Source organism: Mycobacterium venezuelense (assembly GCF_054919535.1).
In genome coordinates this window covers 57,672-115,342 of the sequence record NZ_JBONDW010000015.1, presented here as the reverse complement: position 1 = coordinate 115,342, position 57,671 = coordinate 57,672, and the positions used below count along the sequence as shown (strand labels likewise).

General features: G+C 65.4%; 52 protein-coding genes and 3 pseudogenes (2 of these 55 cut by a window edge). 21 read left to right on the top strand and 34 right to left on the bottom strand.

The features are described from left to right. From ACRCUN_RS23340 to ACRCUN_RS23295, 10 genes and pseudogenes are all read left to right on the top strand, one after another. On the top strand, positions 1-38 hold the 3' portion of the coding sequence (locus ACRCUN_RS23340) for a TetR/AcrR family transcriptional regulator (RefSeq protein ID WP_462143993.1). Its footprint begins 568 nt before the window's first position; the window shows 38 of its 606 coding nt (coding positions 569-606); its start codon lies off the left edge, out of view; the stop codon is at positions 36-38. A 27-nt stretch (positions 39-65) separates the two neighbouring features. Further along, the gene (locus tag ACRCUN_RS23335; protein ID WP_462143992.1) at positions 66-1,277 is read left to right on the top strand and encodes an acyl-CoA dehydrogenase family protein; all 1,212 of its coding nucleotides are present in this window, start codon (positions 66-68) and stop codon (positions 1,275-1,277) included. A gap of 40 nt (positions 1,278-1,317) precedes the next feature. After that, positions 1,318-1,518: a cytochrome c oxidase subunit II gene (locus ACRCUN_RS23330; protein ID WP_462143991.1), complete on the top strand. Its 201-nt coding sequence runs from the start codon at positions 1,318-1,320 to the stop codon at positions 1,516-1,518. A 190-nt stretch (positions 1,519-1,708) separates the two neighbouring features. Beyond that, positions 1,709-2,452 carry an SDR family oxidoreductase gene (locus ACRCUN_RS23325; protein WP_462143990.1) on the top strand — a complete coding sequence of 248 codons (744 nt, stop codon included), beginning with the start codon at positions 1,709-1,711 and terminating at the stop codon, positions 2,450-2,452. Positions 2,453-2,545: 93 nt separating this feature from the next. Next, positions 2,546-6,001 (top strand): annotated as a pseudogene (locus ACRCUN_RS23320) (protein kinase domain-containing protein). An 81-nt stretch (positions 6,002-6,082) separates the two neighbouring features. After that, a complete protein-coding gene (locus ACRCUN_RS23315) occupies positions 6,083-6,490 on the top strand; it encodes a pyridoxamine 5'-phosphate oxidase family protein (RefSeq protein ID WP_462144051.1) in 408 nt (135 codons plus the stop codon). Positions 6,491-7,445: 955 nt separating this feature from the next. Further along, the gene (locus ACRCUN_RS23310) at positions 7,446-8,783 is read left to right on the top strand and encodes a hypothetical protein (protein ID WP_462143989.1); all 1,338 of its coding nucleotides are present in this window, start codon (positions 7,446-7,448) and stop codon (positions 8,781-8,783) included. Next, positions 8,780-10,228 (top strand): glycosyltransferase family 2 protein, encoded by a 1,449-nt coding sequence (locus tag ACRCUN_RS23305; RefSeq protein WP_462143988.1) that lies wholly within the window; start codon positions 8,780-8,782, stop codon positions 10,226-10,228. Before ACRCUN_RS23310 ends, ACRCUN_RS23305 begins: the two co-directional genes overlap by 4 nt. Positions 10,229-10,248: 20 nt before the next feature. Further along, a complete protein-coding gene (locus tag ACRCUN_RS23300) occupies positions 10,249-12,168 on the top strand; it encodes a cellulose biosynthesis cyclic di-GMP-binding regulatory protein BcsB (protein ID WP_462143987.1) in 1,920 nt (639 codons plus the stop codon). After that, positions 12,165-13,805, top strand: coding sequence for a glycosyltransferase family protein (locus ACRCUN_RS23295; RefSeq protein WP_462143986.1), 1,641 nt, complete (start codon positions 12,165-12,167; stop codon positions 13,803-13,805). The genes ACRCUN_RS23300 and ACRCUN_RS23295 overlap by 4 nt, the downstream gene beginning before the upstream one ends. On the opposite strand, the gene ACRCUN_RS23290 is transcribed toward ACRCUN_RS23295, so the two are convergent. Genes ACRCUN_RS23290 through ACRCUN_RS23280 form a run of 3 tightly spaced genes read right to left on the bottom strand, consistent with a single transcriptional unit; the run spans position 13,791 to position 16,222 of the window. Then, complete coding sequence (locus tag ACRCUN_RS23290) at positions 13,791-14,813, bottom strand: zinc-dependent alcohol dehydrogenase family protein (RefSeq protein ID WP_462143985.1); 1,023 nt, start codon at positions 14,811-14,813, stop codon at positions 13,791-13,793. The genes ACRCUN_RS23295 and ACRCUN_RS23290 overlap by 15 nt on opposite strands. Positions 14,814-14,834: 21 nt before the next feature. Next, positions 14,835-15,323, bottom strand: coding sequence for a (R)-mandelonitrile lyase (locus ACRCUN_RS23285; RefSeq protein WP_462143984.1), 489 nt, complete (start codon positions 15,321-15,323; stop codon positions 14,835-14,837). After that, the gene (locus tag ACRCUN_RS23280; RefSeq protein ID WP_462143983.1) at positions 15,320-16,222 is read right to left on the bottom strand and encodes a helix-turn-helix transcriptional regulator; all 903 of its coding nucleotides are present in this window, start codon (positions 16,220-16,222) and stop codon (positions 15,320-15,322) included. The genes ACRCUN_RS23285 and ACRCUN_RS23280 overlap by 4 nt, the downstream gene beginning before the upstream one ends. A 105-nt stretch (positions 16,223-16,327) precedes the next feature. Here ACRCUN_RS23280 and ACRCUN_RS23275 point away from each other — a divergent pair, with 105 nt between their 5' ends. Genes ACRCUN_RS23275 through thiD form a run of 5 tightly spaced genes read left to right on the top strand, consistent with a single transcriptional unit; the run spans position 16,328 to position 21,776 of the window. Then, complete coding sequence (locus ACRCUN_RS23275; protein WP_462143982.1) at positions 16,328-17,101, top strand: glucose 1-dehydrogenase; 774 nt, start codon at positions 16,328-16,330, stop codon at positions 17,099-17,101. A gap of 21 nt (positions 17,102-17,122) precedes the next feature. Next, on the top strand, positions 17,123-17,740 hold the full coding sequence (locus ACRCUN_RS23270; RefSeq protein WP_462143981.1) for a (2Fe-2S)-binding protein: 618 nt from the start codon (positions 17,123-17,125) through the stop codon (positions 17,738-17,740). A 4-nt stretch (positions 17,741-17,744) separates the two neighbouring features. Beyond that, complete coding sequence (locus ACRCUN_RS23265; protein WP_462143980.1) at positions 17,745-18,722, top strand: FAD binding domain-containing protein; 978 nt, start codon at positions 17,745-17,747, stop codon at positions 18,720-18,722. Further along, the gene (locus tag ACRCUN_RS23260; protein WP_462143979.1) at positions 18,719-20,926 is read left to right on the top strand and encodes a xanthine dehydrogenase family protein molybdopterin-binding subunit; all 2,208 of its coding nucleotides are present in this window, start codon (positions 18,719-18,721) and stop codon (positions 20,924-20,926) included. Before ACRCUN_RS23265 ends, ACRCUN_RS23260 begins: the two co-directional genes overlap by 4 nt. Before the next feature lie 49 nt (positions 20,927-20,975). After that, a complete protein-coding gene (gene thiD / locus ACRCUN_RS23255; RefSeq protein WP_462143978.1) occupies positions 20,976-21,776 on the top strand; it encodes a bifunctional hydroxymethylpyrimidine kinase/phosphomethylpyrimidine kinase in 801 nt (266 codons plus the stop codon). A gap of 14 nt (positions 21,777-21,790) precedes the next feature. On the opposite strand, the gene ACRCUN_RS23250 is transcribed toward thiD, so the two are convergent. From ACRCUN_RS23250 to ACRCUN_RS23240, 3 genes are read right to left on the bottom strand one after another with little or no spacing between them, the layout of a single operon-like run. Next, positions 21,791-22,969, bottom strand: a complete 1,179-nt coding sequence (locus tag ACRCUN_RS23250; protein ID WP_462143977.1) for an acetyl-CoA C-acetyltransferase — start codon at positions 22,967-22,969, stop codon at positions 21,791-21,793. Then, positions 22,966-23,625 carry a 3-oxoacid CoA-transferase subunit B gene (locus ACRCUN_RS23245; RefSeq protein WP_462143976.1) on the bottom strand — a complete coding sequence of 220 codons (660 nt, stop codon included), beginning with the start codon at positions 23,623-23,625 and terminating at the stop codon, positions 22,966-22,968. Before ACRCUN_RS23245 ends, ACRCUN_RS23250 begins: the two co-directional genes overlap by 4 nt. Continuing rightward, a complete protein-coding gene (locus tag ACRCUN_RS23240; RefSeq protein ID WP_462143975.1) occupies positions 23,622-24,383 on the bottom strand; it encodes a CoA transferase subunit A in 762 nt (253 codons plus the stop codon). Before ACRCUN_RS23240 ends, ACRCUN_RS23245 begins: the two co-directional genes overlap by 4 nt. 145 nt (positions 24,384-24,528) lie before the next feature. On the opposite strand from ACRCUN_RS23240, the gene ACRCUN_RS23235 reads away from it, so the two are divergent. Both ACRCUN_RS23235 and lysE read left to right on the top strand, forming a co-directional pair. Further along, positions 24,529-25,287 (top strand): IclR family transcriptional regulator, encoded by a 759-nt coding sequence (locus ACRCUN_RS23235; RefSeq protein WP_462143974.1) that lies wholly within the window; start codon positions 24,529-24,531, stop codon positions 25,285-25,287. An 84-nt stretch (positions 25,288-25,371) separates the two neighbouring features. Further along, a complete protein-coding gene (lysE, locus tag ACRCUN_RS23230; RefSeq protein ID WP_462143973.1) occupies positions 25,372-25,971 on the top strand; it encodes an L-lysine exporter in 600 nt (199 codons plus the stop codon). 52 nt (positions 25,972-26,023) lie between these two features. Here lysE and ACRCUN_RS23225 read toward each other — a convergent pair whose 3' ends face one another. The 10 genes from ACRCUN_RS23225 to ACRCUN_RS23180 form a co-directional block, all read right to left on the bottom strand. Continuing rightward, a complete protein-coding gene (locus ACRCUN_RS23225) occupies positions 26,024-26,191 on the bottom strand; it encodes a hypothetical protein (protein ID WP_462143972.1) in 168 nt (55 codons plus the stop codon). Between the two features lie 224 nt (positions 26,192-26,415). Beyond that, positions 26,416-26,772 carry a cupin domain-containing protein gene (locus ACRCUN_RS23220; RefSeq protein ID WP_462143971.1) on the bottom strand — a complete coding sequence of 119 codons (357 nt, stop codon included), beginning with the start codon at positions 26,770-26,772 and terminating at the stop codon, positions 26,416-26,418. A 27-nt stretch (positions 26,773-26,799) separates the two neighbouring features. Continuing rightward, positions 26,800-28,215, bottom strand: coding sequence for an NAD(P)/FAD-dependent oxidoreductase (locus ACRCUN_RS23215; protein WP_462143970.1), 1,416 nt, complete (start codon positions 28,213-28,215; stop codon positions 26,800-26,802). Positions 28,216-28,245: 30 nt separating this feature from the next. Continuing rightward, positions 28,246-29,379, bottom strand: coding sequence for an ABC transporter ATP-binding protein (locus tag ACRCUN_RS23210; RefSeq protein ID WP_462143969.1), 1,134 nt, complete (start codon positions 29,377-29,379; stop codon positions 28,246-28,248). Beyond that, positions 29,369-30,130, bottom strand: coding sequence for an ABC transporter permease (locus ACRCUN_RS23205; protein ID WP_462143968.1), 762 nt, complete (start codon positions 30,128-30,130; stop codon positions 29,369-29,371). The genes ACRCUN_RS23210 and ACRCUN_RS23205 overlap by 11 nt, the downstream gene beginning before the upstream one ends. Positions 30,131-30,165: 35 nt before the next feature. Next, positions 30,166-31,065: an ABC transporter permease gene (locus tag ACRCUN_RS23200; protein ID WP_462143967.1), complete on the bottom strand. Its 900-nt coding sequence runs from the start codon at positions 31,063-31,065 to the stop codon at positions 30,166-30,168. Positions 31,066-31,079: 14 nt separating this feature from the next. Further along, complete coding sequence (locus ACRCUN_RS23195; RefSeq protein WP_462143966.1) at positions 31,080-32,213, bottom strand: ABC transporter substrate-binding protein; 1,134 nt, start codon at positions 32,211-32,213, stop codon at positions 31,080-31,082. A gap of 10 nt (positions 32,214-32,223) precedes the next feature. Beyond that, positions 32,224-32,811 (bottom strand): type II toxin-antitoxin system RelB family anti-toxin, encoded by a 588-nt coding sequence (locus tag ACRCUN_RS23190; protein ID WP_462143965.1) that lies wholly within the window; start codon positions 32,809-32,811, stop codon positions 32,224-32,226. Positions 32,812-33,069: 258 nt separating this feature from the next. Next, positions 33,070-34,230, bottom strand: coding sequence for an FAD-dependent oxidoreductase (locus ACRCUN_RS23185; RefSeq protein ID WP_462143964.1), 1,161 nt, complete (start codon positions 34,228-34,230; stop codon positions 33,070-33,072). Positions 34,231-34,380: 150 nt separating this feature from the next. Then, positions 34,381-34,548, bottom strand: a complete 168-nt coding sequence (locus ACRCUN_RS23180) for a hypothetical protein (RefSeq protein WP_462143963.1) — start codon at positions 34,546-34,548, stop codon at positions 34,381-34,383. 202 nt (positions 34,549-34,750) lie between these two features. Between ACRCUN_RS23180 and ACRCUN_RS23175 the strand changes: the two genes are divergently transcribed. Then, complete coding sequence (locus tag ACRCUN_RS23175) at positions 34,751-36,262, top strand: serine hydrolase domain-containing protein (protein WP_462143962.1); 1,512 nt, start codon at positions 34,751-34,753, stop codon at positions 36,260-36,262. 6 nt (positions 36,263-36,268) lie between these two features. On the opposite strand, the gene ACRCUN_RS23170 is transcribed toward ACRCUN_RS23175, so the two are convergent. From ACRCUN_RS23170 to ACRCUN_RS23150, 5 genes are read right to left on the bottom strand one after another with little or no spacing between them, the layout of a single operon-like run. Continuing rightward, positions 36,269-37,633: a guanine deaminase gene (locus ACRCUN_RS23170; protein WP_462143961.1), complete on the bottom strand. Its 1,365-nt coding sequence runs from the start codon at positions 37,631-37,633 to the stop codon at positions 36,269-36,271. Positions 37,634-37,652: 19 nt separating this feature from the next. Further along, a complete protein-coding gene (gene pucL, locus ACRCUN_RS23165; RefSeq protein ID WP_462143960.1) occupies positions 37,653-38,552 on the bottom strand; it encodes a factor-independent urate hydroxylase in 900 nt (299 codons plus the stop codon). Positions 38,553-38,555: 3 nt separating this feature from the next. After that, on the bottom strand, positions 38,556-38,639 hold the full coding sequence (locus ACRCUN_RS23160) for a hydroxyisourate hydrolase (protein ID WP_462144050.1): 84 nt from the start codon (positions 38,637-38,639) through the stop codon (positions 38,556-38,558). A 53-nt stretch (positions 38,640-38,692) separates the two neighbouring features. Beyond that, positions 38,693-39,202 (bottom strand): 2-oxo-4-hydroxy-4-carboxy-5-ureidoimidazoline decarboxylase, encoded by a 510-nt coding sequence (gene uraD / locus ACRCUN_RS23155; RefSeq protein WP_462143959.1) that lies wholly within the window; start codon positions 39,200-39,202, stop codon positions 38,693-38,695. A 5-nt stretch (positions 39,203-39,207) separates the two neighbouring features. Then, positions 39,208-41,112, bottom strand: a complete 1,905-nt coding sequence (locus tag ACRCUN_RS23150; protein WP_462143958.1) for a PbuX/PucJ/PucK family nucleobase permease — start codon at positions 41,110-41,112, stop codon at positions 39,208-39,210. Between the two features lie 121 nt (positions 41,113-41,233). On the opposite strand from ACRCUN_RS23150, the pseudogene ACRCUN_RS23145 reads away from it, so the two are divergent. Both ACRCUN_RS23145 and ACRCUN_RS23140 read left to right on the top strand, forming a co-directional pair. Then, positions 41,234-41,628, top strand: a pseudogene (locus ACRCUN_RS23145) (FAD binding domain-containing protein); the annotation flags it as partial. Next, a pseudogene (locus ACRCUN_RS23140) lies at positions 41,614-43,265 on the top strand (xanthine dehydrogenase family protein molybdopterin-binding subunit); the annotation flags it as partial. The pseudogenes ACRCUN_RS23145 and ACRCUN_RS23140, both read left to right, overlap by 15 nt. A 74-nt stretch (positions 43,266-43,339) precedes the next feature. Here the strand turns inward: ACRCUN_RS23140 and ACRCUN_RS23135 are convergent. Together ACRCUN_RS23135 and npdG are read right to left on the bottom strand one after the other, a co-directional pair. Further along, complete coding sequence (locus ACRCUN_RS23135; protein ID WP_462143957.1) at positions 43,340-44,662, bottom strand: MFS transporter; 1,323 nt, start codon at positions 44,660-44,662, stop codon at positions 43,340-43,342. 199 nt (positions 44,663-44,861) lie between these two features. Further along, positions 44,862-45,563, bottom strand: a complete 702-nt coding sequence (npdG, locus tag ACRCUN_RS23130) for an NADPH-dependent F420 reductase (RefSeq protein ID WP_462143956.1) — start codon at positions 45,561-45,563, stop codon at positions 44,862-44,864. 179 nt (positions 45,564-45,742) lie between these two features. Here npdG and ACRCUN_RS23125 point away from each other — a divergent pair, with 179 nt between their 5' ends. Beyond that, positions 45,743-47,401, top strand: coding sequence for a PucR family transcriptional regulator (locus tag ACRCUN_RS23125; RefSeq protein WP_462143955.1), 1,659 nt, complete (start codon positions 45,743-45,745; stop codon positions 47,399-47,401). Positions 47,402-47,439: 38 nt separating this feature from the next. On the opposite strand, the gene ACRCUN_RS23120 is transcribed toward ACRCUN_RS23125, so the two are convergent. From ACRCUN_RS23120 to ACRCUN_RS23070, 11 genes are all read right to left on the bottom strand, one after another. After that, positions 47,440-48,081, bottom strand: a complete 642-nt coding sequence (locus ACRCUN_RS23120) for an SRPBCC family protein (RefSeq protein WP_462143954.1) — start codon at positions 48,079-48,081, stop codon at positions 47,440-47,442. Next, positions 48,078-50,465: a xanthine dehydrogenase family protein molybdopterin-binding subunit gene (locus ACRCUN_RS23115; RefSeq protein WP_462143953.1), complete on the bottom strand. Its 2,388-nt coding sequence runs from the start codon at positions 50,463-50,465 to the stop codon at positions 48,078-48,080. Before ACRCUN_RS23115 ends, ACRCUN_RS23120 begins: the two co-directional genes overlap by 4 nt. After that, positions 50,462-50,956, bottom strand: a complete 495-nt coding sequence (locus ACRCUN_RS23110; RefSeq protein ID WP_067848028.1) for a (2Fe-2S)-binding protein — start codon at positions 50,954-50,956, stop codon at positions 50,462-50,464. Before ACRCUN_RS23110 ends, ACRCUN_RS23115 begins: the two co-directional genes overlap by 4 nt. Further along, entirely contained in the window at positions 50,953-51,849 is an 897-nt protein-coding gene (locus ACRCUN_RS23105) for an FAD binding domain-containing protein (protein WP_462143952.1), read from the bottom strand. Before ACRCUN_RS23105 ends, ACRCUN_RS23110 begins: the two co-directional genes overlap by 4 nt. Continuing rightward, entirely contained in the window at positions 51,846-52,661 is an 816-nt protein-coding gene (locus ACRCUN_RS23100) for a CoA-transferase subunit beta (protein WP_409505252.1), read from the bottom strand. Before ACRCUN_RS23100 ends, ACRCUN_RS23105 begins: the two co-directional genes overlap by 4 nt. Beyond that, entirely contained in the window at positions 52,658-53,623 is a 966-nt protein-coding gene (locus tag ACRCUN_RS23095; RefSeq protein ID WP_462143951.1) for a CoA transferase subunit A, read from the bottom strand. Before ACRCUN_RS23095 ends, ACRCUN_RS23100 begins: the two co-directional genes overlap by 4 nt. Beyond that, complete coding sequence (locus ACRCUN_RS23090) at positions 53,620-54,573, bottom strand: LLM class flavin-dependent oxidoreductase (RefSeq protein WP_084356568.1); 954 nt, start codon at positions 54,571-54,573, stop codon at positions 53,620-53,622. The genes ACRCUN_RS23095 and ACRCUN_RS23090 overlap by 4 nt, the downstream gene beginning before the upstream one ends. 104 nt (positions 54,574-54,677) lie before the next feature. Then, on the bottom strand, positions 54,678-55,553 hold the full coding sequence (locus ACRCUN_RS23085) for a 5-oxoprolinase subunit C family protein (protein ID WP_462143950.1): 876 nt from the start codon (positions 55,551-55,553) through the stop codon (positions 54,678-54,680). Next, the gene (locus tag ACRCUN_RS23080) at positions 55,553-56,188 is read right to left on the bottom strand and encodes a 5-oxoprolinase subunit B family protein (protein WP_462143949.1); all 636 of its coding nucleotides are present in this window, start codon (positions 56,186-56,188) and stop codon (positions 55,553-55,555) included. Before ACRCUN_RS23080 ends, ACRCUN_RS23085 begins: the two co-directional genes overlap by 1 nt. After that, positions 56,185-56,946: a LamB/YcsF family protein gene (locus ACRCUN_RS23075; protein WP_067848038.1), complete on the bottom strand. Its 762-nt coding sequence runs from the start codon at positions 56,944-56,946 to the stop codon at positions 56,185-56,187. Before ACRCUN_RS23075 ends, ACRCUN_RS23080 begins: the two co-directional genes overlap by 4 nt. Before the next feature lie 76 nt (positions 56,947-57,022). Then, positions 57,023-57,671, bottom strand: partial view of a LysR family transcriptional regulator gene (locus tag ACRCUN_RS23070; protein WP_462143948.1) — the 3' portion only. The gene runs 266 nt beyond the window's last position; only the last 649 of its 915 coding nucleotides appear in the window; the start codon falls outside the window, past its right edge — the gene reads right to left on this strand; its stop codon occupies positions 57,023-57,025.

Sequence of the window (57,671 nt, the reverse complement as noted above, 5' to 3'; positions counted from 1 at the left end):
TCAGCCTCCTCGAGCAGCACCGACTGCACAATCGTTGAACCCCAACCATATTCAGGAGTAGAGCCGTGACGTTCTCACTACAACTCAGCGACGACGTGATCGAGGTCCGCGACTGGGTGCACCGGTTCGCCGCCGATGTCGTCCGGCCCGCCGCGGCGGAATGGGACGAGCGCGAGGAAACGCCGTGGCCGGTGATCCAGGAGGCCGCCAAAGTCGGGCTGTACTCCCCCGAACTATTCGCCCAGCAGGCAGCCGAGCCGACAGGCCTCGGCATGATCACGGTGTTCGAGGAATTGTTCTGGGGCGACGCGGGCATCGCCCTGTCGATCCTGGGTACGGGACTTGCCGCAGCGGCGTTGGCGGGCAACGGAACTCCCGAACAGCTCGGCCGATGGCTGCCCGAGATGTTCGGTACCGCCGACGAGCCGAAGCTCGGCGCGTTCTGCTCGTCGGAACCCGACGCGGGCTCTGACGTCGGCGCGATCCGCAGCCGGGCCCGCTTCGACGAGGCCACGCGCGAATGGGTACTCAACGGCACCAAGACCTGGGCCACCAACGGCGGCATCGCCAACGTCCACATCGTCGTTGCGTCGGTCTATCCGGAACTCGGCTCCCGCGGCCAGGCGACATTCATCATCCCGCCCGGCACGCACGGCTTGGTGCAGGGACAGAAATTCAAGAAACACGGCATCCGGGCGTCGCACACGGCCGAGGTGGTGCTCGACAACGTCCGGTTATCGGAGGATCTCATCCTCGGCGGCCGCGAGAAGTTCGAGGAGCGGATCGCCCGCGTCAAATCCGGTGCGTCGGCCCGCGGACAGGCGGCGATGAAGACCTTCGAACGCACCCGGCCCACCGTCGGCGCCATGGCGGTCGGCGTCGCGCGCGCCGCCTACGAGTACGCCCTCGATTACGCGTGCCAGCGTGAACAATTCGGCCGCAAGATCGGCGAGTTCCAGGCTGTCGCGTTCAAGCTCGCGGACATGAAGAGCCGGATCGACGCCGCCCGGCTGCTGGTATGGCGGGCCGGCTGGATGGCCCGCAACAACCAGAACTTCGACTCCGCCGAAGGATCGATGGCCAAGCTCGTGGCGAGCGAGACCGCGGTGTACGTCACCGACGAGGCCATCCAGATCCTCGGCGGCAACGGCTACACCCGTGACTATCCCGTCGAGCGGATGCACCGCGACGCCAAGATTTTCACGATCTTCGAAGGGACGAGCGAGATTCAGCGCCTGGTGATCTCACGCGCGCTGACCGGGTTATCGATCCGCTAGCGCGGGCTCTTCCGGAGCGACCCGGAGTACTGTCGGCGTTGTGCGCAGGGCTCTCGTCGTCGTGTTCGGCATTGTCGGTGTGTTCATCGCGTTGTGCGGTCTGCTGTTTGCGCTGCAGGGCTTCGGTGTCGTGGGCGGCAGCCCGATGAGCAACACCACCACGTGGTCGATCCTCGGGCCGATCATCCTGCTGGTTGGTGCCGCCCTCGCGTACGCCGCATGGCGTTTTCGCCGGTCGTGACATAGCGGCGACGAGTTTTCCGACTTCCCTCGGAGTGTCGAGGTAGCGGTGGACGCTGCCCTTCCTATGCCTTACCGTGACCTTAAGTTGCTCTTATTTTTCTTAAGAAGCGTGTACGGTGGGTCCTCATAGCGGTCGTGGCCTCTCGTCGGAGCGCAGACCGCATCGGCAGTGACGGAAGGAACCCGACATGCACGAGAACGCACGGATCGCCCTGGTGACCGGAGCATCGCGAGGCATCGGCGCCGAAGTCGCCCAGCAGCTCGCCGGCCCCGACACCCACGTCATCGTCAACTATCGCGAGAAGGCCAAACGCGCGGACACGATTGCCGACACCATCCGCAGCGCCGGAGGCCACGCCTCCACGCTCGGTGCCGACATCTCCGACGAGGCCGCGGCCGCCGCGATGATCGATGACGTCGCCCACCGGTTCGGCAAGCTGGATGTGCTGGTGCTCAATGCCTCCGGCGGGCTGGAGCTGGGCGCAGACCCGGGCTATGCCATGCGCCTCAACCGCGATGCGCAGCGTCGGCTCGCGGAACTGGCCCTGCCACTGATGCCCGCGGGCGCGCACATCGTGTTCGTCACCAGCCACCAAGCCCACTTCTTCCCGCACAAGGCGGTGCCGAAGGGGTACGCCCCCATCGCCGCGAGCAAACGGGCCGGCGAAACCGCCCTCTATACGATGCGCCACGAATTCGAGCGGCGCGGAATCCATTTCACCGTGGTCTCCGGCGACATGATCGACGGCACAATCATCATCAAGCTCCTGGAGCGCCGCGATCCAGCGGCTGTCGAAGCACGTCGCAGCAAGTCGCCGCTGCCCACCGTGAGCGAGTTCGCGGCCGCGATTGCCAATGCGGCGACAAACCCCCACCCGTCGGGGATCGTCTATGTCGGCGGCCCTGACTATCTCGACCGGATGTCGGCGTAGCCCAGATTCGGCCGCCTGCTGGCAAATCCGGCGTTATGCTCGGTTAGGCGGCTGTGCTGCTGCCATGACGCCACTGGAGTTTCGAGGCGAACGATGGGGCGCAACGACCCGTTGCCCACTCAACGGGACCTGCCCGCCGGGATTCCGGCGGAGTTGGAGGCAGCCGGCTTCCAGGATCCCGAGGAAATCGGGCAGGGTGGGTTCGGCGTCGTCTACCGCTGCACCCAACGCACGTTGGACCGAACCGTAGCCGTCAAAGTTCTCACGGCCGACCTGGAGCCGGACAACCTCGAGCGGTTCATGCGCGAGCAGGTCGCCATGGGCAAACTGTCCGGGCATCCGAACATTGTCAACATCTTTCAGGTCGGCACCACCGCGAGCGGCCGGCCCTACATCGTCATGCAGTACCACCCGCACGGTTCGCTCGGCACCAAGATCGCCGACAGCGGACCCATCGGCTGGCGCGATGCGCTCCGTGTCGGAGTGAAGATGGCGGGCGCGCTGGAGACCGCCCACCGGCGCGGCATGCTGCACCGCGACGTCAAGCCCGCCAACATCCTGCTCACCGAATACGGTGAGCCACAGCTGACCGACTTCGGCATTGCCCGCATCATCGGTGGTTTCGAAACCGGCGACGGCGCGGTCATGGGCTCACCCGCCTACACCGCTCCGGAGGTGTTGCTCGGCCAGCCACCGGCCGCCACGTCTGACGTGTACAGCCTCGCGTCGACGCTATTCAGTGCCGGTACCGGACACGCGGTGTTCGAGCGTCGCAAAGGCGAGCAGATGGTCGCGCAGTTCCTGCGGATAACCCAGCATCCGATGCCGAATCTGCGGGAATCGGGCTTGCCCGCCGACATCTGCGGCGTGATCGAGCAGGCGATGTCGCGTGACGTCAAAGACCGCCCGGCGAGTGCGGAGGCGTTCGGCGAGCAGTTGCGCGAACTGCAACGACGTCACGGCTTACCGGTCGACGACATGCCGGTACCCATACCGGCCCCGGCGATCCGCTACGACCCGACAACGCCGGGTACGCCGTCCACCGGCTATCGGGTGCGCACACTGACGCCGCCGGCCCCCGCGAGTCGCTTCCAACTGCCGATGCCGGCGAAAGCGCTCGTGGAACGCGCCCGGCTGATCGATGTCCTGCGGGCTCAACAGAAGAAAAAGCTCACGGTGATCCACGGCCCGACGGGCTTCGGGAAAAGCACGCTGGCCGCGCAGTAGGCCAAGCTGCTGACAGCCGACGGAGTGGCCGTGGCCTGGTTGACCGTCGACCATGACGACAACAACGTGGTCTGGTTCCTGGCCCACCTCATCGAGGCCATCCGCGCCGTGACACCGGCGCTCGCATCCGATCTCGGCGAGATGCTCGAAGAGCACGGGGACGAAGCCGAACGTTATGTGCTGACCTCACTCATCAACGAGATCCATTCCACCGACACCCGCATGACGCTCGTGATCGACGACTGGCAGCGGGTGACCGACCCGAAGACCATCGCGGCGCTGCGCTACCTGCTGGACAATGTCGCCTCGGGCCTGACTGTCGTGGTGACCAGCCGCAATCAGACCGGCCTACCGATGAGCCGGATGCGGATGCAAGACGAGCTGATCGAAATCGATGCCACTGCATTGCGTTTCGATGTCGACGAATCCGAGTCGTTTCTCGTCGAGCTCGGAGGCCTGGACCTTGATCACAACGACGTCGAGGAACTCACCGCGAAGACCGACGGCTGGGTGGCCGCACTGCAGTTGGCATCGCTCTCGCTGCGCGACCGCGAAGATCCGGTCCGGCTGATCGGCACGATGACCGGACGCCACCACGCGATCAGCGAGTTCCTGGCCGAGAACGTACTCGACACGCTCGAGCCGTCGATTCTCGATTTCCTGCTGACCACTTCGATTCCCGAACGCATCTCCGGTGAGCTGGCTTCCGCGTTGAGCGGGGCCCCCGACGGGTTGGCCATGCTCGAACACGTCGAGGAGCGTGACCTGTTCCTGCACCGCGTCGACGAGCAGTGGTTCCGCTACCACCAGCTGTTCCGCGATTTCCTGCGGCACCGGTTGAGCCGAGACTCACCCGAACGGGTGGTGGCGCTCCACTGCACGGCATCGGAGTGGTTCGCCGAACACAAACTGGTGCGTGAGGCCGTCGACCATGCGCTGGCCGCAGGTGACGAACAGCATGCGGTGACCCTCGTCGAAAACGACGGCATCTCCCTCGTGGCCAACTCCCAGATGGCCACCCTCATCGGGCTGGCCGACAAGTTACCTTCAGCCGCAGTGCAATCGCACCCGCGGCTCCAGTTGGCGCTGGCCTGGGCGAACATCGTCTTGCACCGGATACCGGCCGCCGAGCAGGCGCTGGAGCTCGTGGATTCCACGTTGGCCACATCAGGGCTGTCCGCCGACGAAATCGACGATGTGCGAGCCGATGTCGGCGTGGTACGCGGCGTGGTGGACCTGCGCTCGGACCGTTTGGCAGGCATCGATGAGCACATCGCGCCGTGCTTGCAACGCCGAGACCGCCTGCGGCCGTTCACGGTTGCTTCAGCGGCCAATGTCGCGACGTTCGCAGCCGCCTATCGCTATGACCTGGACGAGGTCGAGCGGATACAGATGTGGGCCGCGCCGTACTACGAACGCAGCGGCGACGCGTTCAGCATCGTGAACGGATTGTGCTTCACCGGGTTGGCGCATCATCTGATGCTCGACAACGTCGCCGCCGAGAAGTACTTCCGCCGAGCCCTGCGAACAGCCAAGCGATCCAGCGGAATTCACTCCTACACCGCCCGCCTGGCGAGCTCGCTTCTCGGTGAATTGCTCTACGAACGTGGCGATCTCGCCGAGGCCGAGCGCCTCTTGGATGAGGGGTACAAGCTCGGCCCCGAAGGTGGCTCCGTCGACTTCAAGATCGCCCGCTACGTCATCAACGCCAGAATCAAAGCGCTCCAAGGTGACCGGCTGGCGGCTACGCAGCGGCTGGACGAGGCGACGCGCGTCGCGCGCACCCTGTCACTCAACCGGTTGCGGGCCCTCGCCGAGCACGAACGGATCCGGCTGGGCCTCCCACCACACCCAGAATTCGGCCCGATGCCGCTGACGTCCTACGACGCCCGCAGACAACCCGTCGATGCCATGGATGAGATCGCCGTGCAGTTCGAGGAGGCTTCGGCGATCCGCATGCTGATCGCCGAGGCCGATCCGGACAGACGCGCCCTTGCCTGCCGCTGGGCCCGTGAATGGGTCGACCGGCTTGTGACGCGCAATCACCCGCAGGCATTGTTGCGGGCCCGCCGCCTGCTGGGGGCATGTCTCGCCGCCGACGGCCAAACCGCCGCAGCGAAAGCCACTATCGCCGGCGTCGCCGCCCAATGCGCACAATTACGCATGCTGCGCTACCTCGTCGACGGTGGTCCGCATGTGGTCGCCACCCTGTCCGAACTTCGTGCCGACCAACAGGCCGGGCGGTGGGCTGACGACTGGCCCGAAGTTCCGGGCGAGTTTCTCGACCAGGCCCTCGCCGCGGCGGTGCCGCAACGCATCTGACGTGGTACGAGCTGTGAAGGAAATAACACGGCCGCCCGACCGGTTCGGAATGGGAAACGAACGGAGGACGCTGTGGCGACGATGTCGGAATCGGAACGGCAGGACTACCTGGCCGAGCTTCATGTCGGAGTGATCGCGGTCGAACGCCCCGATCGGGCGCCGCTGGCCGTGCCGATCTGGTACGGGTACCAACCGGGCGGTGATGTTCTGTTGTGGACCGAAGCCGGGTCGCTCAAGGAGAAGCTGATCCGGGCCGCCGGCCGGTTCTCGATCACCGCCCAAGACGAGCAGCCGCCCTACCGCTACGTCACGGCAGAAGGTGACGTGACAGCGACCGAGCCCGCCGAGGATGCCGAGGTACGCGCTATCGCCGTCCGCTATTTCGGTGAGGACGAGGGCAACAAGTTCACCGATGAGAACTTCACCGAAACGTCGGTCATCATCCGAATGAAACCCAAGCGGTGGCTGAGCACCGACTACTCGAAGTGAGCCAACCGATCACAGCGTGCAGAGCATGAACGTGAGGCCACGCTCATGACGTGGTGGTGCGCGAGCCCGCGAATGGTATTCCCCGGAGCTGGCCCGCACGAGGCTTCTTGCCTCAAGGATGGGTCCGATCGCATTTCGACAATCAAAATGACACGAGTCCCTGAAGTGCTCGTAATGCGAGCAGCACGACGATGGACTCTGGTACCTGCACAGCACTGACAGTCCTACCGATCACGTGACCTGCCGGCTGAGGTTTCGGGAGGGACTTTCGCGGCGCGTCCGTTCATCCGTGGCCGGCAGCTTTCTGCCGGCTCGTGTGTGTTCACTCCGAACACCTTGTCCGGATTGGTGTTTCAGTTCGGCCCAGTTAGCGAAGTAACCGAACACACCGCCGCGTGAGGCCACCGTAAAGGCGAACCCACGCAAGACGCCGACGGAATCGCCAACCCCAGTGAGCGGGCGGCCGGTCCGCATACTCCATTTCTGCGTACCCCCCACTTCGGCCGAACTGTACGCGCCCGTCCCGCGCGACATTTGACGCGGCGAACGCACCGGACTCAGCAAACCCATCGCAGTAACCAGAATGCGGGACGCGCGCAGTCGCGGGCGGTAAGCGCGTTCTCCGTTACTCACACAAAGTACCTATTGTGTTAATACAGCAACGCGTTAAGAATTGTCTATCGCGGTGCAACTTGATCGGACGTCAATTTGTGGATATACGCATTACCTCGTACGATCTGGCCATAACTTCAGTTACCCAAGTTGTCGACTACCTCAAAGTGGCGTTGCCAGTTCTGTCACAGCGATGTAATTAGACACCTTTACCTGTCAGGCAGGATCCGTGTCAGAGACTTACGTCCGTGGCGATGCCGCCCCGCGTTCCGTCCCCCTTTCCGGCATCACAGCCCCGGCTTTCGTCCGGTCCGGTTTCTGGCCGCGGATTGCACTGGTCGGCGTGCTCACAGGAGTGGCGTACCTGAGTGCTTTCGCCGCAGTCATCGAGCACGTCATCGCCCAATCACGCGCCGCTTATCTCATAGCGCTGCCGGTCTTGGCTGCGGTGGTCATCGCGGGATATCGGCGGGCTCCCGGCGGCGTCGGCGATGACGAGTCCGACTGGATCATCGCCGGCCTTGTGGGCGCGGCCGGCCTGTGTGGTGTTCACCTGGTGGCGCAGCGCATGCCGACGTTGGCCGGCTTGTGGCACGTGCAATTACAAGGGGCAGTGATCTGGGCCGCCTGCTGCACTGCGATTTTGCTCGGCGTGCGTTACGCGCTGCGCATGTGGCCGTTGTGGATCCTTCTGGTGTGCACCGTGTCGCCGCTGCCATATCTACTGGCCGTTGCCACATTGGGCGGATCGGACGCTGCGGCCACTGCTGTCGCGACCGGGATCGGGGCCGTCGCGGTCTTCCTGGCGGGGCACGCGATACCAATGTGGTGGCGGCTGGGCAGTGCCGTTGGTTGCCTGGCGACGGGTTTGACGGTCATAGCCTGGTTGGACCAGCTCATCGGACTGCTTCCCATGGTCGTCGTGGCGGGCGGGGCCATACCGGTCATCTGGGCACTGACCATGCTGCATCTGCGTTCAGCTACCCCTGACGCCGAGGTATCGGCCGGCCCGGACGCGGTACCCCGGCGGTCACCCGCTCAGTTCACCATTCTGATGGTTCTCGCCGCGGCGCTCGCTCTGCTGCATCCGAATGATGGCCGGCTTCCCGATCCGCCTGAGGTCAACGCGAGCTGGGTCCAACGCGCTGGATTGCTGGACGCGACACCGATGACGTTTGCCACGCGGTTCATGGGACCTGATGCGACGCTGACGAGGTACACCGTTCCAGCCGCGTCCGGCGTGCCCAGCGCCGCTGTTGATGTCATGTCGACCTCCAATCTTGCTGCACTGCAAGATTTTTCGAACGCTGTCTGGTACGCCTCAACGGAACCCACGAGCTACGCAGTCAGTGACCACTCCGAGTTTCCGGCCGGCGCGAGGATCGTTCACAGCAACTCGGACACGGCCACCAGCGACGACAGCGCGCAGTGGTATGCGGTGACCTGGCTGTGGCGTTCGCAGACTCGCTACCAGCAGGTCACGATCGTGGTCAACCAGAATTCGAGCTCGTCCGACAGCCCTGCAGCACCGCGGCCGCTGACACTGGGCGACACCATCGTCTCACCGACTCTGTGGCTGACTCGTCAGCAACCGTCTGCCTCCGGCGGTGTCGACGAGATCGTGCTGCAGCGTGCTGAACAGGTGGCTCGCGTGATAACCGCTGCGGCGCACCCGAAGTGACCGCCGGCATCGGCACGCCGCCGGCGCTGCCCGCCCATCTGTCGGCCCGCAGCGCGCTGGGCCGAGGATCGCTGATCCGCATCACCGCACTCGCCGCCATGGTGGCCGCACTCATCACGGTGCTGCCCCATCACGTTCCCGCGACGCTCACGACGCTGGTGGCCCTGTTTTACCTCATCTCCACGATTGATCGTAATTACCTGCTGTTCAGGGGACTTCGTTCGTCAGCGCTGGTGCATGTCAGCGACGACGAGGCTCTTGCGATCTCCGATGCCGACTTGCCGGTCTACACCGTCCTGTTACCCGTCTATCACGAGCCGGCGATCGTGCAGAACCTTGTCAACGGAGTGGGACAACTGATCTATCCGAGCGACAAACTCGAAGTCCTTCTGCTGGTCGAGGAGGACGACACCGCAACCCAAGCCGCGGTCAAGGGCTTGTCGCTGCAGAGTATTCGCGTCGTGGTGGTCCCCCACAGCCTGCCGAAGACCAAACCGAAGGCCTGCAACTACGGAATGGCACTGCCTGACCTCAAGGGCGAGTTGATGACGATCTACGACGCCGAGGACATTCCGGATCCGTTGCAGCTGCGCAAGGCGGTGGCGGCGTTCCGGCGATTACCGGATGACGTCGGTTGCCTGCAGGCCCGACTGGGCTACTACAACGAAAAGCAGAATCTGCTGACCCGGTGGTTCGCGCTCGAATACGACCAGTGGTTCGGAGTCGTCTTGCCCGCGGTCGAGGCATCCGGTGGGGTGGTGCCGCTTGGCGGCACGTCCAACCACATTCGTACCCGGGTGTGGCGCGAGGTCGGCGGTTGGGACGAATTCAACGTGACCGAGGACGCCGACCTCGGCGTCCGGTTGGCCCGGCACCGATACCGCACCCTCATCCTCGACTCCACCACGCTCGAAGAGGCGAATTCCGATGTGGTCAATTGGATTCGGCAACGGTCCCGCTGGTACAAGGGCTACCTGCAAACCATGATCGTGCACTTGCGGCATCCGGCGGCGCTGCGGCACGAGATCGGTACCGCCGCAGTTCTCAGGCTCGTCAACATGACCGGCGCCATCCCGTTGACCAACGCGCTCAACTTGTTGTTCTGGTTCACGATGCTGACCTGGGTGATCGGACGGCCCGCGGTCATCAACGCGTTGTTCCCACCACTGACCTACTACACGTGTTTGGCACTGTTCCTCGTCGGAGCACCACTGTCGGTCTTCATCGGCCTCGTCGTCACCTCGGCACTGGGCAAGCCTCATCTTTGGTGGGCGGCACTACTGGCACCGATGTACTGGCTGCTGCAGTCCGTCGCCGCCGTCAAAGCTATCTACCAGTTGATATTTCGGCCCTTCTTCTGGGAGAAGACCGTGCATGGCCTCGCACACATTCCCGCCAGGGCCGCCACATCGACCGGCCTCGAACCCGGCAATCCCGCCACATAGACCACCAAGAGAAGGACGCCATGAACCGCCTGCGCAAGCTGGCACTGCTCGCCGTGCCGACAATCCTCATCGGGACGCTCGCTGCGCCCGCGGCTTCCGCCGACCCGATACAAAACCAGATCAGCCCTTCGAGTACACCGGCCGTCGGCTGGGGGCAGCTCGGGTTGTCCGATGAACTGGTCCTCTTGGGCGACAACCAACGAAACTACGTGGAAGTCCCTGTCCCCCAGGGTGTTACCCCCACGAGCCTGAGTGGCCAGATCGGGTCGGTCGTCGACGCTCCCGAAGGGCGTGTCGACGTGCTCGACTCACGGGGCACGTTCCTCGGCGCGATCAAGGCACCCACCGCTCTGGCGAGCGAACCCTTCACCGTCAACATCTCCGCGGCCGAGGTCACCGACAACACCGCGCGCCTGAGCTTTGTCCTGCGAAACGCGGACACACCCGCCAACAGCTGCTCACAGGTGCCGTCGATCACGCTGAGCCAGTTGTCGACGAGCTACTCCGGCGCGTCCCCCAACCCGCGGACCGTGGCCGACTTTCTGCCGGGCTACCTCGATCGTGTCACGATAAACGTCGGAGCCAAACCCTCGTCGTCCCAACAGCAAGCCGCGCTGAACCTGGTTGCTCGACTCACGAATCTGTACCGCCCGATACCGGTACGAGTAGACGTGAACACATCGGGCGCGCCGGCGGGGCCGGTTGTCGGGTCGAGCCGGGTCATCGAGATTCGTGACGGCGGCAAGCCTCGGCTGTCGGTGGCAAACGGCGGTACCCCCGCGGCGGCACTGGTGATCTCCGGCAGCGGCGCGGACCTGGTGCGACAGGTCGACCTGTTCACCGATCGCCGCGCGAAGCTCGCCCAAGCCGATTCGGCCGCAGTGAATTCGGCTACTCATGATCGCCCGCAGTCCTCGAACACCCTGACGTTTGCTCAGCTGGGGGTGAATGCCGAGGCCTCGGTCTTGGGCACCACAACTCTGTACACCGGGTTCGACATCGGTCAGTTCGGCACGGGCCAAATCCAACAGGCGCGGCTGCACCTACTCGCCAACTACACCCCGGTCACCGAAGGCGAAGGATCGCTGCTGATCCGGGCCGGCTCCACGATTCTTGCCTCACGCTCACTCGACGGCTCGGGCACGGTGGACCTCACCGCCGACATCCCCGCAGAAGCCGTGGCCTCGAACATCGGGCTGGGACTGGAACTGCGATACGTGCCTCGACACGAATGCGCCCCGCTGTCGGACCGCATGACCTTCGCGCTCGATCCTCGCTCGACGCTCACCGTCACGCCAGGAACGCATAACCGGGGCGGGTTCCCCGTGCTCCCAATGGCGTTCACGCCCGACGTCGACGTAGCGGTGAGCAGTCCCGATCAGATCCGCTACGCCGCACAGGCGATCAACCTCATGGGGCAACAATCTGCCGTGCCGCTACTTCCGCGCCTCGTGACCTTCGATGAGGCGGCAAACGCGCGCACACCGCTGATCGCCGTGGCCACCGGTGAGGAACTGCGGACCGCGGGGATGACGCCACCGCTCCTGCCGGGAGTAGGCACCACCATCGGCGTCAACGGAAAGCCGGTCACCGATATCGACCTGGGCGGGCCTCTCGGCATAGTCCAGGCATTCACGGCTCAGGATCGAAGCGTCCTGGGCATCAGCGCCACGGGTGATTGGTCGTTGGTCGACCGTAGCTTCGACTACATTCGTGGACTCGATCGGCGGTGGGCGTCATTGACCGGTGATGTCATTGCGACAGGCGCCGACGACGACACGGTGAACCTCGTTGTGCGCTCAGGCGGTCCGATGCCGTACGAACCACATGTCGATGACGCCTGGAAATGGTGGGCGACGCTGAGTGTCGGCGCTGCGGTTCTCATCGTCGCTACGGCTACCGCCATCCTGGTGGTGCGGCGCCGACGCGCCCGGACGTGACCGAGCAGACGTCGTCGCCACCGCGTTGGCGGGCGGCGGCGATCTTCACAGCACTGTCGGGCATCTACTTCTCCGTCGGCGCAATCCTGCTCGTGCGGTACAACCTGTTCGACCCGGACGCGCCGAGTCGAGTCGCCAACGCCGGCTACACCGTGATGAGCCGGGATCCGCACCTGTCGGCTATCGGATTCGTCTGGAATCCGCTGCCCAGCCTGGTGGAGATCCCACTGGTGTCGCTGCACCCGTGGTGGCCCGAACTGAAGACACACGGTCTGGCCGGCGTGATTCAGAGCGCGCTCTTCATGGCCGGTGCCGCGCTGATGGTGCGGCGGATCGCCCTCGACCGTGGTCTGACAAGCGGTTGGCGTTGGGCGGCTGTTGGAGGCTTCGCCCTCAACCCCGTCATCGTCATCTACGGCGGCTCGGGGATGAGCGAGGCAGCAGAGATCTTCTGCCTTGTGTGGTGCACCAGATATTTACTGAAGTGGCTCGAGACGCGCCGTGTCGGCGACTTGGCGTGGGCCGGCATCGCACTTGGAGTCGGCTATCTCGCCCGGTACGAGATGATTCCGGCCGCGGTCGGTGTAGCGGTGCTTGTCGCCGTCGTGGCATTCACCCGAGCCGACCGAGACAACCGCACACAGACGACGATCCTCAGCGTGCTCATCGTCATGTTCCCGATCGCCGTGGCGTTCGTGACGTGGGCCGTCACCGGGTGGATCGTCAGCGGTGAACTGTTCGCCCAACTGTCATCCCGCTATGGCAACGAAGGCCAGGTCGCCGCGGCGCTGGCGCGCGGCGGCACTGCGCATTCGGGCACCGCGGACGGGTGGCTCGTCGCCGCGCGGGTCCTGGCGATGCAACCGCTCGTCGGCATCGCGGTTGGCCTGGCCGCGCTCGTGGCCGTGTTGGCCAGGAAGGTCGACGCCCTCGTCCCGGTGGTGGTGTTCGGTTCCGTGCTGACTTTCGCCGTCTGGGGCCATTATTCGGGCACCACGTTCGGGTTGTTCCGCTACTACCTGCCTGCCATCCCGATGGTGATCCTGATCGCGCTCACGGGATGGGGCGCGGCACGCGCCGTCGGCTTGCGGTTGGGGCCGGCACTGCTGTCACTGTCGATCGTCGTCGCGATTCCCGTGACCACCGCTTCCATGCTGAACGAGAACATCGGCAATCAGCCATTGCAGTTCGGACTCAAATCACTCCTGAACCCAGAGAAGTATCCGGCCGAACAGCAGTGGTACCGCAGAGAACTCGTCGACGACCGCCTGCTCGCGGAGTTTCTCGATCGCAAACACCTCCCTGACGGCGCGGTGCTGATGGACACGTTCTTCGGTTGGGGTATCTGGCTCGCGTCCGACAACCCCAAACAATTCGTCGTCACCAGCGACTACGACTTCACCGCGGCATTGAATCGGCCGTGGGATTTCGGAATCCGATACATCGTGGTCAGCAACCCGGTCCTGTCCGACGCCGACGCGGTCCACGTCCGTCACCCGACGATGTGGGACACCGGGGCCGGATTCGCCCGGCTCGTCTATTCGGTCAAGGGCCCCGGCGGCGACGAGCGCCGCCGGGTATACGAGGTGCTCGGTCCGCCGCGACCAGTGCCGGCCGACGCGCTAAGTGGTGAGTAACACCTTTACGGCCCGCCGTTCGTCCATCGCCCGGTAGCCGTCTGCCGCCTCCGGTAGGGGCAGGGTCATGTCGAACACCTTGCCGGGTTCGATCTTTCGGTTCCAGATCAGGTCGATCAGTTCGGGAAGGAATCGGCGAACCGGCGCGGGACCACCGTGCAGGTGCACCGCGGAGAAGAACAGTTCATCGCCGGGCAGCTCGACGCCGTGGGCGACGCCGACATAGCCGACGTGACCGCCCGGGCGGGTGGAACGGATGGCCTGCATCATCGATTCCTGTGTGCCGACCGCCTCGATGACACTGTGCGCGCCCAAGCCGCGGGTCAGATCCTTGATGGCCGCTACGCCGGCGTCACCGCGTTCTGCGACGATGTCGGTCGCCCCGAACTCGCGGGCCAACTGCTGTCGGTCGGCGTGCCGGCTCATGGCGATGATACGTTCGGCGCCAAGCTGTTTGGCCGCCATCACACCGAGCAGACCGACGGCCCCGTCGCCGACCACAGCGACCGTCTTACCCGGGCCGGCCTCTGCGGCGACGGCGGCGAACCAACCGGTGCCCAACACGTCGGAGGCGGCCAGCAGGCTCGGAACCAGATCGGCGGGCGGGAGCTCCGGCGTGGCCACAAGCGTGCCATCGGCGAGTGGGATGCGGGCGTATTCGGCTTGCGTGCCGATACCTCCCATCAGCACCGCGTGCTCACAGCGGCTCTGGTACCCGGCCTGGCAGATTTCACAGGTGTTGTCGGAGGCGAAGAAAGAGCCGACCACGAACTGGCCCGGCTTGATCGTGGTGACCTCGCTGCCGACCTCTTCGACGATGCCGACATACTCATGACCCATCGGGGTCGCCGAACTGACGTCTTCGATTCCACGCCACGGCCACAGGTCGCTACCACAGATGCAGGCGGCCGAGACGCGGATGACGGCGTCGGTCGGTTCGATGATCTTCGGGTCGGGCCGGTTCTCGACCTGGACGTCGCCGGGGGCGTGCATCACTGCACCAAGCATGGGGGTCTCCTGATCGTTGGGTTAGTGGAGGTACTGGTCGTCGGTGACGTGCTCCATCCAGTCGACGACCTGGCCGTCGACCACCGACTGAATCGCGATGTGGGTCATGGCCGCGTCCTCGGTGGCGCCGTGCCAGTGCTTCACACCGGGCGGTGTCCAGATCACGTCGCCCGGCCGGATGTCTTGTTTGTGTCCGCCCCACTCCTGGACCCAGCCGGACCCCGCGGTGACGATCAACGTCTGGCCGCCGGGGTGGCTGTGCCAGGCCGTACGCGCACACGGCGTGAATGAGACTTCGGCTGAACTGAATTGGCGGGCAGTGTTCGGATCGAACAACGGTTTGACACTCACTTGGCCGGTGAACGTGTCGGCCGGGCCCGGTGTGGCGGGCCGGGAATCGCCGCGCGAGATCTGCACGGCGTTGTCCTCGGCGTGGGACGGGGCGGACTTCCACAGTCCGAGCGGCACGGCGGCAGCCAGCACGGCCGCCAGGGTGAGGACTCTTCTCATGTGTGCTCCTTGAGTTCTGGGGTGGCAGCGGCGTTGTCAGGGCCGGCGACGGTGGCGGCCCAAGATGCGAGAAGATCGAGCGCATGCGCTGTCGGCGAGGCGGGTTCGGCGACATAGATCGTGAGGCTGAGCCCCGGGTCGGAGATCATGTCGACACTTTCGTAGGCCAGTTCGAGATTGCCGACGACGGTGTGGTGGAAGTGCTTTATTCCAGCGCCATGTAGGCGGACGTTGTGCGAACTCCAGAGCTTGCGGAATTGCTCACTCCGAGTGGACAGTTCACCGACGAGGTCGTGAAGCGCCTTGTCGTGCGGGTCTCGGCCGGCCTCGGTGCGCAGGATCGCGACGCACGTGTCGGCGGCCTTCTCCCAGTCGGGATAGAACCGGTGCGAATCCTCGTCGAGAAACGTGTATCGGGCGAAGTTCGGCACGCCGCCGGGCTCACGCTCGTACATCGATGCGTGCATGGCATAGCCGAGGTGGTTGGTCGCCAACAGGTCCATGCGGCCGTTGCGAATGATGGCAGGCGGTTGGATTCCGTCGAGCACCCACTGCAGTGCGGGACGTGGTGTCCACCGGGTAGTCGGGCGGCGACGCGGCCGCATGCCGGCACTGGTCCCGTCGGCAGCGTGCGCGAGGTGAAACAGATGCGCGCGTTCGGCGTCGTCGAGTTGCAGGGCCCGGGCCAGTGCGTCGAGCACCGACGCCGATACGCCCCCGATGGAGCCGCGTTCCAGCTTCGAGTAGTACTCGACGCTGACACCTGCCAGCGCGGCGACCTCGCTGCGTCGTAACCCGGGTACACGGCGGTGGCCTGCCTCGGGGATACCCGCCTGTTGCGGGGTGATCTTGGCTCGCCGCGAGGTCAGGAACTCGCGGACCTCGGCTCGGTTGTTCACATATTCGACGGTACGACCGGTTATGGGGTCGTGGGATGCACTCTCAGTACACGTCTCGTCAGTGACTCCCTCACGTAGTCGAACAAGCGTTTCCTGGTTGCTGTGATGCCAACAAACCCGACGTACGATTTCAGCGGCCAGGTTGCTCTGGTCACCGGCGCGAGCTCCGGCATGGGCCTGGCCACGGCGCGAGCGTTCGCCCGGTCCGGCGCTTCCGTGGTGCTGGCCGATATCAACGCGGCATCTCTGAGCCAGGTGACCGACGAGTTCGTCGCGGCCGGCCACCAGGCACTTGGCGTGGAGTGCGATGTCGCCGACGAAGCCAACGTGGCCACCGCCGTGCAGGCCGCGGTCGACACCTACGGCCGGCTCGACATGGCATTCAACAACGCCGGTATCCAGGTGCCCCCATGCGACGCGGCTGACGAGCCGGCTGAGGCGTTCGACCAAGTCAACGCGGTGAATCTCCGGGGCGTGTGGGCCTGCATGAAGCACGAGCTGGCACAGATGCGCCGTCAGGGCAGTGGCGCGATCGTCAACTGCTCGTCGCTCGGCGGACTGGTCGGACTTCCCGGCCGTGCGGCCTACCACGCCGCCAAACACGGCGTGCTCGGTCTGACGAGGAGCGCCGCGCTCGAATACGCGCCGCGCGGGATCCGGATCAATGCGGTATGTCCCGGCACCATCGCAACCCCGATGGTCACCGACATGCTCGACAAGGGCGACCTTGACCTTGCCGAAGCCATTGCCGGCCAGCCGATCAACCGCCTCGGTGAAGCGGACGAGGTCGCCGCAGCGGTGCTCTGGTTGTGCAGTCCGGGTGCCGGCTTCGTCGTCGGCGTCGCGCTACCCGTCGACGGCGGATACACCGCCCGCTGATTCCACGCGAGAGGATCGACGATGAGCGAGCACGAGCAAGTCGAGACCGGTACGGCCTCGCTGCGGATCACCCGCAGAACCTTTGTCGGCGCGTCGGTCGCTGTGGGTGGCGCGGCCGTCGCGCTCCCGCTGCTGCAGGGCTGCGGCGACGACGAGCAGGCGGCGTCAGACATCACCGGCACGGTGCGGATGCGCATCAACGGTGAAGACCGGGAAGTGGCCGTCGACAATCGCACGTCGTTGCTGGACATGTTGCGCGAGCGAGTCGGGTTGACCGGCACCAAGAAGGGTTGCGATCAGGGCGCCTGTGGGGCGTGCACCGTGTTGGTCGACGGCAGGCGGGTGGTGTCGTGCCTGACGCTGGCGGTCATGACCGACGGTGCCGAGGTCACCACGATCGAAGGGCTCGAATCCAACGGTCAGCTGCATCCGCTGCAGCAGGCGTTCATCGATGAAGACGGCTTTCAGTGCGGGTTCTGCACGCCCGGCCAGATCATGTCCGGAATCGGCTGCATCCGGGAAGGCCACACGTCCTCACCCGAGGAGATCCGCGAGTGGATGAGCGGCAACATCTGCCGCTGCGGCGCCTACAGCAACATCGTCACCGCGGTCGCCAGAACCGCGCCGAACGGAGCCTGAACCCATGTTCCCGTTCGAATTCAGCAGAGCCGGCGACGAATCCGCGGCACTCGATGCCGGCGCATCGGGCGCCCGTTACATCGCCGGTGGCACCACACTCGTCGATCTGATGCGCCAGACCGTGGAACGCCCAGAACACGTCATCGACATCAACGGCCTGCCCTACCGCGACATCGACCTGAACCCGACGAGGCTGCGGATCGGATCGCTGGTGCGGATGTCGGAACTTTCCGCGCATCCGGTTGTGCGTCAACAGTTTCCGGTCATCAGTCAAGCGCTTGAGCTCAGCGCATCCGCGCAATTGCGCAACATGGCCTCGATCGGCGGCAACCTCATGCAGCGGCCACGCTGCCTGTACTTCCGCGACACCTCAGCCGCGTGCAATCGTCGCAACCCTGGTTCGGGCTGTGCGGCGATCGGTGGGTACAACCGCACGTTGGCGATCCTCGGAACCAGCGATCACTGCGTGGCCACTCATCCGTCGGACCTGGCGGTGGCATTGACCGCGCTCGACGCGACCGTCATCACGCGCGACCGCAACGGTGAACACCCGATCCACATCGCGGACTTCTTCCGGCAACCCGGTGACACCCCCGATAAGGAACATAATTTGCGGCCCGGGCAACTCATCGTCGCAATCGAAGTGCCGGTGCGTCCGGAAGCTGCACGGTCGGGATATCTCAAAGTGCGCGACCGCCAATCGTATGAATTCGCGTTGTGCTCAGCGGCCGTCGCACTCGACATCGGCGCGGGCACGGTGCGCGGCGCCCGGGTGGCGGTCGGCGGAGTGGGCACGGTGCCGTGGCGGCTGCCCGCGGTCGAACAGGCTGTCATCGGGCGGCCCGTGAGCCCCGAGCTGTGGCGGTCGGCCGCGGCACTCGCCGCGGACGGCGCGAAACCCTTGTCCGGCAACGCCTTCAAAGTCGAGTTGGTAAAGCGCACCGTCGAACGGCAATTGACGATCATCGGAGGCCGACCATGACGTTGCAACCACAGATCGCGGTCGGAACGCCACAGTCGCGTGTGGACGGCCGGCTGAAAGTGACAGGTGCCGCGGACTATGCCGCCGACCACGCCATCGACGGCGTCGTATACGCCGTCGCGGTGGACAGCACCGTCGGCCGCGGCCGCATCACCGGTATCGACATCGACGCGGCGCTCGCACAGCCTGAGGTACTCCGCGTGTTGAGCCACCTCGATGCACCACGACTGGCTTACCAGGACAACAGCGGGTCCAACAATCCACCGGGCACCCGGCTACGCGTCTTCCAGGACGATCGGGTCCAGTTCTTCGGCCAGCCCGTGGCGGTCGTGGTGGCCGAGTCCATGGAAGCGGCTCAACACGCTGCGAGTCTGGTGGAGGTGTCCTACGACGCGCAGGCACCGGTCACGGACCTGACGTCGGCCCCGGCCGATCCGCCCGAGTCGTACACGCGCGGCGATGCCGACGCAGCGCTCGCCGGTGCGCAGGTCCGGCTGGACATGACGTACCGGATGGCCCGCAACCACCACAACCCGATGGAACCGCACGCCACCATCGCCCGATGGGACGGGGACCGGCTTACTGTCTGGGACAAAACCCAGTGGGTGGTGGGCGGCACACAACAGGAACTCGCCGCCGTATTCGGTATCCCCCAGGAGGCCGTGCACGTCATCTCGCCGTTCGTCGGTGGCGCTTTCGGCAGTGCGCTGCGGGCCTGGCCGCACGTCACCATCGCGGCTCTGGCCGCACGGGAAATGGGTCGTCCGGTCAAACTCGTACTGTCCCGGCGACAGTTGTACTTCGGCACGGGTTTTCAGCCCGCATACACCTACCGCGTTCGGCTGGGCAGCGACCGCAGCGGGCGTCTGACCGCGGCGACCCATGATATTCGCAGCGAAACGTCGAGATACGAGACTTTCACCGAGGAAGTGCTGGCGCCCGGGCAGATGCTCTACAGCCTGCCCAACGTCTGGCAGGCGTACTCAACGGTCCCGCTCGATGTGAATACCCCGATCTGGATGCGCGGCCCCGGCATGGCGACCGCTGTCCTGGTCGTGGAATCGGCCATGGACGAGCTCGCCAACGAACTCGGCATCGATCCGATCGAGCTGCGGGTCCGCAACGAGCCGAGCACCGATGAATCCAGCGGGCTGCCGTTTTCCACTCGCCGGTTGCGTGAGTGCTACACCGTCGGTGCGCGCGAGTTCGGCTGGGAGCGTCGCAATCCCACACCGCGGTCCAGCCGCGAAGGTGACTGGCTGATCGGTACCGGCATGGCCGCCGCGGTCTACGGTTCCCCACGCCGGACCGCACAGGCGCACGTACGCGTCAATGCCGACGGCACGGCGCTGATCCAAACCGCGAGCAGCGATATGGGGCCTGGCACATACACATCGATGTCGCAGGTCGGCGCCGATGCCCTCGGGTTGGCGATCGGCCGAGTGGACTTCCGGCTCGGCGATTCCGACATGCCGCCGACCCCGCCGCACGGCGGGTCGATGACCATGGCGAGTGTCGGATCGGCCGTGCAGACCGGGTGCGACACGGTGCGCCAGCAAGCGGTGGCGTTGGCGGTCAACGATCCCCGCTCGCCCCTGCACGGCGTCGACGCCGGTGACGTGATCGTGCGGAACGGCCGGCTGCAGCTACGCAACGACTATCTCCGCGGGGAGACGTACGAGCAGCTCCTGCGCCGCAACAACCGTCCGCACCTCGAGACCATCGGCGCGTTCAATCCACCTGAAGAGAGCCGGTTTTCGATGTACGGCTACGGCGCGGTCTTCACCGAGGTGGCCGTCGACGCGACACTGGGCATCGTGCGGGTGCGGCGGATGCTGGGCGTCTACGACACCGGCCGGATCATCAACCCGAAGCTCGCAAACAGCCAGGCAATCGGCGGCATGGTCGGCGGTATCGGAAAAGCGTTGCTGGAGCACACCGTAACCGACGCTCGTGACGGCAGGATCGTCAACGCCAACTTGTCGGACTACCTGGTGCCGGTCAATGCCGACATCACTGACCTGCGCGCGATCTACCTCGGCGGCGGTGACGACCAGCGAGTCAGCAGCCTCGGCGTCAAAGGGCTGGCCGAACTCGTCATCACCGGTGTGGCACCCGCGATCGGCAACGCGGTGTTCAACGCCACCGGCCGCCGGGTCCGCGACTTCCCGATCACCGCCGACGCGCTTCTGCCAGCGCAGTAGAGGGCACGCTCGAACCTTGCGGCTAGACGGGTGTCGTAGGCTCGAAGACGTGGTTGACCAGGCATATGTCATCGCCGGATCCGAAGCGACCGGCGGCGCCGGACTCCAAGCTGACCTCCGGACTTTTCAGCAGCTCGGTACCTACGGTGTCGGCACGGTGACGTGCATCGTGTCGTTCGACCCGAAGGCGAACTGGGCGCACCGGTTCGTGCCGGTCGACCCGAAGGTCATCGCCGACCAGATCGAAGCCGCGACGTCGGCCTACGACCTCGATGTCGTCAAGATCGGCATGTTGGGCACGCCCGCCACGATCGACGTCGTGGCACAGGCCCTCGCCCGTCAGTCCTGGCAGCACGTCGTCGTCGACCCCGTCCTGATCTGCAAAGGGCAGGAACCGGGCGCCGCCCTCGACACCGACACCGCGCTGCGGCGGCAGATCCTGCCGCTCGCGACCGTCACGACACCCAACTTGTTCGAAGCTCGCACGCTGGCCGGTATGGATGAGATCTCGACGGTCGACGATCTCATCGAAGCGGCTCGACGCATCGCCGAACTCGGTCCCCGCTATGTCGTCGTGAAGGGCGGGGCCGAATTCCCCGGCGACGACGCCGTCGACGTCTTCTTCGACGGAAGTGACGCCGAAATCCTGCGCGCACCGAAGGTCGGGCACGCGCGCGTCGCCGGAGCCGGGTGCACACTGGCCGCCGCCATCACGGCCGAACTCGCCAAGGGGTCCGACGTCGGCGACGCGGTCTCCCATGCCAAAGAATTCACCACCGCCGGAATCGTCGATCGGGTGAGCGGCAATACGCCGTTCGACGCGGTGTGGCAGGGCGCGGGCGGGAAGTAGCCGAGCAGCGCTTCTCAGCGCGGCACAGCCAGGATCAACGCCGAACCCTGACCGCCACCACCGCAGAGTGCTGCCGCACCTGTTCCTCCGCCGCGACGGCGCAGTTCGAGTGCCAGGTGCAGGGCGATCCGCGCCCCGGACATTCCGAGTGGATGCCCGATGGCGATGGCGCCTCCGTTGACGTTGACCCGCTCGGAATCAAGGCCAAGTGCGCGGGTGGATTCGAGGCCGACCGCGGCGAAGGCCTCGTTGATCTCGACAAGGTCGAGCGCGGCCGATTCGATTCCAGCGATGCCACAAGCCTTTTCGATGGCGTTGGCGGGTTGAAGCTGCAGGGTCGAGTCCGGCCCGGCGACCATGCCATGGGCGCCGATCTCCGCGATCCAGTTCATGCCCAATTCCTCGGCCCTGGCCCTGCTCATCACCACGACGGCGGCGGCACCGTCATTGATGGTCGACGCGTTGCCCGCCGTAATGGTCCCGGTGGCCAGGAATGCGGGCCGTAGCCGGCCTAGCGCGTCCGCGGTCGTGTCGGCACGGATGCCCTCGTCCTCGGCGAACAGCACTGGCTCACCGCGACGTTGTGGGATTTCGACAGGCACCACCTCGTCGTCGAACAGACCGTTCTTCCATGCGGCGGCCGCGCGTTGGTGTGACGCGGCCGCGAACTCGTCCTGTTCGGCTCGGGTGAGCGCGTTGGCGGCGTCCGTGAGGCAGCCCATCGCTTGATCGGTGAACACGTCGTGAAGCCCGTCGTAGGCGAGGTGGTCCCGCATGGTGGCGTCACCGTACTTGAAGCCTGCTCTCGACTTCTCCAGCATGTGCGGTGCCTGCGTCATCGATTCCTGTCCGCCCGCCACGATCACGTCAGCCACACCCGCGTGAATCAGTTGTGCTGCCAGAGCGATTGCGTCGAGGCCAGACAGGCAGACCTTGTTGACCGTCAAGGCGGGCACCGACATCGGGATCCCGGCCCCGACGGCCGCCTGCCGAGCCGGAAGCTGCCCCGCACCTGCGGTCAATACCTGCCCCATGATGACGTATTGCACCTGATCGCCTGCGATCCCGGCTTTCTCCAGTGCCCCTTTGATGGCGACGGCGCCCAACTCGGAGCCGCTGAAGCCTGCCAATGACCCCATCAGCCGGCCCACGGGCGTGCGCGCCCCCGCCACCAGAACTGGTGTCGCGGTCATGACAGTGCCTCGGTGAGGGGCGCGCCGGTGGCGGCGATGACGGCGTCGACGGTGACGCCGGGCGCGAGCTCACGGAGCAAGAGCGTTCCGTCCCCGACGACATCGATGACCGCCATATTGGTGATTATTCGGTCGACGACGCTCTGACCGGTCAGCGGAAGTGTGCACGTCTCAAGGATTTTCGGCGCACCACCGCGGTCGGTGTGCTCCATCACGACAATGACCCGCGCGGCACCATGCACGAGGTCCATCGCACCACCCATGCCCTTGACCATCTTTCCTGGCACCATCCAGTTGGCCAAGTCGCCGGTGCGGGACACCTGCATGCCACCCAGGACGGCGGTGTCGATGTGGCCGCCGCGAATCATGCCGAAGGAAAGCGAGGAGTCGAAGAACGCGGCGCCGGGTTTGACGGTGACGGTCTCCTTGCCCGCGTTGATGAGGTCGGCGTCGACCTCGGGTTCGGTCGGATAACCACCGGTACCCAGAATTCCGTTCTCCGAGTGCAGGATGACGCGAACGTCGGCGCTGAGGTAGCTCGGGATCAGCGTGGGCAGTCCGATGCCAAGGTTGACGTACTGGCCGTCGACCAATTCGGCAGCCGCGCGCGCGGCCATCTGGTCACGGGTCCAGCCCGTAACGACTGCGGTGGTCATCGATGAGTTCCTTCCGCGACGGTGCGCTTCTCGATGCGCTTGTCCTGAGGTCCGGTGTGCACGATGCGTTGGACGAACACGCCAGGCAGGTGAACCCGTCCGGGGTCGATCGCGCCCGGTTCGACGAGTTCCTCCACTTGCGCGATGGTGATGCGGCTGGCCATGGCCGCCAACGGGTTGAAATTCATGGCAGCCTTTTCGAACACGAGGTTGCCGTCGGTGTCGCCGAGGCGAGCGTGCACCAGCCCGACGTCGGCGGTGATGCCCTCCTCCAGAACGTAGCGCTTGTCGCCGAAGACGCGAGTTTCCTTGGGAGGCGAGGCGATCGCGACGGAACCATCGGGGGCATACCGCCATGGCATGCCGCCGTCGGCAACTGGGGTGCCGACCCCGGCAGGGGTGAAGAACGCCGGTATGCCCGCACCGCCGGCGCGCAACCGTTCAGCGAGGGTGCCTTGCGGGACGAGTTCGACTTCCAGTTCACCGGCGAGGTACTGCCGCGCGAACTCCTTGTTCTCGCCGACATAGGACGCCGTCACGCGCCTGATCCGGCCGAGCGCCAGCAGGATGCCGAGGCCGTGGTCGTCAACGCCGCAGTTGTTGGAGAACACCTCGAAGTCGGTGGCCGTCGACTCGGCGATTGCCGCGATCAATGCATCCGGGATGCCGCACAGACCGAATCCACCCACCGCAATGGTGGCACCGCTTGCGATGTCGGCTACTGCATCCGCAGCCGTGGCGTACACCTTCGATGACATTTCGCTCCCTGCTTCGCGTCCACTGTTCAGACTCGGGTCGATGGTGTGACAACAGACGTCAGGACGGCAATAGCGCCTGGCACATTGCTCGCCTGACGACCGATTCGCACTTAGGCGTTCACTGAGTGGACGCTATGCTACGGCGGTGGACGAGAAGGGCACGACGGTACTCGGCCGCGCGGCGGCACTGCTTCGAGCAGTCGGCGCCAGCGCATCGGCGGCAGCTTCCACCACGGAGCTCGCCCGGGCGACCGGCATTCCCCGGCCCACCGCGCACCGGTTGTTGGCGGCGCTGGTCGACGAAGGACTGCTCGACCGAGACGCCGCGACCGGACTGTGGTCGCTGGGTCCGGAGCTATTCCTCCTCGGCGCCGGCGCCGCGGCGCGCTACGACATCACCGAAGAGTCTCGCGACGTCATCGATCTGCTGGCACGTCAGACCGGGGAGAGTGCGTTTCTGTCTGCCCGCCGCGGCGATGAGACAGTGTGCGTGTTCAGCCAGGAAGGCAGCTTCCCGCTGCGCTCCCATGTGCTGCATGCGGGAATTCGTTTCCCCTTGGGCGTCGCCTCCGCCGGACTGGCCATCCTGAGCCATCTGCCCGACCGCGACATCGACAACTACTTCACCCGCGCTGACCTTGAGACCTTTTTCGGCGCAACGCATTCCGAGCACGCGATACGAACGCGCATCGCCGCCACCCGGCGCACGGGTTACGCCGTCAACCCCGGCCTACTCGTCGAGGGCAGTTGGGGGATCGGCGCCGCGGTCTTCGACCGCACGGGCCGACCCGCCTGGGCCTTGAGCCTCACCGGCGTCGAGACCCGATTCCGACCCGAACGCCTCCCGGGGATGGGCGCACTGTTGCTCGACCAAGCCCATGAACTGTCCGGGCGATTGACCTAGCCGTCCAACGTACATTACTTTGTCTAATGCAGATGAAGAATCATTAGCTGTACTTGATCAACAGATGCCCATACCGTCGGAGTCGTGAACTCCCCCGTGCTGCTCGGCTTCCTCACGACCATGGCGTTGATCGCCGCGATCGGTGCACAGAACGCCTTCGTGCTGCGCCAAGGCATTCGCCGTGAGCATGTGGTACCGGTCATCGCGGTCTGCACGATCTCTGACCTGATCCTCATCGCCGCCGGCATCGCAGGCGTCGGAGCACTCATCACCGCCCACCCCGACGCCGTCACCGTCGCAAAGTTCGGCGGGGCGGCATTCCTCATCGGCTACGGCGTACTCGCCGCCCGCCGCGCCTGGCGACCCTCAACCCTCAACCCCTCCGAACGCTCCCCCGCCCGACTCGCCGAAGTCCTCGTCACCTGTTTAGCCCTCACCTGGCTCAACCCCCACGTCTACCTCGACACCGTCGTCCTGCTCGGCACCCTGGCCAACGAACACCACAGCCAGCGTTGGCTTTTCGGCGCCGGCGCGGTCGCGGCAAGCGCACTGTGGTTCACCGGCCTCGGACTCGGCGCCCGCCGTCTCGCCGGCCTCTTCGCCACCCCGATGACATGGCGCATCCTCGACGGCGTCATCGCGGTCATGATGATCGCCCTCGGCATCGGCATGGCGCTCTCCTGACCAACACAAGGGAGGGGCACCCAATCCGGGTGCCCCTCCCTTGTGTCCTGGGTCAGCGGCCGTTGCCGAACGTCGGCGTGATGTCGCCGACGGTGGCCTGATGCTGAATGTCATGCACCCACTGATGATGGGTCACATCGGCACCCGCCGGAGCGGCCAAGCCCACCAGGGCGGCGGCGAAAGCGGTGGCGATGGCGCCGGCGAAACCAAACTTCTTCATGGCAAAGCCCTTCTGTCTCAGATTCGAGCCGTGGCAGATGTCGCGGTCCGGATGTTCTGTTCACCGGTTCGGGGGTTTCCTACCCGGTCTGACTGCCACAACGGCCTGCTCAACGCGGTTAATTCCGCTGGCAGAAATTGACCGCCCCCTGGCAGAAACCGCTAGCTCACACCTCGACAGAAGGTCTGCTCACCGGCTGACAGGTCAGCCGGCCGCGTTCTCCGCTACGCGTCGATCAACACGTAAGACTTCCGGATCGTCTCGTGGACGACCCAGGTACCGCGCCACCCGCGGGGCAAGACGAGCAGGGATCCCGGGCCGATGTCCGCGGACGCGCCATCTTCTCCGGTTACTGTGCCGCGGCCGGACACGATGTGGCACACCTCGGTGGCCTTGCTGCGATCGGCCGTGAACTCACCCGGCCCGCATTCCCAGATCCCGACCGAGGTCGCACCGTCGTCCCAGAGGTCCAGTGACGACTCCATCTGATTGCTCTTGCTCGTCGGCTTGGGTTGCGCCGCGGGTAGATCAGTGCCCTCCGCCGGGGTATGGCGCAAGCTGACGTTGAAATCGACTGACACAGTTCCGTCCTCGTATCTTCGCCGTTGTCAGCGACCGGTGATCATATTGGCGATCCGGGCGATCCGGCTGGTCTTGGGTAGGTCACGTTCGGTTTCTCGACGGTCGGCCATGCGGTAGAGCACATACATGCTCTGCACGCCAAGCCATCTGAGCGGCTCGGGTTCCCACCGTCGCACTCGGCGCCCGACCCACGGCAGGCGCGTCACCGGTGTATCGCGCTTGAGGACCAGGTCGGCAAGTGTGCGCCCGGCAAGGTTGGTGGTAGTCAAGCCGCTACCGACATAGCCGCCCGCCGTTCCCAGACCGGTCACCGGGTCGAGGTCGACGGTGGCCGTCCAATCTCGCGGCACACCGAGAACACCACACCAGGCGTGCACGATCGGGAGCGGTGCCGTTGCCGGGAACATGTCATGCATGAGCTCGGTCAGCGCGTTGATGGTCCATTGCTGCGTGGCCCCGTTGGTGTCGGTCCGCGAGCCGTACCGGTAGGGAATCCCACGTCCGCCCAGCGCGATTCGGTTGTCGGCGGTGCGCTGGGCGTACATGTAACCGTGTGCGTAGTCGCCAAGCAGTTCGGCTCCGCGCCAACCGATCTGGTCGGCCGCGTCCGGCGTCATCGGCGCGGTGACGATCATCGATGAGTTCATCGGAAGCCAATCGCGGCGCTGGCCTTCGAGCGTGGCCGTGAAGCCTTCCAAGCACCGCAGGACGATGGGTGCGCGCACGATGCCGTGATCGCTGATCGCGCGGCCCTGCTCGATGCCCGTGACCGTGGTGCCTTCATAGATCGTGACGCCTGCCGCTTCCACGGCCCGGGCGAGGCCCAGCACCAGTTTCGCGGGTTGGACACGAGCACAGTGGGGACTGAACATCCCGCCCAACGCTCCTGCGACGCGGATCCGCTCATCCATCTCGTCGCGGCTCAGCGCGACGAAGTCCTCGGGCCCGGCGCCCCATTGTTGTTCGTAACGCACCGACTCGTAGAGGCGGCCCAGTTGGGCGCGCGTCCGGGCGACGTGCAGAAGCCCGTCCTTGGCGATGTCGGCGTCGATCCCCTCAGTTTCGGCGACTGAGATCACCTCGTCGACCGCACCGCGCATCGCGCGCATGAGCTCGACTACGCCCTCACGCCCGTGCGTCGAGGCGTACGCATCGCGACTACCGGCCAGCTCCGCCGACAGCCATCCGCCGTTGCGGCCGGACGCGCCGAATCCGGCGAACTCACGCTCCAGGATCGTGATCCGCAGGTCGGGCTGTTCGCGCTTGAGGTAATACGCGGTCCACAACCCCGTCAGACCGGCGCCGACAATGCACACGTCGGCCTCGTGGTCACCCGGAAGCGACGGTCGCCGCTTCGGCAGGCCGATCGAGCGGTACCAGAACGACACGTCGCCGTTGATGAACTTTGTCGGATCGCCGACTGTGCTGCCGCCGGTGGGCATGGGTGTGCTCCTGTTCGTTATGCGTGGGCGTTAGAGAGACGCAGCCGCGGCCGGTTTCGGTGCTGCGGGCTGCGGGTCACCGGACGCGAGAACCGCGGCGTCGTCGGGGTGGAAGGTGAGCCATACGCGATCGCCGGCATTGGCGGAGCTGATGGCACCGGCGCTTTCGCGCACCAGCACGATGGTGCCGTCATCGAGACGGACCTCGACCTTGCGGGAGTTGCCGAGGTAGATGTGCTGGACCACGGTCCCCGGGACCGCATTGATCGCGTCCGGACGCGGACCGTCGGGCTCGATCCGGATGCGTTCGGGTCGCACCACCACCGCGACACCTGCACCACGGCTGTGCTCGGGACCCCGGACCGCGGAGAGGCGATGCCCGTTGGAGTCGGCTTCCCGCCCGCCGTCGGAGACCCCGTGGAACAGTGACGACTCGCCGAGGAACTGCGCCACGAAGAGCGTGTTCGGGTACTCGTAAAGCTCAGTGGGGGAACCGATCTGCTCGATGCGCGCGTTGTTGAACACCGCGATGCGATCCGAGAGGATCAGCGCCTCGTCCTGGTCGTGCGTCACGTAGACGAACGTCGTGCCGAGATCTGAGTGGATGCGCTTGATCTCCAGCTGCAACGAGTCACGCAGCTTTTTGTCGAGGGCACCGAGCGGTTCGTCCATCAGCAGGACGCGGGGGCTGTACACCATCGCCCTTGCAAGCGCGACACGCTGTTGTTGACCGCCCGACAGCTCTTTGGGCCTGCGCCGGCCCAAGTGGCCAAGGCCCACCATCTCCAACGCCTGCTCGACCAGCGTGCGGCGCTCAGCCGCAGGGATCTTGCGCTGCCGCAGAGGATATTCGACGTTCTGCGCAACGGTCATGTGCGGAAAGAGCGCATAGTGCTGGAAGACCATGCCGATATTCCGCTTGTACGGCGGAAGATTCGTGACAGCACGGCCGTCGATGAGCAATTCCCCCGACGTGACGTCGGCGAATCCGGCGATCATGTTCAGCGTCGTGGTCTTGCCAGATCCACTGGGACCCAGCAGGGTCAAGAACTCGCCCGGGCGGGCTTCCAGATCGATGGCGTCCACCGCGGTGAAGTCCCCGTAGCGCTTCGTCAGACCACGCATGGTGATCGAAGCGCCCTGGGGTGAGCGGTCATCCGACATTTCGTCTCCTCGTCGCATAGATGCTCGCAAGGACCGTGACGACGGTCGTGAGGGCAAGGATGAGAGTCGCCGCAGCCGCGATGGTCGGATCGGTGTCGCGGGTGACCGACGAGTACATCCGCACGGGCAGCGTCTGCAGGTAAGGGCTCTGAATGAACAGCGACAACACCACCTCGTCGAAACTGGTGGCGAACGCGAACACCGCCCCGGACAGAACGCCGGGCGCCACGAGTGGCAAGGTCACGGTACGGAATGCGGTCCATCGCCCAGCCCCGCAGATCGCGGCGGCATCCTCGAGGCGCCGATCGAACCCTTGCAGGCTTGCCATCACCGGGATGATGACGAAGGGCAGGGCCAGGACACTGTGCGCCACAACGAAACCCAGCGTGGTGCCGAGCAGGTTGAGCCGCAGGAACAACGCGTAGAGCCCGATCGCGATCACGATGACCGGCACCAACATCGGCGCCAGCAACAGCGCCCGAAGCCCCTGCTGGCCGAAGAACCGGGTCCGGCTCAGCGCGAGTGCGGCCGCGGTGCCGCACACCGTCGCGACGATCGCGACCAGCACACCGACTTGGATGCTCGCCTGCAGGGCGGCCATCCACGACGGATCGGAGAAGAAGTTGGCGTACCACTGCGTCGACCAACCCTGGGGCGGGAAAGTGAATGTCGGGCGATCGGTGAAGCTCAGCGGGATCACGACGAGCGAGGGGGCGACGAGCCAGAGCGCGATAACGGCGCAGAAGAGCATAAGGAGCGCCCGCCAGACGGTATTCAATCGACTGTTCATGCGCGCAGCCCCTGCCGGTTCGCCCGGCGCAGGGCCAACGCGAGCACTGCGAGCACCAGGAACGTCAAGACCAGGAGCACCACACCCATCGCTCCGCCCTTGCCCCACTGCAACAGGCTGCTGACCTGTGCGTAGATCTGCTGGCTGATCAGCGAGTTGTCGGGTGAGCCCAACAACGCTGGGGTCACGTAGAAGCCGAGACTGCTGATGAACACCATCAGGCAACCCGCGCCGACGCCGGGAAGCGACAACGGCACCCACACCCGCAGGAACGAGACGACGGGCCGTGCCCCCAGGCTCGCCGAGGCCAAGATGAGCCTGCGATCGATGCCGGCCATCACCGCATACAGCGGTAACACCATGAACGGCAACAGGATCTGACTCATGCCGATCACCACGCCCAAGTTGGTGCGGATGAGATGCACATCTCCCAGGCCGATCGATGTCAGCACGGAGTGCACGGGGCCGTTGTCGGCCAACAGGATCACCCATGAAAACGTTCGAACCATGAGGCTGGTCCAGAACGGCACCAGCACGAGCATCGTCAGTAGCGCGCGCACCTTGGGCCCGAACGCCACCATCGCGTATGCGTACGGATAACCGAGAACCAAACAGACGACGGTCACGGTCAGCCCCGTCGTGAACGTCCTGGCGAGCACGTCGCGCTGCACGGGGTCGGTCAGGTACCACGCGAAATTGCCCAGTCCCAGTTCAGGTTCGCTGAGTGCCCGCCACAGCATGACGCCGAGTGGCACGACGAACACGCCGAGGACGAGAACCACAGCGGGGAGCAGCAATCCGACGGTACCGCTGCGTCGTCGTTTGGCACCGACGGGCAGCTCATCCGGCGCCTGGCGGGACGTACTCGGCCCCGACAATGCATCGATTACGGTCATAGAGTCGAATCCTGTTAGCCGGCAAGCCAGTCCGTGTATGCGGTGACGAGCTTGTCGTGGTTTTCAGCCCAATACGGCAGGTCGATCGGGAACTTGTCCTTCTCCCGCTCGGGTGTCGTGGTCAGATACGCCTTGGCGAGATCGTCGAGCTGAGGCTTGGAGTCGACGTTGACCGGGCTGTACGAAGTGAGTTCGGCGAGCTTCGCCTGCTGCTGGGCACCCAGGTAGAAGTTGATGAGCGCCATGGACGCCTTCGGGTTCTTGGCGTTCTTCGGCACCGCGATGGTGTCCGCCTCGGGCATCCACTGGTTCCACATCGGAGCGAACGGTGCGCCGTTCTTCACAGCCGCGTACGCACGGCCACTCCACAGCACGGCCATGTCGACCTGGCCCGACTCGACAAGCTGCTGGGCCTGCGCACCGGTGGTCCAGAACACGCTGTCGTCACGAATACTGGACATCTTGCGCAGCGCGCGATCGACGTCGAGCGGATACATCTGGTCGGGTGCGACGCCGTCGGCCAGCAAGGCGCCTTCGAACACGCCCGGATCGACTTCGCCGGAAATCCCTTGGACTGCCCGCTTTCCGGGGAATTTGGCCGTGTCGTAGAAATCGGCCCAGCTCTTCGGCGGGTTGTCACCGTACTTCTCGGTGTTGTAGATGACGATCAGGCCGTACTGCATGGCGGGCACCGAACAGTCGTCAGTCTTGGCGCCCGGCGGAATCTTGCTGACATCAACGATGCTCGTGTCGATCGGCACGAACAGTTCGCCGCAGTTGCGCGCGGTGAAAACGTTGGTCGAGTCGATGACGTCCCACGTGACGTTCCCGGACTCGACCTGACTCTTGATCTTCGAGTTGTCCGTCGGCCCGTCCTGAAGGATACGGGCGCCGGATTCCTGCGCGAAGGGATCGACCGCAGCCTTCATCTGGCCGTCTTGGTAGATGCCACCGTAAGAGACGAAGGTCAGCGTAACGCCCTTCAAGGCATCGGCTTTCACCGTTCCGGCTTGCGGCGGCCCACTGCCGAGATCGACGTCTGCGGAGCTGCCCGGGCCGGCCGGGGTGCATCCGGCGGCGATGGCCGTCGTGACGAACAGCGATGCGGCGGTCAGTGGCAGGTGTCGGCGTGGTGAGAATGCGGCCACGGATCACTCCTTATATTGTGGGCGGGCTGACGATCCAGAGCAGTTCGGCAGGCTCCGTGCTTTGGTTGTGAACGGTGTGCGGCACAGACGTCCGGTACTCGGCGCTGTCACCGGATTCCAGGTGATGCATCACGCCATCGAGCTCGAGCACGATGCTGCCGTTGATGACCAGCAGAATTTCCTGCGAGTCGTCGTGGACATAGGCCTCCCCGGCGGTACCTCCCGGGGCGAACTCAGCGACGTACACCTCGAGATTGCGCAACGGCTTCTGGGAGAGAAGGTATTTCGCGCTCGTATCCGAGACGTGGATCTCGGGCCGGTCCCGCTTGCGCAGAATCCGGGCCCCGTTTGCATGATGGTCGGTGAACAGATCCGGCAAGGTCACTCCAAGTTCCTCACACAACCGGCGCAGCGTGCCCACGCTGGCGTTGACCTGTCCGCGCTCCAACTGGCTGAGGAAGCCAGGAGACGTGGCGGCACGCGTGGCGAGGTCACGCAGGGTCAGCTTGCGCGCCAGGCGGAACTCCCGAATGCGGGCACCCAGGTCGGACTCTGCCGTAGCGGGCTTCGTGGCCGCGTCCGCGCTCTCAGATTGCATGGATATGGAACGTCCGTTCGTGTGAGTAGATCGCTGTTTCTGTCTCACTAAACAAGTTGTTCGTTGAACGTAGGGGATTGCTTGCTGTGACGCAACCCCTACGCTTGCGCTGGTTGTGACTGGGGTCTCACGGGCAGCCCGAAGTGCCCAGGTAAGGAATGCGCCGAACCGGCGAAAGGTCAGCGACTGACCGGCTGACATGTGGTGCGAAAAATGTACGTCACCACGCGAACGCGCGCGCGTCGAACGCGTACCGCGTCAGTGCCTACCGAGGGCGTGCGGGCCGGTACGCACAGGCAGCCCGCCTTCGAAGCGAGCCATCGACATCGCCGCCACGTCGGGATCAGCGGTTCGACCCTCGGCGAGATCGGCCAGCACCTCGCCCATGAGAGCCGAATACTTGAACCCCTCGCCGGAATCGCCACAGGCGAGTACGACGCCGTCTGGCAACGCGTCGATGACGAACTTGCCGTCAGGCGAATCGGTCCACGAACAGACATGTGCGCCAAGCACTGTGGGCTTCACCGACGTCAAATCCCGCTCGACGCGGTCTCTCAGCAGTGCCGTGCGCATGACATCCGGTGTCCGATCGAGGTCTGCGTCATCGTAGGGACGCAACGGTAGGTCGAGGCCGATCTTGTAGCCGATGCCGGGAGACGGCATGGCATAGATGCCCGGGGTGTCACCGTGCGGACCGTCGAAAAGGCACGGGTGATCGTCTGTCGCACCGGGGTTTTCCGGGTCACCGAAGTGCACGGTTTGTTCGAGGTAGGGATGCAGAGGTAGATCCACACCGATCGTTTCGAGCAATCGATGAGTTCCCGGGCCGGCCGCGACGATGACCACGTCGGCCTCCTCTGCGGTGTGATCGTCGAACTTCACGCGCACACCGCTGCCGCCTGTCTCGATGCCCGTGACCGTGCGACCGAACGACTCGATACCCCCGCCCGCGAGGAATAGCCGCTCCTGCGCCCGCAGCGATTCTTCGGCGAGAACGACCCCGGCCGCCGGCTGCCAGACCGCGCCTCTCCCATCCGGCCGCAGACCGGGAAAGAAGGTCGCGACGTCACCGTCGTCGACGACCGTGTGGTCGACGTCGAACCGCTCCATCATGGCGATCAGGTCCGGAAGGGATTCGTCGTCCCGCCACAGCAATCCACGCTTCAGGAACACCGTTGACTGCGACCGCTCGGCAAGACGTTCCATCGACTCGATGCCCCGCAACGCCATGCGCACCCGCACCGGATCGGGGTCGGCGATCCGCCACAGCCGAGTCGGGCCAGACGACGACGACTCCGCGTTGAGCGGCCCAAAACGGTCGACGAGCGTGACCCGATGGCCCCGCCTCACCAGCTCGGCGGCAGTGGGCAGCCCCCACGCTCCGGCACCGATCACCACACATTTCATCGCAGACCGCACACCGTGATAGTGCACTACGTCGGTTGGCGTCGGCAACGAGGGTGGTCGGTCATAATCCGAATCGCCTGTCTTGCAATCTTTTCAAGCTCTAGCACCAGCAAGCAAACGGAGGGGCACCCAATGCGGGTGCCCCTCCTTTTGTGTCGTGGGTCAGCGGCCGTTGCCGAACGTCGGCGTGATGTCACCAACCGTCGCCTGGCGCTGAATGTCATGCACCCACTGATGATGGGTCACATCGGCACCCGCCGGAGCGGCCAAGCCCACCAGGGCAGCAGCGAAGCCGGTGGCAATAGCGCCGGCAAAACCAAACTTCTTCATGGCAAAGCCCTTCTTCTCGGATTCGAGCCGTGGCAGATGTCGCGGTCCGGATGTTCTAGTCACCGGTTCGGGGGTTTCCTACCCGGTCTGACTGCCACAACAGCCCGCTCAACGCCCTTAATTCCACTGGCAGAAATTGACCGCCCGCTGGCAGAAACCGCAGATTGGGTGCGCCACCTTCGTGAGCCCGGCTACCGTTTAGGTGGTGACGGTGTCTCGATCACATGCTGCCCGGGTCTGCGCGGCTGCGACCGTCATTCTCACGCTCGCCGCCTGCGGACAGGGCACGCAGCCACAACCCGACCCCACGACGCCGGCGATGACCGCACCTGCCGCACCGGTGACGACGACACCGCCCGTCGTTCCGACGGGTGACTTCGCACCGGTCGGCCAGCTCATGAACGATGCGATTGCGGCACACCGGTTGCCAGGTGCGGTGGTTCAGGTCGGGCACTCCGGCAACATCGTCTTCCGCCGAGCCTTCGGCTCACGAAAGCTCGCCGGTGAACCAGGGTTGGACGGGTCGCCCTCCCCTGCCGAGCCGATGACCGAGGACACACTTTTCGACCTGGCGTCGTTGACGAAAAGCCTCACAACGGCCACCGCCATCATGCAGCTCTACGAGCAAGGCAAGGTACAGATCGACGAACCCGTGCAGACCTACCTCCCCGACTTCAATCCGCCCAACGACCCACGCCGCGCGCAGGTGACGCTGCGCATGTTGCTCACGCACACGTCGGGCATCGCGGGAGATCTCAGTCTCGACGGGCCCTGGGGACTGGACAAAGCCGACAAGGCCGACGGGATTCGCCGTGCACTCGGCGCGTGGGTGGTGTTCGGTCCGGGTGAACTCTTCCACTACTCCGACATCAACTTCATCATCCTCGGCGCACTGATCGAGAAGATCACCGGCGAGCCGTTGGAAGATTACATACGGCACAACGTCTTTGAGTCCCTCGGCATGAACGACACCTACTATCTGCCCGCGGCCAAAGCATGTGGCCCATACCAGATCCGGGGAACCGCGATCGCTCTCGATCCAGGCGCGCCCGAAGTTGACGAGTGCCCGCCGGGCACTTGGAATACCAAGCTTCTGACGCGCGTCGCGCCCACGGCAGTGGACGGGGACACTCCGGGCCTCAACCCCGATTTCGGTCACCTGTTGCGCGGCACTGTCCATGACCCGACGGCACGGCGCATGGGCGGAGTAGCAGGAAGCGCGGGGGTGTTCTCGACGGTGCACGACGTCGGTCTGTTCGCGCAAGCTCTGCTCGATCGCCTCGCCGGCCGACCGAGTGCGTTCCCGCTGACGCGCTCGACGCTGGAACTGATGACCACGCCGCAGCAACCCGGACACACCGCCGCGCAACTGGATGCCGCGAACAACGCCGCCCGCGAAGCCATCGAAACCTCGGCCAACACAACCGATCCCCTGCTTGCCCCGCACTATCCCGCAATCGCCGGACAAGACCTTCGCGGCTTCGGCTGGGACATCGACACCGCACATTCCCGGCCACGTGGTCTGATCTTCCCGATCGGCAGCTTCGGGCATACCGGATTCACCGGAGTGACGCTGTGGATCGACCCGGGATCGAACACCTACGTTGTTGTCCTCGCGAACGTGATCCACCAACGTGGCGGCCCACCGATCGCGGGGCTGAGCGGCGAAATCGCGACCTTGACGGCACGGGCCTTGCATCTGTACGGGACGTAGCCAACCTCAACCGAGCTTGCGGCCCTTGATGTACACCTGCACAACAGCGTCGTCTCTCATGCCCATCAGCAGTGTGAACAGCAGTCGGTCACGGTCGCCGTCCTCGATCTGGGCCAATGTTTCGGCCAGCAGTTCCTGGCGGTGGGGGTCGACCACCACGAAGTCGGCTTCCTTGCCTGCGTCGAGGTTGCCGATCCGCGCTTCCAGGTCGAGCGCACGCGCACCGGCGAGCGTCGCGGTGAACAACAGTTCGGCCGGATGCAGCGCAACCGAGTGGTCTCCCGGCTCGGACATGTGCACTTTGAAGCAGTCGTTGAGCACGCGGGGCATCAGCCACTCGTCGCCGGCGCTCACATCGGTGCCCAGCGACACGTTCACCCGACTGCGCACCGTGGAGCGCCACGGCATGACGCCGCTGCCGAGGAACAGCTGGGAGGTTGGACAGTGCGCGATCGACGTCGCGGTGTCGGCCATGCGGGCCAATTCGTCGGTGGTGCAGTGCACCGCGTGTGCCAGCACGCTGCGTGGGCCCAGCAGCGTCTTGCCCGCCGGTGTCGAGCCTCCACCGAATCTGCCGTCGTAGGTGTCCAGATAGGTTTGCACACCGTAGGTTTCGTGTACCGCCGCCACCTCGTCGACGTTCTCGTTGAGGTGAGTGTGGAAGTACACGCCCCGATCGCGGACCGAATCGTAGACCTCGCCGAGCGCGTGGAGGGTCTGCGCCGTCACCGACAGGGCGAACCGCGGCACCACCGCGGCGTGCACGAGTGCAGTCGCCGGATCGCCGGTGTCGGCACCGTGCCACCGGTCGATTTCGGCCACCACCAACGAGATCGCTGTCTTCTCGTCGGTGAGCAACGGCCCGGCCGACGGCGGTCCCACGGTCTGGATGCCACGGCCCGATATGGTGCGCAACCCGGTCCGGATCGACTCGGTGAACAGAGCATCCTGAGCGTGGGGAAAAGCAGATCCGAACACCAGTGCCGTCGTCGTACCGACGCTGATTCGGCGGCTGCAGAAGTCTCGCGCCGCCTGCTGTGCGTAGGCGGGGTCGGCCAGTTTGGCTTCGGCTGGAAATACGCAGCGCACCAACCAATCCAGGAGCCGGCCGCCGCCGTAGGCGTCGGTGCAGTAAGTCTGCGGGAAGTGTATGTGCGTGTCGACGAACCCGGGTAGCAGGAAGGCGGGCCGGAAATCTACAGTTTCGGCGCCATCGCCGGGCCGGTCTGCGTAGGCGCCGCTGTAGGTGATGCGTCCGGTGCCGTCGACCACCACCACGCCGTCGGGCTCGCTGACCAGGCAATCGCGTACGTCGGCCAGCTCAGGATTGCCGCCGATGTGCATCAGGTGCCCGCGATACGCCCGCGTCATCCCGTTCACCCGGTATTGGTCACGCCAGCCAGCCCTGCTGCAGATCCCAGGCCGGACCGGGTGGCGGGGCGTCGTCGCGCGTGACGGTGGCCTGGATGAGCCCGTATGGGCGGTCGTCGGCGTGGAACACCTCGTTGTTGTTCTGCAGCCCGAACGGTGTCAGGTCGTAGACGAAGTGGTGTTTGTTGGGCGCCGACAACCGCACTTCGGCGATCTCGGGATAGCTTTCCAGCACAGCCTTCCCCATGTGAAAGAGGGTTTGCTGCAGTGCCAGCGACTGCACGACGGCGAATTGTTCGGTGAGCCGGGCCTTGACGCCGTCATACAGTTCGTCCCAGGCGACATCGGTTGTTGTGAAACGCCATTGCGCTATCAGCGAAGTCGCCATGACTCGGTCGTGGGTGGGTTCGAGGACTGTGTACTCGTCGGTGAGGAAGCCGGCGAACTCCGAGCCGGTCGACTTCAGGATGACCAGATCTTTCAGTCCGCCGATCACCCATTCGCCGTCACCGTCGACGGTCACCGCTGCGGTGCGCGTCTCCTGCCCCCGGCGGATCCAGGTGTGGTCGTGCTCGGAGCCGTTGACAACCACTCGCTGCCAGGCGTATTCGTCAATCTCGATACGGGCGGCATCGACGGGTTCGACGTCATTCACGAAGTGGCGGGCCAGCGCCAGGCCGTAGTCCTCGACGGTCGATATACCGGGTTGTTTGGCATAGGCGTACACAGTTTGTTTCTGTGTGTCGGTGGGTAGCACCCGGGATTGATCGCCGGTGAGGTGGGCGGCGCTGAAATCGCCGCGCAGACAGGTCGATACGTTGAGGTCGTGGATCTCGTGGCGGGGGCTGTCGCGGTAGATCCGCACCACGCGGTTTTCCGCCTTACCGTACTGGTGTTTGCCCAGGATGATGTTAGACATGATTCAGCTCCCTCGGTACGTCGAATAGGCGAAGGGCGCCAACAACAGTGGCACGTGATATCTGTCTGAGGTGCCGGTGACAGACACGGCGACCACGACTTCCGGGTAGAGGGCGTCGAGAACGTGGGTGCTGATGTGGGTCACGTCGCCTCGTCGGTCAACAGACGTTGTAAACGGAGTCGGTTGATCTTGGCCAGCTCGCTGCGCATCACCCGGCGTTCGGTCTCAGGATCGTTGCACAGCCGCTCGGTCAGGATGGCGAGAAGTTCCTCCGCGGAGCGCCCGCTGGCGCATACCAGGTACACGTAACCGAATTTGTCCTCGTAGGCACGGTTTTTCGTCGCCAGTTCGGCGCGGACTGCGTCGTCGGCCTCGGCCACCCCGGCCTGTTCACGCGCCGACGACGCGTTGTCGACCCGGCCACCGATACGGGGATGGCCGTCGAGCGCGGCGTCGATTTCGGCGTCGGGCAGTTCGGCGAGGACCCGATCGGCTCGGTCCAGCAGCGCATCGACATTCCGGAACGGCGTACCCGCCAGCACGCGTCGCGCCCAGATCGGCGACGTGCACACCTCGAACAGCATATGCATGCGTTGCCGGTCGCTGAGTTGGTTGAATCCGGCGATGCCGAGCGCACGGTGGGTGGGCATGCCCGTCAGCGTAGATCGGCGAGGCGGCCGAACCGTGCCGCCGCGATCGGGTTGGCGTCGGCAACCAGGTCACCGAACCGGTAGTTGACGATCTTGGCGATCTCGATCAGCGCGAACGCCTTCTCCGCACCCGGAGAGTTGTCCATCCGCGCCCACCCGTTCTGCAGGACACGGTCGAAGTGCTCAGTCTCGCGGGCGCAGATGATCAGCGGGAATCCGAAATGTTCGCGGTAGGCGGTGGCCAGTGCGACGACGTCGTTGTGGTCATCCTCATCGAGATTGGACAGCGCAACGTGGTCGACGGCCAGCGCCCGGCCCGTCTCGTCTTCTGCGCCGAGGTCGGGAAACGCCCCGATCAATTGCAGTTGTTGTTCGGAGGAGCCGGTGAGCAGGGCGTCTTGGAAGGCTTCTCGCAGCGCGTTGGTGTCGGCGAACGGCCGGCGCTCGAATACCCGGTCGAGCACCCACTCCACGTTCTGCACCACACCGCCGAATACCTCGGTGAAACGGTGCTCGGTCATGGTGTTGACTTCATCGAGGGTTATCGTGCCGCCGCCGGCCACCGGGGCGCCGCGCCCACCGAGGTGGAAGAACACGACGTTGAGCAGGATCGCGGCGATTGCGCCGATGCTGATGCCGCTGCCGAACAGCAGATCGATGCCGGCCGGCAGCGCTTGGGCCACATCGGGATACGACGTCACCCACAGCGCCAGCGCCAGGCTGGTGGTGACGATGATGAGGTTGCGGTGGTCGGTGAAATCCACCTTGCCCAGCGTCTGGATACCGACGACCGCTACCGTCGCGAACAGCGTCAGCGCCGCCCCGCCCAACACGGGTTGGGGTATCGAGGACACCACTGCGGCGACCTTGGGCAGAAAGCCCAGCAGGATCATGATCGCGCCGGCGGCGGCCACCACCCAGCGGCTCTTGACCCCCGTCAGCCGCACCAGGCCGACGTTCTCCGAAAACGCGGTGTAGGGAAAGGAATTGAAGATACCGCCGATCGCGGTGGCCAGACCGTCGGCGCGCAGCACATTGCCGATGTCGGACGCTTTGATGCGCTTGCCGACGATTTCACCCGTGGCATAGGTACTTCCGGTGGACTCCACGGCGGTGATCATCAGCACGATGATCATCGTCAGACAGGCAACGATGTCGAATTTGGGCAATCCGAACAGGAACGGCTGGGTGAACCCCACCGCCGATGCCTGTCTGACATCGTCGAAGTTCATGTCCCCCAGGACGAATGCCACCACGCAGCCGGCGATCAGGCCGAGCAGCACGGCGATCGTCGCCAGGAATCCACGAAACACCCGCTGGATCGCGACGATGACGGCAATGGTGCCCAGCGCGTACAGCAGCCACCGCAGGTTGCCAGGATCCACCTCACCGGTGTGCGGGTTGGTGACGGCGTCGTGCGCACCGACCGGAACCAGGCAGAGCCCGATGATGGTGATCAGCGTTCCTGTGACCACGGGTGGGAAGAAGCGCAGCAACCTTATGAAGACCGGGGCGATCAGGAAGGTGAAGATCCCGGCGACGATCACGGCGCCGTAGACGTAGAGCAGGCTCGCCGAGCCCCCGCCGTGGGCTAACCCGATGGCGATGATCGGTGACACCCCGGCGAACGTCACGCCCTGCAACAACGGCAGTCGCACGCCGATCTTCCAGAACCCGACCGCCTGGATGATCGATGCGATACCGCAGGTGAACAGGTCGGCCGTGATCAGCTTGACGAGGTCTTCGGTAGGTAGGTCGATGGCGTTGGCGATGAGGATCGGCACCAGCACGGCGCCCGCGTAGAAGGCCACGACGTGTTGGAAGCCGTAGGTGGCGAGCTTGGGAACCGGTGGCACCTCGTCGACCGGATGCACACGCTTCTTGCGCTTCTGGGTGATCGGTCCCGCCATCGTCCAAGGATGGGACAGTTTGTGGCAGTTCGCACGCCGAGTTGCGGGACTGGTCGCAGTACCGCTTGGCGAGTTCGCTGTTCACGCTGCACGGTACGGTCGCATTGATTACCGTCCGGGGATGGACCTCAACACCGTCGAGGTGGTCGACCGACCGACCCGTCGCGACGAGTTGTGGCCGCTCGCAACGGGTGACGCCATACTGGCCGGCGGCACCTGGCTGTTCTCTGAACCCCAGCCGCATTTACGTCGGCTGATCGACATCACCGGGCTCGGTTGGACTCCGATCACATTGCACGACAGCGGAATCGATCTGTCCGCGACATGCACCGTGGCCGAGGTGTCGCGGCTTCGGACAGCCTGAGCGCCCATCGGCCGGACTGGGCGGCCGCGCCGTTGTTACGTCAGTGTTGCACTGCGTTGCTCGCGTCGTTCAAGATCTGGCACCACGCCACGTTCGGTGGAAACATCTACCTTTCGTTGCCGGCGGGGGCGATGATCTCGCTGGCCGTCGCACACACCGTCGTGCGCGGCCGTTACCACACCCAACGGGTACAGCACGCGCACTTGGAAACCCACGGCTGTACCGGATGGCGCGACGACGACGGGCGGCTGGTCATTCGCACCAGCACTCAGGTGCCGTTCCTGGTCCGCGACGAACTGTGCCGCATCTTCGGCCTCGAACGCGACGCCGTACACGTGCTCGCCACATGTGTCGGCGGTGGCTTCGGCGGCAAACAGGAGATGCTGACCGAAGACCTCGTCGGGCTTGCGGTGCTGCGACTCGGCCTACCGGTGCGCTACGAATTCAGCAGGTCCGACGAGTCCACGGTCGCACCGTGCCGTCACCCATTCCGAGTGGACGTGACCGCGGCGGCCGATGACGCCGGCACACTGACCGCGTTGGCGATCGACGTACTGGTCGATGCGGGCGCGTACGGCAATCACAGTCCTGGCGTCATGTTCACGGCTGCGCCGAGTCGATCTCGGTGTACCGCTGCCCGAACAAGCGCGTCGACGCCCAAGCGGTCTACACCAACAACCTGCCTTCCGGTGCGTTCCGCGGATACGGCCTGGGACAGGTCATCTTCGCAGTCGAATCCGCACTGGACGAGCTCGCGCAGCACATGGGCATCGACCCCTTCGACCTGCGCCGCCGCACTGTGGTCAAGCCCGGCGACGTTCTGGTAGACGCGCATGTATCCGACGATCTGATCTTCGGCAGCTACGGCTTGGACCAATGCCTCGATCTGGCCCAGACTGCGTTTGCCGCCGGCAATGAGGTCTGCGCACCAGTCGGCTGGCAGGTCGGCGAGGGTATGGCCATCGCCATGATCGCCACCATTCCGCCACGCGGGCACTTCGCCGAAGCCGCTTTGTCGTTGCGCGCTGACGGGCGGTACGAGTTGTCAGTCGGCACTGCAGAATCCGGCAATGGGACCACCACGGTGCACCAACAGCTCGTCGCCACCGTGATGAACTCCACCACCGACCGGATCAGCATCCGGCAATCCGACACCGACGTATGTGGTTATGACACCGGAGCATTCAGTTCCGCGGGCATCGTCGTGGCCGGCCGCGCGGTGCTGGCTGCCTGCGAAGCGCTGCGCGCCGAGATCACGTATGCGGCCGCCGAACTCACCGGAACCGACCCAAAAAAGTGCGTGGTGGGCCCACACGGTGTGCAGTGCGCTACCCGATTCGTCACGTTCGCCGAGCTTGCACTGCCGATGACCGCAACCGGCCACCACGACGGCACACCCCGCTCGGTGGCGTTCAACGTTCACGCCTTCCGCGTGGCCATCAACCCCGAACAATGCCGAGGCCAGGTGGAAGGTGGTGTGGCTCAAGCTATCGGCTCAGCACTGTACGAGCAGATGCACATCGGGGCCGACGGCACGGTCCTCACTCGAACGCTCCGCAACTACCACATCCCCCAATTGGCTGATGTACCGCGCACCGAGGTCTACTTCGCCGACACGTACGACGAACTGGGCCCGCTCGGGGCCAAGTCGATGAGTGAATCGCCGTACAACCCGGTAGCCGCGGCACTCGCGAACGCGATCGCGCGCGCCTGCCGAATCCGCCCTCGGGAATTGCCGATGACACCCGCAAGAATCTGGCGCGCATTGCACTGCGCCGACCGTGCCTGAGATACAGGTGCGGGGGATCTGACTGCCATGCATTCCATTTCAACCAACCGTCGGTAGCTTCGACCGTCCGTGGTTCACTTGCTGTGCGTCACTGCCGCTTCGCCCGCGGGAGTGGCGGGCCTCGGGGTCTCGTCCGACTCCTCGTCCTCGAACGCGGTGAGCCAGATCGTTGCAGCGACTGACAGTGCTGCGGCCACTGCGATGTAACCGGCAAAGGCGAGCACAGTTCCCGTGGAGGCGATCAGTGCAGCTGCCGCCAGCGGGGTGAGACCGCTACCGAAGATGGAGCCGAGCTGGTAGCCCATGGAGATTCCCGAGTATCCGACCCGGCTGTCGTAGATGCTGGCGAAAAAGGCCGCCATGGTTCCGTAAGTCGCGGCGTACGGGGTGAAGATCAGCAAGTAGCCCAGCAGTGCGAGGGCGAAACTGCCGGTATCCAGTAGCAGAACCCACGGAACGCCCATGAGACCCATGCCGATGTTCCCGATCAAGAACACCTTCTTGATGCCCACGCGGTCGGCCAGATGAGCGAAAGTTGGAATCAGGATCAGCGTGACGACTTGGCACAGCAGGATCAGCAACAGCATCTGGCTGTAACTGAAGTCGAGGGTGGTTGTTCCGTAGCTGAGGCTGTAGACCGCGGCACCGTAGATCACGACGCCATGCACAAGGTAGGCACCGGCCATCAGAATCACTTGCTTGCGGTATTGGCGCAGCACGCTCATCAACGGGCTGGCTTCCTTCTCGTTACGCCGTTCCAGCCGCTTGAACTCGGGGCTCTCTTCGACGCGGAGACGAATGACGAGACCCACGATGACCAGTGCAAAACTCGCCAGGAACGGGATGCGCCAGCCCCACGCGACAAGTTGTTCCTCCGACATCATGCCCGTGGTGATCAGGAAGACGCCGTTGGCGATGATCTGGCCGGCCGGCGATCCCGCCTGAACCCAGCTTCCATACAGCCCACGTCGGTGCTTAGGGGCATGTTCGACGGTCATGAGAACGGCCCCGCCGTATTCACCGCCGACCGAAAGTCCTTGCACGAAACGGAGACACACGAGGAGCAACGGAGCCATGACCCCGATCGACTCGTACGTAGGCAGCAAGCCGATCGCGCCGGTCGCCGTGCCCATGACGACGAGCGTCATGACAAGCATGGGCCGGCGTCCGACACGGTCGCCGAAATGGCCGACGATGAGCCCGCCGAGCGGCCTGGCAACGAAGGCGACGCCGAAGGTCGCGAACGACAGCAGGGTGCCGACCAGCGGGTCATGGGAGGGAAAGAACACGTGGCGAAAGATCAGCGCGCTGGCCGTGCCGTAGATGAAGAAGTCGTACCATTCGATCGTCGTGCCGACGAAACTGCCGAGCGTGGCCTTCTTTGCGGGCGTGAGCATCGGGGAGCCTTTCTGCCGCCCTCAAACCTGAGGGGAATACGTGACCGGAGCTGAGGCGTGAGATCAATCACGCTAGGGGCGACGACCTCGGAATCACACGGCCCGAGGAGACAAGTTCGACGGGAGATCTTTGGCAGTCGATGACACCTCCCGGGAAGACGTACCGACACCCAAAGAGCGTGGCCGAGATTCGTCGGCTTCAAGCCAGGGCGGCCTGCTGCTCGGTGCTCGTGCCAAGGTGCGTGACCTGAATGCCGGCGTGGGTCTTGTGCCGGATGTTGATCCCAATCAGGACGGGCGTGAGCCCCTCAAGAAGACGGCTCATCTCGAGCGATCCCGCGTCGACGACACGCAGTCCCGCGATACGCTCCAACGCCGCGGCAGCCACCTGCTTGGCCTCCGGCTCGCCGCAGATCAGCGTGTCCTGATCGAGGGGGCGGGCAAGGTTGCGCAACGCGGCCGCGCTTATCGTGTGCAGACCCGACGCGAGCGCAACCTGGTCATCGATCGCCGAACGGGCCTGTTGGGCAGCGGAACCGTGCCAGGGGTCGATCAGATGTGTAGGCCGTCCGCCCACGGCGGTGGCGAGTGGAACCGTCGTGTCGAGCAACACCTGACCAGGACGCCACTGGTCGGCGACGCTTCTGAGTGTCGCGACGTGGCTGGCGAACGGTACCGCCGCAACGACCAGTCGATCGGTTCGCGCCACTGCTTCGCCGTTCCGGCACCCGATGAACTTGCCGCCGCCGACGCGCTCGTGGGCCAGCTCAGCAGCACGCTGGGCGCGGTCAGCATCGCGAGAGCCGAGGCAGACTGTGTACCCCGCGACGCCGAGTCGTAGCGCAAGGCCTAACCCCAGATTTCCTGTGCCACCCAGGATGGACACCGTCTCGCTGACCACATCATGAGTTGCTGCGGGAGATTTCGAACTTGGTGCCACGGTGCTCCTCCTCATCGGATCCGCCCACAGCCGGCCGGCCCGGGTACGGAAACCATAAAAACTCGGGACCCGAGTGACCCATGGCTACTAATGCCAAAGATCACCGCAATAGTTGTCGGTCAGCGCTACGCTTGCCGCCTATGAACGCGCCAGATGCCGCGGCTCCGAGGTCGAACGAAACTCTCACTCTCGGTGAGTTGCTCGCCGACGAAGTACTCGCCGGCGCCGAGTTGATCGCGGGGCATTCCGGGTTGGACCGGGCGATCAGCGCCGTGAACGTGATGACGGTTCCCGATATCGGCAGGTGGGTTCGGCAGGACGAGTTCCTGCTCGCCACCGGCTATCCGCTTCCGCGTGACGACGAGGATCAGGGCAAGCTGTTGACCGACCTGCACCAGCTGGGTCTGGCAGGCATCGGCATAAAACTCGACCGCTACATGCCCGAACTTGGACAGGGAATGATCCACGTCGCCGACTGTCTCGGCCTACCCCTCGTCGTCATCCCGGAACGCATCCGCTTCGACGACATCCTGAGCAGGGCGTTCGCCATCATCGTCAACCGCCAAGCCTCGGCATTGGCGAAGGCACAAGAGATCCACCATTCCTTTCTCGCGATCACCCTGTCCGGTGGAGGTCTCGCTGAGTTGGCGAACAGCTTGTCCGGTCTGCTCGGGGAAGCGAGTGTCGTGATCACTGATCATCAGGGCACCGTTCTGGCGCTGGCGGGGGATGAAGCCCCCCTGGTGGATCTGCGCTTCCTGAAGACGACGTCAGCCGACTTGTTACGACTGGGCTTGACCGGTCTGCACACCGACAAGCGCACCGGCAAGCGGTGGGCGTCGCGCGAGATTCGCGCCGGGCGACTCCACCACGGCTTCGTGGTTGCCGTTGAGGCGGAGCGATCGTTCGGCGAATTCACCTTGGTGGCAGTCGGACAGGCAGCGATCGTGGCTGCATTGGAGATCACGCGTGACCTCGCGGTGGGAGCAGTCGAGCGCCGCTTCTCGTCCAACGCCCTGTTCGAACTGATCTCGGGCAGCGAATCCGAATCTGATGAATACGCCTCGTTGGGCTCTGGCTTCGGATGGGACCTCGAACGCGACATCGTCGTCCTGGTGGGCCGAAGGGAGGGCACCACTGACGAATCTCGGGCAAATAAACGCCTGTCTCGTCTGGCAGACGATCGCGCCATCGAATTCTGGACCTCCGCGGTACGCAGCAGAGACCGATTGGCGGCCGCTGCGGGCCTTGGCTCCGAACTGGTCGCTGTCATCGGCGCCGACCAGGACGCGATCACCGTCGCACGCGCCATCCAAGACGAGGTCGCGCACTTTACACATGGTCAGTACGCAATCGGGGTCAGCCGCAATTACGTTGGGCCGGCGGGTGTCTCGATCGCATACCAGGAGGCGCGCACAGCCCTGCGGCTCGGACCGCGCGTTTCGGGGGCCGGCGCGGTCACGGCCTACGGTGAGTTGGGCCTGTTCCGCTTGCTCGCGCAGGTCAGTGACGATGACCTACGGGCATTCGCTGAGGAAAAACTCGGACCTGTCCTTCGCATGAGCGAACCCGAACGGTCAGAGATGTTCCAGACCTTGGAGACGCTCATCGAACACAACATGAATATGGCCGAGGCAGCACGGCATCTCCACTACCACTACAACACGCTGCGGTACCGGCTCGCGAAACTCGAACGGCTCCTCGGTCCGTTCAGCACCAGCACGCCGGTGGCAATCCAAATCGGAGTGGCATTGCAGATCAACGAGATGCAGAAGATTCTGGCGAATCGGTCGAAATGATGGACCGGGCGTTCGGTCGTTCGTGAACGCCCGCTGAGTCAGTTCGGGCGTACGCGGGCACTGAGCCGCTCCAGGAAGTCGGCGAGACGTTCCCGCGTCACAGCCCAGATGAGCGGCAGCACTTTGATTTCGCCGCCGCCGTGCTTGGCGGCTGCGGGTGACGTGGGTGCGGCCACCGACGTCGCGGTCGCGGTGTGTTTCGGGCCGGCAGCGGTCGATACCGGCGCCGTCCGGTCCGGTTGCTCGATACGGCTGCCCAGCTCACCGGCGAAATCGACGAACATCTGGTTGGACACGTCGCGAATTCCACGGCCCAGCGATGCGATTCGGCCGGTGAGGTCGATATCCGAGACGACATCGATGCGGCTGCCCGCCTCGGCCGCTTCGACTTGCAGCGCGACATGGGCCACGACCGAACCGGATCCGCGTTTGTCGCGGCCGGACGCGTCGAGCACGATCCTTCGCGCGGCGGGGTCACGCTCGATAACCGATGCGCGTCCCGCGTAGTTCATCTTCAGGGGCCCGATGGCCACGCGCAGCACGCCCTCGTATCTGTCGTCGCCCAGATCGTCGATGAGTTCAGCGCCCGGCATGCACTCGACGACGCCGGGAGTGTCCTGAAGGAATGCCCACACCTCGTCGGGCGGGGCGCCGACCTCGGTCCGATGCTGAAGTTTCATGCGCTCTTTCCCCTTTCGAGGTCCCGCTCGTCGAGCAGCGCGAGGACCCGTTCCGCGGTGATCGGTAGTTGGGTGGGCCGGATGCCGACGGCCGCCTCGACGGCGCTGGCGATGGTGGCCGCCGGCGGTCCGATCGGAGGTTCTCCGATACCTCGCGCGTTGAGCGGTCCACGGCCCTCGCCACTTTCGATGATCGCCACCCGAATATCGGGCAGATCCATCGCTGTCGGGATCAGGTAGTCGGCGAACAGTGACGACAGCGGGTGGCCGGCATCGGTCACGCAGTCTTCGGTGAGCGCATAGCCGATACCTTGCGCGGCTCCGCCGATGATCTGACCTTCGACCCGGGTCGGGTTGATCGCTCGTCCGACATCGTGACAGGCGGCGTACTTGAGCAATCGAACGTCACCGGTTTCCAGATCGACTTCCACCTCGGCCGCGTGGGTGCCGAATGTGTAGTCGGGGTAGGTGTGTCCCTGGCCCTTCTGCGGATCGAAACCACCGGATCGGGCCCGCCAGGTGTTGAGGACGGCGGTGTCGACGCGTGCTTCGTTGGCGGCGCGTACCAGTTCCGGCAGGCTCAGGCCAGTTGCTCCGTCTTCGGTGCGCACCATGCCGTCGACCCACACCAGGGCGTCTTCGGGAACGCCGAGTTCCTTTGCGGCGACTGGAGTCAACTGGTCGCGCAGCTTGCGGGCGGCCCGCAGGATCGCATTGCCCGACATGTACAGCTGGCGGGTGGCGTAGGTGCCACCGGCGGGCGGAGTCAGCGCCGTATCGCCGATGTAGACGCTGATGTCGGACAGCGCGACACCGAGGATCTCCGAGGCTATCTGGCACAGGCTCGCCGCCTGTCCGGCACCGAGATCGGTGACGCCGCTGCGGATCAGCAAGGTGCCGTCGGCCTGCAGCGTCACCCACGCGGCGGCATGATCTCGGAACCAGATGGAGCGGCCGTACGGCTGCATGCCGCATGCGAAGCCCTGCCCGACGACTTTGTTGGGTCCGCTGGGACTGCTTGGCGCACCAAGCATTTCGAGCGCGGCGTCCCGGGTCTCGCGAACCGCGACGGCCGTTGTGATCGGTTCGCCGCCGGCCAGGAGATCGCCTTTCTCGATGTAGTTTCGGTCGCGGATCTCCTCGCGGCTGAGCCCCAGCTCGGCCGCGAGGGCGTCCATCTGCGATTCGTAGCCGAGGGTCACCTGCATGGCGCCGAATCCGCGGAAAGCGCTGGTGGGTACGTTGTTGGTGAAAACGGCCCGCGATCGGATGCGAACCGCGGGGACCTTGTACGGGCCGGGCGACAGGGCCGCGCCGGCGAACAGCACGCGGGCGCTCAGGCACGGATAGGCGCCCGCATCGCCGATGATGTCGGCGTCGACCGCGAGAATCTTTCCGTCCTTCGTGGCCGCGGTGCGGTAGTGCATGGTGAACGGATGGCGTTTGGTGCTGGCCAGGATCGACTCCTGGCGCGACCAGATCATCCGCACCGGCCTGCGGGTCCGCCAGACCAGCAGGGCGATGTAGGGCTCGACGGTCATGTCCTCTTTGCCGCCGAAGCCGCCGCCCATGTACGAGGCGATCACGCGGACCTGGCTCTGGGGCAGCCCGAGGATCGCCGCGATCTCGACCGCATGCTCGATGACCTGTGTCGAGATACGCAGGGTGACAACGTCGTTCTCGATCCACCCGACGCCCGCCTCGGTTTCGAGGTACGCGTGCTCGACGTGCTGGCTGCGGTAGGTGTGGTCGACGACGACGTCGGCCGCGGCAAACGCCGCATCGACGTCGCCGCGGTCCAGGTGCCAGTTGACCAGGACGTTGCCTTCGTCGTGCACGAGTGGTGCACCGTCGGCCAGTGCGTCTTCGGGGCGGTAGACGCCAGGCAGCGGTTCGTATTCGACCTCCACGAGGTCGGCAGCCTCGGCTGCGGTCTCCGGATCCGTGGCGGCCACCACCGCGACCGGCTCTCCGACGTACCGGACCCGATCGCGCGCGAGTACGGGCTGCTCGACGGTCAGTTCACCGAGTCCGCCGCTGGCATGCTCGACGACGGCGTTGTGCGGCACGTCGGCAGCGGTGAGCACCGCCACCACCCCTTCGAGCCGCTCGGCGGCCGAGGTGTCGATTCTGACGATCTTCGCGGGTGCGACATCCGACCGCACGACCTTGCCATGGATCATGCCGGGAAGGTTCCAGTCCGCGGCGTACAGCAGCGTGCCGCGAACCTTGTTGACGAAGTCGTGGTGGGCGGGCGACTGTCCAACGACCCGGAAGTCGCGCTCGCGGGGCTCCGGGCCCGAGTCGGCGTCCGGGTCGAATTCGGCTGGGGCGCTGGGCGGTTCGGTCGTGTCCGGCGTGGTTCCCGGTTCTACGGTCGTCACTGGGCGCCTCCCCTCTCTACTGCCGGTGCGTGCAGGTAGTCCTCGACCGCATCGACGATGGCCTGGTAGCCGGTGCAGCGGCACAGATTGCCGACCAGCTCGTGGCGGATTTCCTCACGCGATGCGTCCGGATTGCGTTCGGCCAAGGTGGCCGCGGTCAGCAACATGCCCGGGGTGCAGAACCCGCACTGCGAGGCCCCGCGCTCCAAGAAGCACTTCTGCAGCGGATGCGGTTCGTCCTGGGGATCCGACCATCCCCGCAACGTGACGATGTCGTGGCCCTCCGCCTGGACCGCATAGACACAGCACGCGCTGACCGGATCGCCGTCCATCAGCACCGTGCAGGTGCCGCAGACACCTTCGGCACAGCCGTACCGCACGTCGGGCATACCGAGGTCGTCGTGCAGGACGTCGAGCAGGGTTCGGTCGTTGCGCACCCACACCTCGTGGTCGCGGTCGTTCACGCGGAGCACCACTTGCGTACGGATCATGCTGTGCGGCCCTCCTCTGCGAGCACCTGTTCCAAGAGCCTGCGGGTGTGCACGGCGACGAGCCGGCGTCGGTAGTCGGCCGTGGCATGTAGATCGGTGTCCGGGTCGAGCGAGGCCGCGATCGCGTCGGCACTCTCGCGGGCCCGGTCCGGGTTGCCGGGGTCCGACAGCGCCGGTGCGAGGTATTCCCGGTCGACCAGCAACGGCCGGACCGCGACGCCGCCCAGCACCACGCGGACGTCGGTGGCGGCGCGTGCCATGACCGTGACGCTGACGGTCGCGAAATCCGAATAGCGACGGACGACTTCGTGAAAACCCCAGCGGCTGCCGCCCCCGACCGGGATGCGCCCGCCGACGATCACCTCGTTCGGTTCCATCGCGGTGGTCAGGTAGGTGATGAAGAACTCGTCAGCCGGGATGGTGCGCGTGCCCGTCGGCCCCTGCACGACGATCTCACCCCCCATGGCGATTGTGACCGCGGCGATCTCCCCGGTCGGATCCGCGTGGGCGAGTGTGCCGCCGAACGTGCCCCGGTTGCGGACCCGGACATTGCCCACGAACTGCACGGCGTGCGCGAGCAGTGGCGCATGCGTGCGCACGACGTCGGAGGTCGTCAGCTCGCGGTGACGGGTGTTGGCGTCGATCACCATGTGCCCACCGTCGATCCGGGGTGCGGCGGCCGGGATGGGGTTGACGTCGATGAGCGCGCCAGGCGCGGCAAGGCGCAGGTTCAGCATCGGGATCAGGCTCTGCCCGCCGGCCAGGATCTTGGCCTCGCCGCCCCAGAGGTCGAGCAGTTCGATTGCGTCGGACCATGATTCGGCCCGCTGGTATTCGAAGCAGCTCGCCGGGGTGCGCCCGGCCGTTGTCGGCATCGTCTCCTGCACTGTCATCGGCCCGCCTCCCCACCGTTGACGAGGTGACGCAGCAGCGTGAGTTCGGCATCGTCTACCGGCGGCAGCTCGTCGATCTCGTCGTGGACGAGCAACTCGAAACCCGTTGCGGCGCGCACTTGCTCGAGCGTGACGCCGGCCTGCAGGCCGCGTACCCTCATGCGGCGGGAATCCGGCTCGAAGTCGAGAAGCGCCAGGTCGGTGACCACCCAGCGCGGCCCGCCGTACAGCAATCCGCTGTCGCGCCTGCTGGTGCCACCGGCCAGGAAGCCCGGGCTGGTGACGAAGTCGACCTTCTCGACGAAGCGGCGTGGCTCGTGTTGGGTCACGACCACGACCTGGTTGCACATCGATGCGATGTCGTTGGCACCGCCGGGACCGGGCAGCCGCACTGACGGGTTCTCGGGGTCACCGACGATGCTGGTGTTGACGTTGCCGAACCGGTCGACCTGTGCGACGCCGATGAAACCGTAGTCGAAGAATCCGCGCTGAGCCATCAGGAAGATGTCCGTCGCGGTCGTGAGCATCTGGGCGCCGACCGCGGCGCGGACCTCGTTGGTGGACGCAGGCAGTTCGCCGGCCAGCAGCTCGATGCCGATCATGCCGCCTTCAAGGAGCACCGTGAGGTGGGGTGCCTGGCGCCGCTTGGCGATCGCCGCGGCGACGAGCGGCTGGCCGATCCCGGCGAACAGCACCTTGCCGTCCTCGAGCAACCGGCTGGCGGCGATGGTCATGATCTCGTCGGGCCGGGCGTCGGGGTGCTGTTCGGCTCGCAGTTCGCCGGTCGCCGGGCGGGTCAAGGAGTCGGTCATCGGGGCAGCATCTCCTCAGCGGTGCGTCGTGCGGCCGCGAGCCGATCTGGGTCGATCGAGGCCAGATACGCGTCGTGGTCGGCGTGGGCGGTCAGTGCCTCGACGTAAGCCCGGGCACCCTCGATGCCGCGGCTCTTCACAGCTTGCATATACGCGGTGAATTCGTCGAGGTCGGCCTCGTAGTGCCCGTAGCACTCATGCGGATAGGCACCCATCGGCTGATGCACGACCGCGTCGACAGCGAACCCGGGAATCACCGTGCGGCCGGGGTCGCAACGGAACTCGTCGGTCGCGACGATCTCCTCGGCGGTGATGATGACCCGGCGTGCGGCCAGTGCCAGATCTGCGTCCATCAGTTGATAGCCGTCGATCTGGGCGTTGCCCGCCGCGTCGGCGCGCTGGACGTGGATCAGCGCCACATCGGGGTTCAGGCTGGGCACCGCGTTGAGAACCTGCCCGGTGTAGGGGCAGTCGACCTTCGCGAGGCCGAGCCGTACGTCGATGTCGGAGCCCAGCATGCTCAGGGTGGGCAGATACGGCACACCCATGGCTCCGGCCTTGTAGCGCAACCCGATACCGAGATGGCTCCATTCCTCGAAGACCTGGCGACCCTGCTCGACGAGGTTACGCACGACCGGCGCGAGGCCCCACCCGTGGCCGATACCGACCCAGCTGGTCATTATCCGCTCGGCGGTGCCTGTGGCCAGCATGAGTTCGGCCTCGAAGCACGACAGCGGGCGGGTCATCGTCAGGCCTGAACGTCCCTGGCGGAGTATCTCGATCAGCAGCGCCATGGGGGTGCGAGCATGGTTGGTGCCGCCGACACCGATCACCGCATCGTTGGTGACCAGCCGCCGCACGGCATCGGATGCCGTGGTGACCTTGTCATCGCTTGTGCGCGTGAGCCCTTCGAGTTCGAGGCGCGCCTCCACGGCCCCTGGCGTCATCAGACGGCCGCTCATGCCGCACCCACCAGACTGCCCAGGAGCGGGCGCACCTCGGCGGCGAATCGCTCGACCTGCTCCGGGTCGTAGGCATGGGGTACAAGGCAGATCTCCCGCACACCGGCGTCCAGATGGGCGGCGATCTGTTCGGCGCAGTCCTCGGGGGTTCCGCAGATCGCGCTGTCGGGCGTGGCATTGCTCCACTCCGGGGTGTCGAAGTATGAGGCCAGCCACGGCCCGGTCAGCGCCTGCGCCTGTTCTTTCGACGAGCCGATGCAGATCGGCAACTGGTTGAGCGAGTGCAGCTGGTCGGGATCTCGGCCGGCCTGTTCGGCGAACCGCGAAATCTTGGCCCACGATTCGGCGAATGCCTCTGCGGTGTAGAAGTAGGTCAGCCAGCCGTCGCCGAGGGTGGCGACCCGCTTCAGCACGCGGTCGACATAGCCGCCGATGAGAACCTGGGGACGCGGTTTGGGCAGTGGCAGCATCTTGACCCGGCGAAACGACAGGTCGTCCCAGGTGCCCGTCACCTCGTCTTGGGTCCACAGGTTCATGCAGACTTCGAGATTGCGCTCGAAGATCTTGCCGCGATTCTTGAACGGCGTTCCGGTGGCATCGAATTCGCGCTCATACCAGCCGGCCGCCATGCCGAGCCGCAGCCGGCCGTCGGACACCGCTTGAATGGTCGCGGCGGTCTTGGCCAACAGCGCCGGATCCCGGATCGGCAGCACCAGCACGCCTGTGCCCAGCGTGATGGTGGTCGTGTGACTTGCCAGCACCGCAAGCGTCGTGAGCGCTTCCAACTGGGGAAAGGGCTGGCGGCTACCGAGGAACAGATGATCCCAGGCCCACAGTGAGGTGAATCCGAGTTGTTCGGCGCGCCGTGCCGTACTGAGCAACTCGTTGATCTGAGGGGTTTTGTCGGCCGAGGTGAAATTCTCTATGGCCAACCCGAAGGTCGCGGGCAAGGCATCGTCCTCTCTGTTGCGGATGAGGGCTGTGAGGCGCCACGTTATGCCAATCCGCTGCCCTGTTCCATGTCAGAGCTAGCCAACCAGTCGAGCCATATTTGTCACCGATTGCCATTCAATTGCGCGCGGAATGGCATGAACCGAATACGCGTCCCCGGGACGGCTTGGGCGGCGAGGTCCACACCCGCCCGCGGAACGACGCCAAGCACCGGATAACCGCCGGTTACCGGCCGATCCGCCAGGAACAATGTCGGCCGGCCCTTGGTCGGCACTTGCAGTGCGCCGAGCACCACACCCTCGCTGGCGAGTTCTCCGCTTCGGCATCTGGGAATGTCGGGACCGTCGAGGCGGATGCCGACGCGATCGGCGTCGGCGGTGACGGTGAATTCATGGTCGGCAAGCCGGGTCACGTCACAGAACCAGTCGTCACGCGGGCCGAGCATGAGCGGAAGTTTCATCGAACGCATATCCATCGCCGGCAGCGGCGCCGAATCCGTTGCGGGCCAGTCATCCTCAGCACCTCCGATGCGCAAGGCATCGCCTGCCCGCAGCGGCGGGGTGCCGAGTTTGGCCATGGTGTCCCACGACATCGATCCCAGCACGCACCGGCCGACGAGCCCCCCGCGCACGGCGACGTACGTGCGAAGCCCTTCGGTGGCCGGTCCGAGCGTGATGGTGTCCCCGGCGCGCGCCGCGAATGCGGCGTTCGGCCCGTGCCGCCGATTACCGCAGGCAACGTCGACATGAGCGCCCGTCACCGCGATCAACACGGGCGCGTCGACGGTGAACGCCATGCGCCCCAGCGTGACCTCGATGCAGGCCGCGCCTGGCCGATTCCCGACAAGGCGGTTCGCGAGGTCGTGGGAGGTGCGGTCCGCTGCCCCCGACTGTCCCACGCCGAGGTGGGCGAAACCGCTTCGCCCGCGGTCCTGCAGCAGCGCCTGCACGCCGACGGATGTGACGGTGAGCCGGCTCATCAGCCCACGTCGCGGAACTGCACGGTCGCACCGGGACGCAGCACTGCGGGCGGCTCGGCGGCGGTGTCCCAAAGAACCGCATCGGTGTGCCCCAACAGTTGCCACCCACCGGGCGACACCCGGGGATAGACCGACGAGAACGCGCCGGCGATCGCGACCGCGCCTGCCGGCACCCTGATACGTGCCTCGCCACGGCGCGGTACCCGCAAACGCGCGTCACCGCCGACCAGGTAGGAGAATCCGGGCGCGAAGCCACAGAACGCCACGCGCCACGGCGTGCCGGTGTGCGCTTCCACCACCTCGGCGACGGTGAGCCCGGTGAGACGGGACACCTCGGCGAGATCCTCACCGTCATAACGCACTTCGATGACGTGATGCCCTCGGTCATCAGGCAGTTCGGGGCTGGGTCGCAGATTTTCCAGCGCCGCCCGCAGCGCGGTGGTGTTCGTCGACTCGGGGTCGAGTGTCACGAGCAGCGTGGTCAGGCCCGGGACGACCTCTCGCACGCCCGGCAGGTCGGCCTGTCGAACGGCTGCCGCCCACCGATGAACCATCCGGTTGTCGTCGAGGTCGAGCAGCCAGGCCTCCTCACCGCACGGCCGCAATCGGGGCACGGGCACCGAACCGGCTGTCACCGAATGGGATACAGCTCGACACCCGCGGCCTCCAGTGCGGCGCGGGTCTTGCGCGCGATGTCGACAGCACCGGGAGTGTCGCAGTGCACGAGCAGCGCGTCGGCGGTCACCTTGACCTCGCTGCCGTCGTTGGCGGTCAGGTGCCCCTCGGTGACCATCTGCACGGCGCGCGCCGCGGCAGCGTCGGCATCGGTCAACAGTGCATTCGGCTCGCTGCGGGACTGAAGCAACCCCTCTGGCGTATAGGCGCGGTCTACGAACGCTTCCGCGACCATCCGGAGTCCGGCGTCCGTACCGAGCCGCCACACCTCGGTGTCCACGGCGGCGAGAAGCGGTAGGTCCCTGTTGAATTCGAGCGTCGCGTCGACGAGGGCCTGCGCATGCTCGGTGTTCTTGGTGGCGACGTTCCAGAGGGCACCGTGGGCCCGTACGTAGTCGACCTTGCCGCCGGCCAATCGGGCGAAGACTTCCAACGCGCCCATCTGGTACAGCAGATCGTCACGCAACTCCGGACCCGGGACAGCGATGTAGCGACGACCGAAGCCGTGGAGGTCGCGGTAGCTCACCTGCGCACCGATCGCGACGTTGTTCTTGACCGAGATCGCACAGGTGCGTCGCATGATGCCCGGATCACCGCCGTGAAATCCGCACGCGATGTTGGCGCTCGTGACGATCTCGAGCAATGCATCGTCGTCGCCGAGGCTCCATCGGCCCAGCCCCTCACCGATGTCGGTTGTCAACGCTACTCGTGGCGCCATGGGCTCCTCCTGCCTGCTTCGACTCGATCGTCTCGGTCCGAGTATTCCCGCCGCGCGGAGTGAGGAACAGCTTCGGTCACTGACGCTCATTCGTCAGCGACACTGCCGATTCGTAGAATCTGCCGTGTAGCGACCGCCGGACGGCTCGCACCGAGGGGTCTCCGGCTCTCGCCTGCCTCGCCAACGTGACGAGGGTGCGCGACCATCCGGTTTCGAGCCGGACCAGGGCCGTGCCCTCCCGCCGCGGCGGCAGGACGAGACGCGGCAGAATGCTCGCGGCAGCACCCTGGCGAACCACCAGCAAGAGCAGGTCGAGGTCGTAGGACTCGAACTGCACGGTCGGCGCAAAGCCGAGCCCAAGGCAATGCTGGACCGACCAGGCCCGGGAGGCGGCGCCGACGGGTTCCAGCGCCCACGGCAGGATGCTGCCAGCCTGCACGACGTCGCGCCCCCTCAGTAGATCGGCCGCGACCACGATCTCCAGGGCGTCCTCGGCCAGCACTTCACGGTGCACGTGCCGGGGCAACGACGGGGCGCCGCCGGGGTACTCCTCGCTGACCACCAGATCGAATTCACCGCTGAGCAGCGCCGGAACCGCGACCTCCGGCTCCGACTCGACGAGCTCGACCCGCAGACCCTCATGCCGTTTCTGGCATTCCAACAGAGCCGGAACCAGTGCGCGGGCCGCGCTCCCGAACGCGGCCACCCGGCACGTGCCCGTCGGC

Bases quoted from the DNA above. Each gene is read 5' to 3' on its own strand.
- ACRCUN_RS23325 (WP_462143990.1), top strand. From the start codon at position 1,709: ATGCACGAGAACGCACGGATCGCCCTGGTGACCGGAGCATCGCGAGGC.
- ACRCUN_RS23315 (WP_462144051.1), top strand. From the start codon at position 6,083: ATGTCGGAATCGGAACGGCAGGACTACCTGGCCGAGCTTCATGTCGGA.
- ACRCUN_RS23300 (WP_462143987.1), top strand. From the start codon at position 10,249: ATGAACCGCCTGCGCAAGCTGGCACTGCTCGCCGTGCCGACAATCCTC.
- ACRCUN_RS23290 (WP_462143985.1), bottom strand. From the start codon at position 14,813: ATGCTTGGTGCAGTGATGCACGCCCCCGGCGACGTCCAGGTCGAGAAC.
- ACRCUN_RS23285 (WP_462143984.1), bottom strand. From the start codon at position 15,323: ATGAGAAGAGTCCTCACCCTGGCGGCCGTGCTGGCTGCCGCCGTGCCG.
- ACRCUN_RS23275 (WP_462143982.1), top strand. From the start codon at position 16,328: ATGCCAACAAACCCGACGTACGATTTCAGCGGCCAGGTTGCTCTGGTC.
- ACRCUN_RS23270 (WP_462143981.1), top strand. From the start codon at position 17,123: ATGAGCGAGCACGAGCAAGTCGAGACCGGTACGGCCTCGCTGCGGATC.
- ACRCUN_RS23265 (WP_462143980.1), top strand. From the start codon at position 17,745: ATGTTCCCGTTCGAATTCAGCAGAGCCGGCGACGAATCCGCGGCACTC.
- ACRCUN_RS23260 (WP_462143979.1), top strand. From the start codon at position 18,719: ATGACGTTGCAACCACAGATCGCGGTCGGAACGCCACAGTCGCGTGTG.
- ACRCUN_RS23250 (WP_462143977.1), bottom strand. From the start codon at position 22,969: ATGACCGCGACACCAGTTCTGGTGGCGGGGGCGCGCACGCCCGTGGGC.
- ACRCUN_RS23245 (WP_462143976.1), bottom strand. From the start codon at position 23,625: ATGACCACCGCAGTCGTTACGGGCTGGACCCGTGACCAGATGGCCGCG.
- ACRCUN_RS23240 (WP_462143975.1), bottom strand. From the start codon at position 24,383: ATGTCATCGAAGGTGTACGCCACGGCTGCGGATGCAGTAGCCGACATC.
- ACRCUN_RS23225 (WP_462143972.1), bottom strand. From the start codon at position 26,191: ATGAAGAAGTTTGGTTTCGCCGGCGCCATCGCCACCGCTTTCGCCGCC.
- ACRCUN_RS23215 (WP_462143970.1), bottom strand. From the start codon at position 28,215: ATGCCCACCGGCGGCAGCACAGTCGGCGATCCGACAAAGTTCATCAAC.
- ACRCUN_RS23210 (WP_462143969.1), bottom strand. From the start codon at position 29,379: ATGTCGGATGACCGCTCACCCCAGGGCGCTTCGATCACCATGCGTGGT.
- ACRCUN_RS23205 (WP_462143968.1), bottom strand. From the start codon at position 30,130: ATGCTCTTCTGCGCCGTTATCGCGCTCTGGCTCGTCGCCCCCTCGCTC.
- ACRCUN_RS23200 (WP_462143967.1), bottom strand. From the start codon at position 31,065: ATGACCGTAATCGATGCATTGTCGGGGCCGAGTACGTCCCGCCAGGCG.
- ACRCUN_RS23190 (WP_462143965.1), bottom strand. From the start codon at position 32,811: ATGCAATCTGAGAGCGCGGACGCGGCCACGAAGCCCGCTACGGCAGAG.
- ACRCUN_RS23180 (WP_462143963.1), bottom strand. From the start codon at position 34,548: ATGAAGAAGTTTGGTTTTGCCGGCGCTATTGCCACCGGCTTCGCTGCT.
- ACRCUN_RS23170 (WP_462143961.1), bottom strand. From the start codon at position 37,633: ATGACGCGGGCGTATCGCGGGCACCTGATGCACATCGGCGGCAATCCT.
- pucL (WP_462143960.1), bottom strand. From the start codon at position 38,552: ATGTCTAACATCATCCTGGGCAAACACCAGTACGGTAAGGCGGAAAAC.
- uraD (WP_462143959.1), bottom strand. From the start codon at position 39,202: ATGCCCACCCACCGTGCGCTCGGCATCGCCGGATTCAACCAACTCAGC.
- ACRCUN_RS23150 (WP_462143958.1), bottom strand. From the start codon at position 41,112: ATGGCGGGACCGATCACCCAGAAGCGCAAGAAGCGTGTGCATCCGGTC.
- ACRCUN_RS23135 (WP_462143957.1), bottom strand. From the start codon at position 44,662: ATGCTCACGCCCGCAAAGAAGGCCACGCTCGGCAGTTTCGTCGGCACG.
- ACRCUN_RS23125 (WP_462143955.1), top strand. From the start codon at position 45,743: ATGAACGCGCCAGATGCCGCGGCTCCGAGGTCGAACGAAACTCTCACT.
- ACRCUN_RS23120 (WP_462143954.1), bottom strand. From the start codon at position 48,081: ATGAAACTTCAGCATCGGACCGAGGTCGGCGCCCCGCCCGACGAGGTG.
- ACRCUN_RS23110 (WP_067848028.1), bottom strand. From the start codon at position 50,956: ATGATCCGTACGCAAGTGGTGCTCCGCGTGAACGACCGCGACCACGAG.
- ACRCUN_RS23105 (WP_462143952.1), bottom strand. From the start codon at position 51,849: ATGACAGTGCAGGAGACGATGCCGACAACGGCCGGGCGCACCCCGGCG.
- ACRCUN_RS23100 (WP_409505252.1), bottom strand. From the start codon at position 52,661: ATGACCGACTCCTTGACCCGCCCGGCGACCGGCGAACTGCGAGCCGAA.
- ACRCUN_RS23095 (WP_462143951.1), bottom strand. From the start codon at position 53,623: ATGAGCGGCCGTCTGATGACGCCAGGGGCCGTGGAGGCGCGCCTCGAA.
- ACRCUN_RS23085 (WP_462143950.1), bottom strand. From the start codon at position 55,553: ATGAGCCGGCTCACCGTCACATCCGTCGGCGTGCAGGCGCTGCTGCAG.
- ACRCUN_RS23075 (WP_067848038.1), bottom strand. From the start codon at position 56,946: ATGGCGCCACGAGTAGCGTTGACAACCGACATCGGTGAGGGGCTGGGC.